General features: G+C 66.0%; 53 protein-coding genes. 26 read left to right on the forward strand and 27 right to left on the reverse strand.

What is annotated here, in order from left to right:
* Positions 1-35: 35 nt before the first annotated feature.
* On the reverse strand, positions 36-413 hold the full coding sequence (locus C722_RS0111635) for a hypothetical protein (RefSeq protein WP_017640656.1): 378 nt from the start codon (positions 411-413) through the stop codon (positions 36-38).
* A 270-nt stretch (positions 414-683) separates the two neighbouring features.
* Between C722_RS0111635 and C722_RS0111640 the strand changes: the two genes are divergently transcribed.
* The 8 genes from C722_RS0111640 to copD all read left to right on the forward strand — a co-directional run bounded on the left by C722_RS0111640 (position 684) and on the right by copD (position 8,947).
* On the forward strand, positions 684-1,481 hold the full coding sequence (locus C722_RS0111640; RefSeq protein WP_017640657.1) for an outer membrane protein OmpK: 798 nt from the start codon (positions 684-686) through the stop codon (positions 1,479-1,481).
* Between the two features lie 69 nt (positions 1,482-1,550).
* Positions 1,551-2,927 (forward strand): nucleobase:cation symporter-2 family protein, encoded by a 1,377-nt coding sequence (locus C722_RS0111645; protein ID WP_017640658.1) that lies wholly within the window; start codon positions 1,551-1,553, stop codon positions 2,925-2,927.
* Between the two features lie 69 nt (positions 2,928-2,996).
* On the forward strand, positions 2,997-3,653 hold the full coding sequence (locus C722_RS0111650) for a TetR/AcrR family transcriptional regulator (RefSeq protein WP_017640659.1): 657 nt from the start codon (positions 2,997-2,999) through the stop codon (positions 3,651-3,653).
* Positions 3,650-4,234 carry a YigZ family protein gene (locus C722_RS0111655; RefSeq protein ID WP_017640660.1) on the forward strand — a complete coding sequence of 195 codons (585 nt, stop codon included), beginning with the start codon at positions 3,650-3,652 and terminating at the stop codon, positions 4,232-4,234. Before C722_RS0111650 ends, C722_RS0111655 begins: the two co-directional genes overlap by 4 nt.
* Positions 4,235-4,429: 195 nt before the next feature.
* Entirely contained in the window at positions 4,430-5,641 is a 1,212-nt protein-coding gene (locus C722_RS0111660) for an ammonium transporter (RefSeq protein ID WP_017640661.1), read from the forward strand.
* 211 nt (positions 5,642-5,852) lie between these two features.
* Complete coding sequence (locus tag C722_RS0111665; protein WP_017640662.1) at positions 5,853-7,643, forward strand: SulP family inorganic anion transporter; 1,791 nt, start codon at positions 5,853-5,855, stop codon at positions 7,641-7,643.
* Positions 7,644-7,676: 33 nt separating this feature from the next.
* On the forward strand, positions 7,677-8,048 hold the full coding sequence (gene copC / locus C722_RS0111670; protein ID WP_017640663.1) for a copper homeostasis periplasmic binding protein CopC: 372 nt from the start codon (positions 7,677-7,679) through the stop codon (positions 8,046-8,048).
* A gap of 2 nt (positions 8,049-8,050) precedes the next feature.
* Positions 8,051-8,947, forward strand: coding sequence for a copper homeostasis membrane protein CopD (gene copD / locus C722_RS0111675; protein ID WP_017640664.1), 897 nt, complete (start codon positions 8,051-8,053; stop codon positions 8,945-8,947).
* A gap of 33 nt (positions 8,948-8,980) precedes the next feature.
* On the opposite strand, the gene C722_RS0111680 is transcribed toward copD, so the two are convergent.
* The 4 genes from C722_RS0111680 to C722_RS0111695 form a co-directional block, all read right to left on the reverse strand.
* Entirely contained in the window at positions 8,981-9,586 is a 606-nt protein-coding gene (locus tag C722_RS0111680) for an outer membrane protein (protein ID WP_017640665.1), read from the reverse strand.
* Between the two features lie 166 nt (positions 9,587-9,752).
* Positions 9,753-10,763 (reverse strand): class 1 fructose-bisphosphatase, encoded by a 1,011-nt coding sequence (locus tag C722_RS0111685; RefSeq protein ID WP_007162011.1) that lies wholly within the window; start codon positions 10,761-10,763, stop codon positions 9,753-9,755.
* A 163-nt stretch (positions 10,764-10,926) separates the two neighbouring features.
* Complete coding sequence (gene glgX / locus C722_RS0111690; RefSeq protein WP_017640666.1) at positions 10,927-13,023, reverse strand: glycogen debranching protein GlgX; 2,097 nt, start codon at positions 13,021-13,023, stop codon at positions 10,927-10,929.
* Positions 13,024-13,181: 158 nt separating this feature from the next.
* Positions 13,182-15,623 (reverse strand): glycogen/starch/alpha-glucan phosphorylase, encoded by a 2,442-nt coding sequence (locus tag C722_RS0111695; protein WP_017640667.1) that lies wholly within the window; start codon positions 15,621-15,623, stop codon positions 13,182-13,184.
* Positions 15,624-15,797: 174 nt separating this feature from the next.
* On the opposite strand from C722_RS0111695, the gene C722_RS0111700 reads away from it, so the two are divergent.
* Positions 15,798-16,544, forward strand: a complete 747-nt coding sequence (locus tag C722_RS0111700; RefSeq protein WP_017640668.1) for an SDR family oxidoreductase — start codon at positions 15,798-15,800, stop codon at positions 16,542-16,544.
* 3 nt (positions 16,545-16,547) lie between these two features.
* Here C722_RS0111700 and C722_RS0111705 read toward each other — a convergent pair whose 3' ends face one another.
* The 4 genes from C722_RS0111705 to ptsP all read right to left on the reverse strand — a co-directional run bounded on the left by C722_RS0111705 (position 16,548) and on the right by ptsP (position 23,578).
* Positions 16,548-17,903, reverse strand: coding sequence for a chloride channel protein (locus C722_RS0111705; protein ID WP_017640669.1), 1,356 nt, complete (start codon positions 17,901-17,903; stop codon positions 16,548-16,550).
* Between the two features lie 73 nt (positions 17,904-17,976).
* Positions 17,977-19,734 (reverse strand): PTS fructose-like transporter subunit IIB, encoded by a 1,758-nt coding sequence (locus tag C722_RS0111710; RefSeq protein WP_017640670.1) that lies wholly within the window; start codon positions 19,732-19,734, stop codon positions 17,977-17,979.
* Positions 19,731-20,699 (reverse strand): 1-phosphofructokinase, encoded by a 969-nt coding sequence (pfkB, locus tag C722_RS0111715; RefSeq protein ID WP_017640671.1) that lies wholly within the window; start codon positions 20,697-20,699, stop codon positions 19,731-19,733. The genes C722_RS0111710 and pfkB overlap by 4 nt, the downstream gene beginning before the upstream one ends.
* On the reverse strand, positions 20,696-23,578 hold the full coding sequence (gene ptsP / locus C722_RS0111720; protein WP_017640672.1) for a phosphoenolpyruvate--protein phosphotransferase: 2,883 nt from the start codon (positions 23,576-23,578) through the stop codon (positions 20,696-20,698). The genes pfkB and ptsP overlap by 4 nt, the downstream gene beginning before the upstream one ends.
* Positions 23,579-23,858: 280 nt before the next feature.
* On the opposite strand from ptsP, the gene cra reads away from it, so the two are divergent.
* Both cra and C722_RS0111730 read left to right on the forward strand, forming a co-directional pair.
* Complete coding sequence (cra, locus tag C722_RS0111725; protein ID WP_017640673.1) at positions 23,859-24,851, forward strand: catabolite repressor/activator; 993 nt, start codon at positions 23,859-23,861, stop codon at positions 24,849-24,851.
* Positions 24,848-25,645: a TatD family hydrolase gene (locus tag C722_RS0111730; RefSeq protein ID WP_017640674.1), complete on the forward strand. Its 798-nt coding sequence runs from the start codon at positions 24,848-24,850 to the stop codon at positions 25,643-25,645. The genes cra and C722_RS0111730 overlap by 4 nt, the downstream gene beginning before the upstream one ends.
* On the opposite strand, the gene ampD is transcribed toward C722_RS0111730, so the two are convergent.
* Both ampD and C722_RS0111740 read right to left on the reverse strand, forming a co-directional pair.
* The gene (ampD, locus tag C722_RS0111735) at positions 25,642-26,202 is read right to left on the reverse strand and encodes a 1,6-anhydro-N-acetylmuramyl-L-alanine amidase AmpD (protein WP_017640675.1); all 561 of its coding nucleotides are present in this window, start codon (positions 26,200-26,202) and stop codon (positions 25,642-25,644) included. The two genes, C722_RS0111730 and ampD, sit on opposite strands and share 4 nt — an antisense overlap.
* Positions 26,202-26,678 (reverse strand): hypothetical protein, encoded by a 477-nt coding sequence (locus C722_RS0111740; protein WP_026083798.1) that lies wholly within the window; start codon positions 26,676-26,678, stop codon positions 26,202-26,204. Before C722_RS0111740 ends, ampD begins: the two co-directional genes overlap by 1 nt.
* An 83-nt stretch (positions 26,679-26,761) precedes the next feature.
* Between C722_RS0111740 and C722_RS0111745 the strand changes: the two genes are divergently transcribed.
* Complete coding sequence (locus tag C722_RS0111745; protein WP_017640677.1) at positions 26,762-27,241, forward strand: MOSC domain-containing protein; 480 nt, start codon at positions 26,762-26,764, stop codon at positions 27,239-27,241.
* A gap of 255 nt (positions 27,242-27,496) precedes the next feature.
* Complete coding sequence (locus C722_RS0111750) at positions 27,497-28,789, forward strand: NAD(P)/FAD-dependent oxidoreductase (RefSeq protein WP_017640678.1); 1,293 nt, start codon at positions 27,497-27,499, stop codon at positions 28,787-28,789.
* A gap of 61 nt (positions 28,790-28,850) precedes the next feature.
* Here the strand turns inward: C722_RS0111750 and C722_RS0111755 are convergent, their stop codons facing one another.
* A complete protein-coding gene (locus C722_RS0111755) occupies positions 28,851-31,040 on the reverse strand; it encodes a DUF1631 domain-containing protein (RefSeq protein WP_026083799.1) in 2,190 nt (729 codons plus the stop codon).
* A 286-nt stretch (positions 31,041-31,326) separates the two neighbouring features.
* Here C722_RS0111755 and nadC point away from each other — a divergent pair, with 286 nt between their 5' ends.
* Entirely contained in the window at positions 31,327-32,175 is an 849-nt protein-coding gene (gene nadC, locus C722_RS0111760; protein WP_017640680.1) for a carboxylating nicotinate-nucleotide diphosphorylase, read from the forward strand.
* A gap of 118 nt (positions 32,176-32,293) precedes the next feature.
* The gene (locus C722_RS24865) at positions 32,294-32,515 is read left to right on the forward strand and encodes a hypothetical protein (protein WP_017640681.1); all 222 of its coding nucleotides are present in this window, start codon (positions 32,294-32,296) and stop codon (positions 32,513-32,515) included.
* Here C722_RS24865 and C722_RS25785 read toward each other — a convergent pair.
* Together C722_RS25785 and purU are read right to left on the reverse strand one after the other, a co-directional pair.
* Complete coding sequence (locus C722_RS25785; protein ID WP_081594582.1) at positions 32,503-32,751, reverse strand: hypothetical protein; 249 nt, start codon at positions 32,749-32,751, stop codon at positions 32,503-32,505. The two genes, C722_RS24865 and C722_RS25785, sit on opposite strands and share 13 nt — an antisense overlap.
* Complete coding sequence (purU, locus tag C722_RS0111770; RefSeq protein ID WP_017640683.1) at positions 32,723-33,574, reverse strand: formyltetrahydrofolate deformylase; 852 nt, start codon at positions 33,572-33,574, stop codon at positions 32,723-32,725. Before purU ends, C722_RS25785 begins: the two co-directional genes overlap by 29 nt.
* Positions 33,575-33,874: 300 nt before the next feature.
* Here purU and mvaT point away from each other — a divergent pair, with 300 nt between their 5' ends.
* A complete protein-coding gene (mvaT, locus tag C722_RS0111775) occupies positions 33,875-34,258 on the forward strand; it encodes a histone-like nucleoid-structuring protein MvaT (protein WP_017640684.1) in 384 nt (127 codons plus the stop codon).
* A 271-nt stretch (positions 34,259-34,529) separates the two neighbouring features.
* Here the strand turns inward: mvaT and sbcB are convergent, their stop codons facing one another.
* Positions 34,530-35,984 (reverse strand): exodeoxyribonuclease I, encoded by a 1,455-nt coding sequence (sbcB, locus tag C722_RS0111780; RefSeq protein ID WP_017640685.1) that lies wholly within the window; start codon positions 35,982-35,984, stop codon positions 34,530-34,532.
* Positions 35,985-36,093: 109 nt separating this feature from the next.
* On the opposite strand from sbcB, the gene C722_RS0111785 reads away from it, so the two are divergent.
* Genes C722_RS0111785 through C722_RS0111795 form a run of 3 tightly spaced genes read left to right on the forward strand, consistent with a single transcriptional unit; the run spans position 36,094 to position 39,093 of the window.
* Positions 36,094-37,311 carry a DUF4350 domain-containing protein gene (locus tag C722_RS0111785; RefSeq protein WP_017640686.1) on the forward strand — a complete coding sequence of 406 codons (1,218 nt, stop codon included), beginning with the start codon at positions 36,094-36,096 and terminating at the stop codon, positions 37,309-37,311.
* Positions 37,289-38,284, forward strand: a complete 996-nt coding sequence (locus C722_RS0111790; protein ID WP_017640687.1) for a MoxR family ATPase — start codon at positions 37,289-37,291, stop codon at positions 38,282-38,284. The genes C722_RS0111785 and C722_RS0111790 overlap by 23 nt, the downstream gene beginning before the upstream one ends.
* Positions 38,281-39,093 (forward strand): hypothetical protein, encoded by an 813-nt coding sequence (locus tag C722_RS0111795; RefSeq protein WP_037063841.1) that lies wholly within the window; start codon positions 38,281-38,283, stop codon positions 39,091-39,093. Before C722_RS0111790 ends, C722_RS0111795 begins: the two co-directional genes overlap by 4 nt.
* Here C722_RS0111795 and C722_RS0111800 read toward each other — a convergent pair.
* Both C722_RS0111800 and C722_RS0111805 read right to left on the reverse strand, forming a co-directional pair.
* On the reverse strand, positions 39,078-39,440 hold the full coding sequence (locus C722_RS0111800; protein ID WP_026083800.1) for a PilZ domain-containing protein: 363 nt from the start codon (positions 39,438-39,440) through the stop codon (positions 39,078-39,080). The genes C722_RS0111795 and C722_RS0111800 overlap by 16 nt on opposite strands.
* Positions 39,441-39,496: 56 nt before the next feature.
* Positions 39,497-39,883, reverse strand: coding sequence for a tol-pal system YbgF family protein (locus tag C722_RS0111805; RefSeq protein WP_017640690.1), 387 nt, complete (start codon positions 39,881-39,883; stop codon positions 39,497-39,499).
* A gap of 286 nt (positions 39,884-40,169) precedes the next feature.
* Between C722_RS0111805 and pyk the strand changes: the two genes are divergently transcribed.
* The gene (gene pyk, locus C722_RS0111810) at positions 40,170-41,621 is read left to right on the forward strand and encodes a pyruvate kinase (protein WP_007162037.1); all 1,452 of its coding nucleotides are present in this window, start codon (positions 40,170-40,172) and stop codon (positions 41,619-41,621) included.
* Positions 41,622-41,715: 94 nt separating this feature from the next.
* Here pyk and C722_RS26435 read toward each other — a convergent pair whose 3' ends face one another.
* A complete protein-coding gene (locus tag C722_RS26435) occupies positions 41,716-41,886 on the reverse strand; it encodes a hypothetical protein (protein WP_017640691.1) in 171 nt (56 codons plus the stop codon).
* A 124-nt stretch (positions 41,887-42,010) separates the two neighbouring features.
* Between C722_RS26435 and C722_RS0111820 the strand changes: the two genes are divergently transcribed.
* Positions 42,011-44,626 (forward strand): DEAD/DEAH box helicase, encoded by a 2,616-nt coding sequence (locus C722_RS0111820; protein WP_017640692.1) that lies wholly within the window; start codon positions 42,011-42,013, stop codon positions 44,624-44,626.
* 87 nt (positions 44,627-44,713) lie between these two features.
* Here C722_RS0111820 and C722_RS0111825 read toward each other — a convergent pair whose 3' ends face one another.
* Positions 44,714-45,187 (reverse strand): phosphate-starvation-inducible protein PsiE, encoded by a 474-nt coding sequence (locus tag C722_RS0111825; protein WP_026083802.1) that lies wholly within the window; start codon positions 45,185-45,187, stop codon positions 44,714-44,716.
* 201 nt (positions 45,188-45,388) lie between these two features.
* Here C722_RS0111825 and C722_RS0111830 point away from each other — a divergent pair, with 201 nt between their 5' ends.
* On the forward strand, positions 45,389-46,195 hold the full coding sequence (locus C722_RS0111830) for a SirB1 family protein (RefSeq protein ID WP_017640694.1): 807 nt from the start codon (positions 45,389-45,391) through the stop codon (positions 46,193-46,195).
* On the opposite strand, the gene C722_RS0111835 is transcribed toward C722_RS0111830, so the two are convergent.
* The 3 genes from C722_RS0111835 to C722_RS0111845 form a co-directional block, all read right to left on the reverse strand.
* Complete coding sequence (locus tag C722_RS0111835; RefSeq protein ID WP_017640695.1) at positions 46,192-46,881, reverse strand: LrgB family protein; 690 nt, start codon at positions 46,879-46,881, stop codon at positions 46,192-46,194. The two genes, C722_RS0111830 and C722_RS0111835, sit on opposite strands and share 4 nt — an antisense overlap.
* Positions 46,874-47,257 carry a CidA/LrgA family protein gene (locus C722_RS0111840; protein ID WP_026083803.1) on the reverse strand — a complete coding sequence of 128 codons (384 nt, stop codon included), beginning with the start codon at positions 47,255-47,257 and terminating at the stop codon, positions 46,874-46,876. The genes C722_RS0111835 and C722_RS0111840 overlap by 8 nt, the downstream gene beginning before the upstream one ends.
* Positions 47,258-47,369: 112 nt before the next feature.
* A complete protein-coding gene (locus C722_RS0111845) occupies positions 47,370-47,819 on the reverse strand; it encodes a flavodoxin (RefSeq protein WP_017640697.1) in 450 nt (149 codons plus the stop codon).
* A 220-nt stretch (positions 47,820-48,039) separates the two neighbouring features.
* Between C722_RS0111845 and C722_RS0111850 the strand changes: the two genes are divergently transcribed.
* The 4 genes from C722_RS0111850 to C722_RS0111865 all read left to right on the forward strand — a co-directional run bounded on the left by C722_RS0111850 (position 48,040) and on the right by C722_RS0111865 (position 50,038).
* The gene (locus C722_RS0111850; protein ID WP_026083804.1) at positions 48,040-48,600 is read left to right on the forward strand and encodes an antibiotic biosynthesis monooxygenase; all 561 of its coding nucleotides are present in this window, start codon (positions 48,040-48,042) and stop codon (positions 48,598-48,600) included.
* 95 nt (positions 48,601-48,695) lie between these two features.
* Positions 48,696-49,394 carry a dihydromonapterin reductase gene (folM, locus tag C722_RS0111855; protein ID WP_017640699.1) on the forward strand — a complete coding sequence of 233 codons (699 nt, stop codon included), beginning with the start codon at positions 48,696-48,698 and terminating at the stop codon, positions 49,392-49,394.
* Positions 49,395-49,409: 15 nt separating this feature from the next.
* Entirely contained in the window at positions 49,410-49,703 is a 294-nt protein-coding gene (locus tag C722_RS0111860; protein ID WP_017640700.1) for a DUF1244 domain-containing protein, read from the forward strand.
* Positions 49,700-50,038 carry a HopJ type III effector protein gene (locus C722_RS0111865; protein ID WP_017640701.1) on the forward strand — a complete coding sequence of 113 codons (339 nt, stop codon included), beginning with the start codon at positions 49,700-49,702 and terminating at the stop codon, positions 50,036-50,038. Before C722_RS0111860 ends, C722_RS0111865 begins: the two co-directional genes overlap by 4 nt.
* 59 nt (positions 50,039-50,097) lie before the next feature.
* Here the strand turns inward: C722_RS0111865 and lpxC are convergent, their stop codons facing one another.
* From lpxC to murC, 5 genes are all read right to left on the reverse strand, one after another.
* Positions 50,098-51,012, reverse strand: a complete 915-nt coding sequence (lpxC, locus tag C722_RS0111870; protein WP_017640702.1) for a UDP-3-O-acyl-N-acetylglucosamine deacetylase — start codon at positions 51,010-51,012, stop codon at positions 50,098-50,100.
* Positions 51,013-51,121: 109 nt separating this feature from the next.
* On the reverse strand, positions 51,122-52,303 hold the full coding sequence (ftsZ, locus tag C722_RS0111875) for a cell division protein FtsZ (protein WP_017640703.1): 1,182 nt from the start codon (positions 52,301-52,303) through the stop codon (positions 51,122-51,124).
* Between the two features lie 53 nt (positions 52,304-52,356).
* Positions 52,357-53,601, reverse strand: a complete 1,245-nt coding sequence (gene ftsA, locus C722_RS0111880; protein WP_017640704.1) for a cell division protein FtsA — start codon at positions 53,599-53,601, stop codon at positions 52,357-52,359.
* 16 nt (positions 53,602-53,617) lie between these two features.
* Entirely contained in the window at positions 53,618-54,472 is an 855-nt protein-coding gene (locus C722_RS0111885; RefSeq protein WP_017640705.1) for a cell division protein FtsQ/DivIB, read from the reverse strand.
* A 65-nt stretch (positions 54,473-54,537) separates the two neighbouring features.
* Positions 54,538-55,953 (reverse strand): UDP-N-acetylmuramate--L-alanine ligase, encoded by a 1,416-nt coding sequence (murC, locus tag C722_RS0111890; protein WP_017640706.1) that lies wholly within the window; start codon positions 55,951-55,953, stop codon positions 54,538-54,540.
* Position 55,954: the final 1 nt, after the last annotated feature.

Genomic DNA, 55,954 nt, shown 5'->3' on the forward strand with positions numbered 1-55,954 from the left:
TTTTGGAGCAGGTCAACAGGTTATTTCAAGAAACTTCAATAAAGCGGGATGGGCGCTAGGCGATAACCCGCTTCGGTCGCGATGATCCGGTACTGCTTGATCTCGCCAGGCGTCAGCAGAATGGACTGGGAGATGCTGCTCGCCATGGGTGCTGCACAACCGCCCGGACCAGAAGAGGTAAGACTCACGGCGATTTCGCCAGGCGGCAGATTGAAGGAAGCACTCTGGCCAGCCATGAGGGTGCCGGCCAGTCGCCCCTGGATCACCAGACCTATATCGCATCCGGACCCTGAGTAGGCGTCGCCGCGGGTGATCATGAGGATGCCCGGCTGCCCTGTTCCGCCCTGGGGTACCTGAGCCGAGGCGAAAGAGCTGCAGAGTAAGGCCGTCAGCACACCGATAAGCAACTTCATGACTATCTCCTGCGGGGTCGCCAAGCACCTTAGCACTGCGCAGCCTGCCGTGCGCTGTTTCGCAGCAGGACCGCTTCAGGCGCCGCTTCAGGGCACGAAAACTGAGCAAGCAGTCAGGTTTGGTGCCAGGCCAGGCATCTGAAATTTTCCAGAATCCTTATACAACGCGTTGAAAAATAACTATTTTCGCCCGCCCACCGGAGCTTGGCGTCGATCTTGCTGAGCACGGCGAACGCTGTACATAACGAGAAAGCACTTCCAGGAGCCTACATGCGCAAGATCCTAACCACCGCGCTGCTGACCACGAGCCTGATTACAGCCGGTGTAGCCAACGCCGCAGACAGTCCACTGCTGTGGCACGGTGAAAGCCTCACCTATCTATATGGCAAAGATTTCCGGGTCGATCCCCGTATCCAGCAGACCGTCACCTTCGAGCATGCCAGCAGTTGGATCTGGGGCGATCTCTTCCTCTTCGTCGACAGCATCTGGTTCAACGGCGCGACCAATGCCAGCGACGGCCATCAGGGCTTCTATGGCGAACTCAGTCCACGACTGTCCTTTGGCAAGCTGTCCGGCCGGGATCTTTCCTTTGGCCCGGTCACCGATGTGCTACTCGCCACGACCCTGGAATACGACCAGAACGATGGCGAGGGCGCCGGCCGTGATCAGCGCAACTACCTGGTCGGTCCGGGTTTCGACCTCAAGGTGCCGGGCTTCGACTACTTCCAGCTGAATCTCTATTACCGCAAGCCGGATGGCGGCAGTGCGCCCTCGGGTGCCTGGCAACTCACGCCGGTATGGGCCTACACCCTGCCCCTGGGCAATTCGGATCTACTCATCGATGGCTACATGGACTGGGTGATGAACAACAAGGGTAGCTACCACGCCAACCTGCACTTCAATCCACAGGTCAAGTACGACCTGGGCAAGGCCATGGGTTACGAGGCCAAGCACCTTTATGTGGGTACCGAGTATGACTACTGGTCGGACAAGTACGGCATCAAGGACAGCGAGGGATTCCGTACCGACCAGAGCGTTTTCAGCTTCCTGGTGAAGTATCAGTTCTAGTCCGGCCAGACCCACTTGCGGCGCTGCGGTCGCTTTCCAGGCCAGCAGCGCCGCCGCGAGGTAATCACCATGACCAGTCCCGTCCGCGATGATCTGCTCTATGGCCTGGACGAACGTCCGGCCCCGTTCGCTGCCTTTTGTGCTGCCCTGCAGCACGTCCTGGCGAGCTTCGTGGGGATCGTTACTCCACCGCTGATCATTGCCGGGGCTCTGGGTCTGCACGAGCACCTGCCCTACCTGATCAGCATGGGGCTGATGGTGTCGGGCGTCGGCACCTTTCTGCAGGCCCGCGGTGCCGGTGGGCTGGGGGCGGGCATGATCTGCCTGCAGGGCACCAGTTTCTCCTTTCTGTCCGCGGTGCTGGCAGCCGGGATGCTGGTCAAGCAGCGCGGCGGGACACCGGAGGACATCCTGGCGATGATCTTTGGCGTCTGCTTCTTTGGCGCCTTCGTGCAGATCGGCCTGAGTCGCTGCCTGGGCCTGTTGCGCCGGGTGATCACGCCACTGGTGACGGGCATCGTCATCACCCTCATCGGCATCAGCCTGATCAGGGTGGGCGTCACCGATCTCGGCGGGGGCGCCAAGGCCACCAACTTCGGCGCGCCGATCAACCTGGCCCTCGGCGGCCTGGTCCTGGTGGTCATCATCGGCCTGAACCTGTCGCGGCGACCCTGGTTGCGGCTGTCGGCGGTGATGATCGGCCTGCTGGTGGGCTCCCTCGCCGCCTGGACCTGCGGCCTGTTGAAACCTCAGCCGCTGCCGGACCTGCCTCTGGTCAGCGTCCCCCTCCCCTTCCATTTCGGCTTCGCCTTCGACTGGTCGGCCTTCCTACCGGTCGCGCTCATCTATCTGATCAGCACCCTGGAAACCACCGGCGACCTGACCGCCAACTGCCTGATCTCGCGGCAGCCCATCGAAGGCCCCGGCTATCTGCGACGGTTGCGGGGCGGGGTCCTGGGTGATGGCGTCGCCTGCCTGCTCGCCGCCACCTTCAATACCTTTCCCAGCACCACCTTCGCGCAGAACAACGGGGTGATCCAGCTGACCGGCGTGGCCAGCCGCCATGTCGGCTACTGGATAGGCGCCATCCTGCTGGCGCTGGGCCTGTTCCCCGTGCTGGGCGCCGTCCTGCAGCAGATTCCCAAGCCGGTGCTGGGCGGTGCGACCCTGGTGCTGTTCGGCAGTGTCGCCGCGGCGGGGATACGGCTGCTGGCGCACTGCACCCTAGATCGCCGCAGCCTGCTGATCATCGCCACCTCCCTTGGCGTGGGTCTCGGTATCGCCAGCCAGCCGACGCTGCTGGATCAACTGCCGCCACTGGTGAAGAATCTCTTCGACACCGCGATCACCAGCGGCGGCATCACCGCCATCCTGCTCAACCTGTTGCTGCCCGAGGAGCGCCGCGCCGCGGTGACGGAATGCAGCTCGCCAGCGCCACACCGGTAAAGAGCCCTTGTGCCCAGGGCGGCGGGTACGCTATTGATGCCTGCCGCGCCTTTGGATCCTGCAGTTGTCATGACCCCTCTCGTACCCGCCCATCACGCCGGCCAGGACAAGCCGGCCGGACGCATCCGGCAGAAGAATGAGGAGTCGATCCTGAGCGCGGCGGAGGAGGAGTTCGCCCGTCATGGCTTCAAGGGCACCAGCATGAACACCATCGCGCAACGCGTCGGGCTGCCCAAGGCCAATCTCCATTACTACTTCAACAACAAGCTCGGCCTCTATATGGCGGTGCTGGGCAACATCCTCGAACTCTGGGACAGCACCTTCAACCACCTGACCGTGGAAGACGATCCGGCCGAGGCCCTGAGCCGCTATATCCGCGCCAAGCTGGAGTTTTCGCGCCGTCAACCACTGGCCTCGCGGATCTTCGCCATGGAGATCATCGGCGGCGGTCACTGCCTGTACGAGTATTTCGATCAGGACTACCAGACCTGGTTTCGCAGCCGGGCGGCGGTATTCGAGGCCTGGATCGCGGCCGGCAAGCTGGATCCGGTGGATCCGGTCCATCTGATCTTCCTGCTGTGGAGCAGCACCCAGCACTATGCCGATTTCGCCAGCCAGATCTGCCAGGTGACCGGTCGCACCCGTCTGACCCGGCAGGATTTCGACGAGGCGGCGCGGACCCTGACCCATGTCATCCTCAAGGGACTGGGTCTCCAGGCACCATGACCTCTACCCTGATCCAGGATGCCGCCTTCGAAGAAGAGGTGCGCAAGAGTCGTTTCCTCGCCCTCGCCGCACCCGTCACCACGGTGGAGGCGGCCATGGCTTTCATCGAGCGCGTGAGCGTGCCGACCGCGACCCACAACTGCTGGGCCTGGAGGCTCGGCAATCAGTACCGCTTCAATGACGACGGCGAGCCCGGCGGCACGGCGGGCCGGCCCATCCTGGCCGCCATCGAGGGGCAGGATTGCGACCAGGTGGTGGTGGTGGTCATCCGCTGGTACGGCGGCATCAAGCTGGGTACCGGTGGCCTGGTACGCGCTTATGGCGGTTGCGCCGCCCGTTGCCTGCAGCAGGCGGCCAAGCAGCCGCTGGTGGTGCGGCAGGATTATGGCTTCGCCTGTACCTATGCGGAATGGCCGCTGATCAAGGCCCGCTTGGCGGGCCTGGCGGTGCTGGTGCTCGAAGAGGATTACCAGGCGCTGGAAATCGCCCTGCGTATTGCCGTGGAGCCGCAACGGCGCGACGAGGTGGCGACCCTGCTGAGCAACCTGAGCAGCGGCCGCATCGTCCTGCGCGCGCTTTAGCGGCACGACCTTTGCTGTCTGGTGGTGCACGCCCTTCCGATTCGCACCGCCCTGGCGCATCCCTGCGCCAATCCGCCGTTGCGCTCTGTCTGGCGGCAAGACTGAACCTGCCGAGAGCTGCCAGGCGCCCCAAAAACGCGCATCAGGCAGCCGCCAGGCATGTTTTTGGTGCAACCCTTTGCGACGACTGCCCTGATGAACGAATTGCCTTCTGCCGTGGCGACCCTGGTCCACAGTGCCAATACCCTGTTCCTGCTGCTGGGCGCCGTGATGGTGCTGGCCATGCACGCCGGTTTCGCCTTTCTCGAAGCCGGCACCGTGCGGCACAAGAACCAGGTGAACGCCCTGTCCAAGATCCTCGCCGACTTCGCCATTTCCACCCTGGTGTACTTCTTCGTTGGCTACTGGATAGCCTATGGCGTGACTTTTTTCGCCCCCGCCCAGGTGCTGACCGCCGACAGCGGCTACGGACTGGTAAAGTTCTTTTTCCTGGCGACCTTCGCCGCGGCCATTCCGGCGATCATCTCGGGCGGCATCGCCGAACGGGCGCGCTTCGTGCCACAGCTCTGCGCCACCGCGCTGATCGTGGCCTTCGTCTATCCGTTTTTCGAAGGCCTGATGTGGAACAACAATCTCGGCCTGCAGGATAGGTTCGAAGCGCTGTTCGGTGCGCGCTTCCATGATTTCGCCGGCTCCGTGGTGGTGCACGCCATGGGCGGCTGGCTGGCGCTGGCAGCGGTGATGCTGCTGGGCCCCCGTCAGGGTCGCTATCGCGAAGGTCGGCTGGTGGCCTTTCCGCCGTCGAACATTCCCTTCCTGGCGCTGGGCTCCTGGATCCTGATCGTCGGCTGGTTCGGCTTCAACGTGATGAGCGCCCAGAGCCTGGCCGGCGTCAGTGGCCTGGTGGCCCTGAATTCGCTGATGGCCATGGTCGGCGGGACGGCTGCCGCCCTGCTCCTGGGACGCAACGATCCCGGCTTCCTGCACAACGGCCCCCTGGCGGGCCTGGTCGCCATCTGCGCGGGCTCCGATCTGATGCATCCCATCGCGGCGCTGGGGACCGGCCTGGTGGCGGGAGCCCTGTTCGTCTGGGCCTTCACCGCGGTGCAGACACGCTGGAAGCTGGACGATGTCCTGGGGGTCTGGCCGCTGCACGGCCTCTGCGGCGCCTGGGGCGGCATCGCCTGCGGCCTGTTCGGCCAGACCGCGCTCGGCGGTCTGGGTGGGGTGAGTCTGCTGGCGCAGCTGGCCGGCACCGGGTTGGGCATTGTCGTCGCCCTGCTCGGTGGCCTGGCGGTGTACGGGCTGCTCAAGGCGGTGCTGGGTCTGCGTCTGAGTCAGGAAGAGGAATACCAGGGCGCCGACCTGTCGATCCATCGCATCGCCGCCAACAGTCACGACGGCTAGCCGCCCAGGTTACCCACAGGGACCGTGCACAGTGATGTGGATAACCCGTGCATGAAGTCACGAGAACGCCACAGGGACCGGTCTGGCGGCGACTGGTGAAGAAATGAACACACAGCCAGTGTCGTGGCAGAGACCGGAGACGGCGGGACTCAGGTAGCCCACTGGCGAGCGGAGTCGGTAGAGTAGGCGACCCTTTCCCCAGGAGCGCTCCATGCCCGCCCTTTCGACCCTGCTGCCCTGGCTGCGCGAGGTGGACCGCACCACCCTGAAGGCGGATCTGGGTGCGGGTCTCCTGGGCGCGGTGCTGGCGTTGCCCCAGGGCGTGGCCTTCGCCACCCTGGCCGGACTGCCACCGCAGTATGGCGTCTATGGCGCGGTGGTGCCCTGCATCGTTGCTGCCCTGGCGGGCTCTAGTCGCCATGTGGTGACCGGTCCGACCAACGCCAACTCCCTGGCCCTGCTGGCAGCGCTGTCACCGCTGGCGCTCGCCGGCTCTGGTCCCTATATCGATCTGGCCCTGGCGGTGACCCTGCTGGTCGGCCTGCTGCAATTGACGGTCGGTGCCCTGCGCCTCGGCGCGGTGGCCAACTTCATCTCGCCTTCGGTGCTGCTCGGCTTCATGAGTGGCGCCGCCGTACTGATCGGGCTCTATTCGCTCAAGGACCTGCTCGGGCTGTCGCCGCCGCTGGGTACCTCGGCCTTCGGCGTCCTCGGCTATGTGCTCGCCCATCCCCTGGCGATCCACTGGCCCTCGCTGGTCATCGGTATGGTGACCCTGGTCGCCACCCTGCTGCTGCGCCGGCTGCGCCCGCGCTGGCCGACCATGCTGCTGGGCCTGCTGGCTGGTTGTCTGAGCGCCTGGATTCTGGAGCGCAGCGTGGCGGGCGCGGCTCAGGGGATCGCCACGGTCGGACGGATCCCCTCGGCGCTGCCGCCCTTCCATCTGCCCGACGTCACCCTGCAGGATCTGGGCAATCTCTCCGGGATCGCTGTGGCCCTGACCCTGGTGGCCCTCGGGCAGTCGCTGTCGATCGCCAAGGCGGTGGCCCAGCGCTCCGGGCAGCGGCTGGACGTCAATCGCGAATTCCGTGGCCAGGGCCTGGCCAACCTGGTGGGCGGCTGCTTTTCGGCCTATGTGTCCTGCGGCTCGCTGAATCGCTCCATGCCCAATTTCGAAGCTGGGGCCCGTACGCCGATGGCGGCGGTGTTCGCCGCCCTGCTGGTGGTAGCCCTGGTGGCCTTCGGAGGTGCCCTGATCGCTGCCATTCCGCTGGCGGCCATCGCCGCCACCCTGCTGCTGGTGGCGCGCGGCCTGCTGGACCTGGGTCGCTGGCGCGAGGTGCTGAAGGTCAGCCGTACCGAGGCGCTGGTGGCCGGGGTGACCTTTCTGGCGACCCTGACCATTCCGCTGGACCGCGCCGTGCTGCTGGGCACCCTGGTGTCCCTGGTGGCCTACCTCTATCGCACCTCGCACCCGGCGATCCGCCCGCTGGTACCGGACCCCCGCACCCCCGAGCGTCGTTTCACCCCGTTGGACGAACTGGGCCAGCCGGCGCAGGAGTGTCCGCAACTCAAGCTGGTGCGGGTGGAAGGCTCGGTGTTCTTTGGCGCCGTGCCCCATGTGGGCGATCAGTTGGACGGCTTTCGCAGCGCACAACCCGGCCAGAAGCATGCGCTGTTCATGACCAAGAGCATGAATTTCATCGATTTGGCCGGTAACGACCTGTGGCGGCGCGAATGGCGCGAGCGCCGGGCCCAGGGCGGCGATCTCTATTTCCATCGCCCGCGCACGCCGGTGCTGCAGCTGTTCGCCAAGACCGGGTTTCTCAAGGAGCTGGGCGAAGGCCATATCTTCTCGTCCAAGGATCAGGCCTTGCGCAGCATCTATCCGCGGCTGGATCCGGAAGTCTGCCGCAGCTGCACCGCGCGGACCTTCGTCGAGTGCGCGGCGCGCGCGGCGGAGCAGGCGCCAGGCGCGGACGCTGCCCGAACGGACTGCTAAGCTGGCGGTTTCCTTCTGCTGCTGGAGATCTCCATGACCGCTGTCCTGCGTCTCGCTCGCCGCCTCGCCCTGACCACTCTGCTGTTGCCGGGGCTGGCCCTGGCCCACGGCCATCTCAAGAGCGCCGAGCCCGCGCCCGACAGCACCAGCCCGGCACCGAAGCAACTGAGTCTGAGCTTTTCCGAGGGGATCGAAGCCGCCCTGAGTCAGGTGCAGCTGCAACGGCTGGATGGCCAGGCCAGCACGGCCATCACCACCGGCAAGGTCATTTCCGGCCGCGACGAACGTACCCTGGACGTCCCTCTGGAGGCGCCGCTGGAACCGGGTCGCTACCAGGTGAAATGGCGGGTGCTGGCCAAGGACGGGCACAAGACACAGGGCGATTACCGCTTCACCGTCCAGTAAGGATGGACGGCACACTGGCGACGCCCGATGCCTGGCGTCCCCTCGCCCGTACCCTCTTCCTGCTGCCGCTGCTGCTGACCTGGGGCTATCTGGCGCTGGCACTCTGGCTGGGTCGACCTGCATTGCGTCTCTGGCTGCTGGAACGGGCACGGTCCACCGCCCGCCTGCTGGGCGCACTGCTGCTGCTCGGGGTGCTGAGCCTGTTGCCGCTACAGGCAGCGCTGATGGGGGATGGCTGGGCGGATGCCTTCAACCTGCCCCTATGGCAACTCTATCTGGGCACGGCGGCCGGCCACGGCTGGCGCTGGCAACTGCCGCTGGGCCTGTTGCTGGCCCTGTGGCTGCTGGTGGGGCCCGGGGTCCGCAGCAACCACTGGCTGTGGGGATTCAGTGGCCTGCTGCTGGCCAGTCTGGCCCTGGGTGGCCATGCCGCCGCGACAGCCGGCTGGCTTGGCGGGGTGCATCAGCTGAATCAGGCGCTGCATCTACTGACCACGGGGCTCTGGCTGGGCAGCCTGCCCGGGGTGCTGCTGTGCCTGGGACGGCCACCGGCCAATCTGAGGGATGACGCCCAGCAGCTGCTGCGCAGCTACTCCCTGCCCGGGCAGATCAGCGTGGCGCTGGCGCTGCTCAGCGGTGCCTTCAACAGCCTGCTGATCCTCGGACCGGACGGCCTGCTGCGTTTGACGCCCTACTCCGGCCTGCTGCTGGCCAAGGTGCTGGCCGTGGCGATCATGGTCGCCCTGGCCCTGGCCAATCGTTACCTGCTGGTGCCTCGATTGGGACGAGGGCCCCGAACATGGCAGCTGCTGCGCCAGGCCACCGCCGTGGAGATCGCCCTGGGGGTGGTTGCCGTGGCACTGGTGGCAGCCTTCTCCGGCCTGGATCCCTATAGCTGAAACCGGGGCGACCGCTGTCGCCCCGGCCCTGCCTTAGAAGTAGACGTTCATGCCCAGGTAGATTTCCTTGCTGCTGTCGAGCTGGCTCGAACCGAGCTTGGCGCCGTCCTGGTCGATGTCCGGCTTGGCGTTGCTGCGCAGGTAGCGATAGCCGGCTTCCAGGGAGGTGCGGTCGTTGACCTGTTGCAGGATGCCCGCCTGGACGCCGGCCACATAGCCGAGGTCGCTGTCGTGGCCGAAGCTGGAACCGTCCTGGGTGACCCGGGCGACGCCCAGGGTGCCACCGCCGAACAGCTTGGTATTGCGGCCCAGGGGATAGAAGGCATCGTAGCTGCCGGTCAGGTCCTGCTGCTTGAGCCTCAGGCCAGCGCTGCTGCCACTGGCCTGGTCGAGGGTGGCGTAGTAGCGACCGGTAGTGTTCTGCTGGCCAAGACGCAGCCCCCAGGTATTGCTGCCGTCGAGGGCACCGTCGGTATCGGGGCTGTTCAGATTGCGGTCGAGGGCGTGGCTGTTGCTGAAGTTGTCATAGCTCTTGCCATAGGTGAGGCCGGCGAAGTTCTGGGCATCGGCGGCAAATACCTGATGACTGGCCAGGGCCAGCAGGCCGAAGAGGACGACACGGGATTTCAGGGCGTTCATGGTGAAAAGCTCCTCACGCGATGCGAATACAGCCCGACCGGCTGCGCAGCCATCTTTGGCGGAGGCGGATTAGCGCAGGATTAAGGAGGCTGAATCGAAGCTGAACGCTGAGGCAGGACGCAAGCGTGAACCGGACCGCCCGTTGCAGGCGGCCCGGTTTCTGGAATCAACGCTGACGGTGGTACTCGGTCACGCGCTGCACTTCTTCCTTGGAGCCCAGGAACACCGCCACCCGCTGGTGCAGGCCGTCGGGCTGGACGTCGAGGATACGCTGGTGACCGTTGGTGGCGGCGCCACCGGCCTGCTCGACCAGCATGGACATGGGGTTGGCCTCGTACATCAGGCGCAGCTTGCCGGGCTTTTCCGGCTCGCGGGCGTCGCGGGGATACATGAAGATGCCACCGCGGGTAAGGATGCGATGGACGTCGGCCACCATGGAGGCGATCCAGCGCATGTTGTAGTTCTTGCCCAGGGGACCTTCCTTGCCAGCCAGCAGCTCGTCCACATAACGCTTGACCGGGGCTTCCCAGTGGCGCTGGTTGGACATGTTGATGGCGAATTCGGCGGTGGTCTCGGGGATGGTGATGTCTTCGTGGGTCAGCACGAAGCTGCCCAGTTCGCGATCCAGGGTGAAGCCCTTGACGCCGTCACCCAGGGTCAGCACCAGCATGGTCTGGGGACCGTAGATGGCATAGCCGGCGGCGACCTGCTCGGTGCCCTTCTGCATGAAGGCTTCTTCGGTCACGTCACCGGTGGTGCTGCTGACGAAGTCCTTGCGCAGGATCGAGAAGATGGTGCCGACGGAGACGTTGACGTCGATGTTGGACGAGCCGTCCAGCGGGTCGAACATCAGCAGGTAGGCGCCCTTGGGATAGTGACCGGGGATCTGGTGAACCTGGTCCATCTCCTCGGAGGCCATGCCGGCCAGGGTGCCACCCCACTCGTTGGCTTCCAGCAGGATCTCGTTGGACAGCACGTCCAGCTTCTTCTGCACCTCGCCCTGGACGTTCTCGGTGCCCATGCTGCCGAGCACGCCACCCAGCGCCCCCTTGGACACCTCGTAGCTGATGCGCTTGCACGCCCGGGCCACGACTTCGATGAGGAAGCGCAGGTCGGCCGGGGTCTTGTGGCTGCGGGTCTGCTCGATGAGGTAACGACTGAGGGATATCCGGGACATCGCGGTGCTCCTTGTAATGATGGGCGCGAGTGTAGCGCCAAAGCTCAAGCTCCGTCTCAAGCAGAGCGGACCGTCAGGCCAGGTCTGCCAGCCAGTGCCGATTCCGGTTTCATCAACGGGGTGATGAGACGCTGGACACCGGCGGCCGACAGGGAACGCACACCTAGGCCGCGTCCGGGGTCTCCACGGCCAGCAGTACGCCTCGACCAGCACGGAGATTTTCGGCGCTGGGGTAGACTGCCGAGTCGGGTTCCAGTTCAGGCTGACGGCTGTCCAGCTGTATCAGCCAGTGATGTCCGTCACGTGACGGGGGCAGGCGCAGGTCGATTTCCTCCCGACGTGGCTGGAAGGCCAGCCAGATCCGCGCGGCCTGGGGTTGGTCCTCGCCATCGAGGGCTTCCAGAGTGAGGCTCAGCGGCAAGCTGCCGGCCGCCTGCCAGCGCCCGTCGTCCATCGCTGCGCCGTCGGCATCGAGCCATTCGATCCGGACCCAGCCACGGGGATCGGGTCGTCCGAGCAGCCGCTGCGCCTGCAGGGCCGGTAATGCCTGGCGCAGCGCCATGAGGCGGCCGACAAAGGCACTCTGCAGCCTTCCGGCGGGGCTGGCGGCCTGCTGCCAGTCCAGCCAGGACAGTTCGTTGTCCTGTACATAGGCATTGTTGTTGCCCTGCTGGGTGCGGCCGAATTCGTCGCCGGCGGTCAGCATGGGCTCGCCACCGGCGAGGATCAGGGTCGCCAACAGGGCACGCTGGTCGGCGGCGCGGGCCTCCTGGATGGCCGGATCGTCGCTCGGTCCCTCGACGCCGTTGTTCCAGCTCTTGTTGTCGGTGGTGCCGTCGCGATTCCCTTCGCCGTTGGCTTCGTTGTGCTTCTCGGCGTAGCTGACCAGGTCGGCGAGGGTGAAGCCGTCGTGGGCGGTGATGAAGTTGACGCTGGTGCGCAGCAGGCGATCGCCGGCGCCGAAGAGATCGGCGCTACCGGCCAGGCGGGTGGCCAGGGCGCCACGCAGCCCCTCGTCACCGCGCCAGAAGCGGCGGACGTCGTCGCGGAAGGCGTCGTTCCATTCCTGCCAGGGCGCGCGGAAGGCGCCGACCTGATGCCCACCGGGACCGATGTCCCAGGGTTCGGCCACCAGCCGCACCTGGCGCAACACCGGATCCTGGGCCAGGGCCTGGAGCAGTGGTGCATCGCGATCGAAGCCGCTTTCCAGACGACCGAGCGCGGGCGCCAGGTCGAAGCGGAAGCCATCGACGCCGGCAGCCGTGACCCAATAGCGCAGGCTGTCCAGGGTCAGGCGCAGCGCTGGCGGGCTGTAGAGCGCCAGGCAGTTGCCGCAGCCCATGTCGTTGATATAGCGCGCCGGATCGTCCGGCTGCAGGCGGTAGTAGCCGGCGTTATCCAGGCCGCGCAGATTGAAGGTGGGGCCCAGTTCGTCACCTTCGCCGGTATGGTTGAAGACTACGTCGAGCAACACCTCGAAGCCGGCCGCCTGCAGGGTAGCCACCGTCTCGCGTAATTCGCCCAGGGCATCGCGGCCGGCCAGGCGCGGATCGACGGCGGCCATGACCACCGGGTTGTAGCCCCAGTAGTTGGCCAGCCCCAGGGCGGGCAGATGCCGATCGTCGGCCCAGGCAGCGATGGGCAGCAGCTCCAAGGTGGTGACGCCGAGGCGCTGCCAGTGCTCGATCAGCGCGGGATGCCGCAACGCCGCCAGGGTGCCGCGCTGGCGGGCCGGGACCTTCGGATGCAATTTGGTCTGGCCGCGGACGTGCAATTCGTAGATCAGCCCGGCATCGCCTCGCTTGGGCGCAGGCGTCAGGGCGTCAACGGGCGGCAGGACGATGGCCTTGGGAACATGGGCGCCGCTGTCGCGCTCGTCCGGGCGGTTAGGGTCTTCGGGGTGGAAGCCATAGGTGCTGGGGTGCAGCTGGAAGGGCCGGTCCACCGCCAGCGCCCAGGGGTCCACCAGCAGCTTGTGCGCATTGAATCTGAGCCCGTCCTGGGGACGATAGGCGCCGTGGGCGCGCAGGCCGTACCTCAGCCCGGGCTTGGCGCCGGGTAGGAAACCGTGCCAGACGCCGCCCTCGTGTTCGCGAAAGGCCAGGCGCTGGGTCTCGGCCTCTCCCTTGGCATCGTAGAGGCAGAGGTCGACGGCTTCGGCGGCCGGGGACCAGACGGCGAAGTTGATCCCGCCGTCGACGATGGTGGCGCCGTAATGGGCGGGACTGCCCGCTTCGAGGCGGGTGGAGGTGCGGGGCATGGGGACTCCGGTGACAGGCGTGTGGGGCGGATGTCGCTGGGATGTAGACGTCGTGGAGGGCAGGGGTTCTCAGTCGGGAGATAAGTGATCGCGGCCATGGGCCGCTCCTACGGATGCCCTGTAGGAGCGGCCCATGGCCGCGATAGACCCTATAGCGGCTACAGCGCCCTCCAGATCTCCGTGGCGTATTCGCGGATGGTGCGGTCGGAGGAGAACCAGCCCATGCTGGAAGTGTTGATCACCGCCGATTGCCACCATTTGTCCGGCTGCTGCCAGCGGGTCTCGACCTGGCGCTGGGCGTCCCAGTAGGCGTCGAAGTCGGCGCACACCAGGAAGCGATCGTGCCAGGTCAGGACGTCGAGCAGGCTGTTGTAGCGCGCCGGCTCGTCGGGCGAGAACTGGCCGGCGCGCAAACCAGACAGCACCTGCGCCAGGCGCGGCGAATTCTCGATGATGTCAGAGGAGATGCCACCGCTGCGCTGACGCTCCTCCACCTCGGCCGCCTTGAGACCGAAGATGAACATGTGTTCTTCCCCGATCAGCTCGCACATCTCCACGTTGGCGCCGTCCAGGGTGCCGATGGTGAGAGCGCCATTGAGGCCGAACTTCATGTTGCTGGTGCCCGAGGCTTCCATCCCGGCGGTGGAGATCTGCTCGGACAGGTCCGCCGCCGGGATGATGACCTCGGCGAGGCTGACATTGTAGTTGGGCAGGAAGACCACCTTGAGCAGGTCGCGGGTCAGGGGATCGTTGTTGACCACCTTGGCCACGTCGTTGGCCAGCTTGATGATCAGCTTGGCCTGGTGATAGCTGGCCGCGGCCTTGCCGGCGAAGATCTTGACCCGGGGCGTCCAGTCGCCGTTGGGGTTGTCGCGGATGGCCTGGTAGAGGGCGATGGTCTGCAGCAGATTCATCAGCTGCCGCTTGTACTCGTGGATGCGCTTGATCTGGACATCGAACAGCGCGCCGGGATCGAGATCGATCTCCAGCCGCTGCTTCACCAGACTGGTGAAGGTGTCCTTGTTGCGCTGGCGCTGCAGGGCGAAGCGCTCGCGGAAGTTGGCGTCATTGGCATAGGGCTTGAGCTGCGGCAGGGTCTTTTCCGGGTCGTGCAGCACACCCTGGCCGAGGGTATCCACCAGCAGGTCGGTCAGCGCCGGATTGGCCTGGTGCAACCAGCGGCGGAAGGTGATGCCATTGGTCTTGTTGTTGATGCGATCCGGATAGAGGCGGTGCAGCGAGCGGAAGACCGTCTTGCGCATCAGGTCGGTGTGCAGCCCCGAGACGCCATTGATGCTGTGGGAACCGAGGAAGGCGAGGTTGCCCATGCGCACCCGGCGACCCTGGCTTTCGTCGATCAGGGAGACATAGGAGATCATGGCGCCATCGGTTTCGCCGCGGGCACGCAGGGAGTCGAGGAACTGCGCATTGATCAGGTAGATGATCTGCATGTGCCGCGGCAGCAGACGTTCCATCAGCTGCACCGGCCAGGTCTCCAGGGCCTCGGGCAGGAGGGTGTGATTGGTGTAGCTGAGGGTGCCGACGGTGGTGCTCCAGGCGGCGTCCCAGGGAATGCCGTGGATGTCCACCAGGAGTCGCATCAGCTCGGCCACGGCGATGGCCGGGTGGGTGTCGTTGAGCTGGATGGACACGTGCTCGGGCAGGCTGAGCAGGTCGTTGTGCTGCTTGAGGTGGCGGCGGGTCAGGTCGGCCAGGGAGGCGGCGACGAAGAAATACTCCTGGCGCAGGCGCAGTTCCTGGCCGGCTTCGCTGCTGTCGGCCGGATAGAGCACCCGCGAGATGCTCTCGGCGCGGGCCTCGTTGGCCACGGCGCCGACATGGTCGCCGGCGTTGAAGGTTTCCAGGTGGAGGATCTCCAGCGGTCGGGCGCGCCAGAGTCTCAGGGTATTGGCGCCCTCCCCGCCCCAACCGATCACCGGGGTGTCGTAGGCCACCGCGCGGATGCGCTCGCCGGGCGTCCACACCTGGCGCCGCGGATCACCTTCGCCATAGGGGGCGACATGGCCGCCAAAGCCGATCTCGTACACCACTTCGGCGCGTTCGAATTCCCAGGGGTTGCCGAAATCCAGCCAGTTTTCCGGCTGCTCCAGCTGGAAGCCATCGGCGATCACCTGGCGGAACAGCCCGTGTTCATAGCGGATGCCGTAGCCATGGCTGGCGATGCCCAGGGTAGCCATGCTCTCCATGAAGCAGGCGGCCAGGCGACCCAGGCCGCCGTTGCCCAGGGCGGCGTCCGGCTCCAGCCCGCGAATGCGTTCCAGATCGACGCCCAGGTCGGCCAGGGCGCGGCGAGTCTCTTCGAGGATGCCGAGGTTGGACAGGCTGTCGATCAGCAGCCGACCGATGAGGAATTCCAGGGACAGGTAGTAAACCCGCTTTTGGCCGGTGCGATAGGCATCGCGGGTGCGACTCATCCAGCGGTCGACGATGTAGTCCCGGGCGGCCAGGGCAGTGGCCTGGAACCAGTCGTGATCGAGGGCGTTGTCGGGATCCTTGCCGACGGCGTAGGTGAGCTTGGAGAGGATGTTGGTACGGAGCGCGGAAACTTCGTTGGGCGAGATGAAGCGGGGTCTCGTCATCAGGATTGACCTCTGCAAGCGCTTAGGAATCAGATCGCGAAGTGGCCGCGGATAATGCGGCGCGTGCCGTTCGCCTTACTTTTAGGCGAAACGAAGGGGACGTCCAAGCATTTTTTCGACCCATCAGACGGTTAGACGTTACCCCTTCCTTCTCTCTGGACCGAGGTTTCCATCATGCGCAAGACCCTGCTCATCACCGGCGCGAGTCGCGGTATCGGCCGTGCCACGGCCCTCAGCGCCGCCGCCCGCGGCTGGAATGTCGCCTTCAACTATCGCCAGGACGAAGCCGCGGCTCAGGCCACCCTGGCCGAGATCGAAGCCCTGGGCGCGGAAGGGTTGGCCGTGCGCGCCGACGTCGCCGATGAAGCCGAGGTGGTGGCGCTGTTCGAGCGCACGGTGGCGCGCTTCGGCGGGCTGGACGGCTTCGTCAACAACGCCGGCATCGTCGACCGCTCGCAGCCGCTGGTGGAGATGAGCGCCGAGCGCTTGCGACGGATGTTCGAGGTCAACGTCTACGGCGCCTTTCTCTGCGCCCGCGAAGCGGCCCGTCACCTGTCCCGCGAACGGGGCGGCCGCGGCGGTGCCATCGTCAACGTCTCGTCCATCGCCGCACGGCTGGGCTCGCCCAACGAATATGTCGACTACGCCGCCAGCAAGGCGGCCTTGGACACCCTGACCCTGGGCCTGGCCAAGGAACTCGGCCCGCACGGGGTGCGGGTCAATGCGGTGCGGCCAGGTGTGACCCTCACCGACATCCACGCCAGCGGTGGCCAACCGGGGCGCGCCGAGCGCCTGGGCGTGACCACTCCGCTGGGACGTGCGGGCGAGGCCGAGGAGATCGCTGCCGGTATCCTCTGGCTGCTGTCGGACGAGGCCTCCTACACCACCGGCGCGCTGCTGGACATCGGTGGTGGGCGCTAGGGCCTAGTTCCGCCGGGGCGTAAGGGCATTGAGCACCTGCTGCGACAGCGCATGGTAGAGCGGCACCGGCATCAGCCAGCCGGAGACGGCAGCGGCCAGCAGGCAGGCCGCCAGCACCGGCAACGCCATGTCCGGGCTGTGGGCCAGCTCCAGGGTGATGACCGTGGCGGTCAGCGGGGTGCGGGTGACCCCGGCCAGGTAGGCGGCCAGCCCCAGCAGGGCGCACTGGGGCAGACTCATGCCCGGCAGCCAATCGACCAGCCAGGGCCCCAGGGCCGCACCGACCGCCAGGGAGGGCGAGAACAGACCGCCCGGCACCCCGGCGAGGTAGGAAACGACGTTGGCGAGGAATTTCCACAGCAGGAAGTCGCCCCCGGTCACGGGTTCGCCGGCCAGGATGGCGTGGGTTTCGGCGTAGCCGGTGCCGAACACATGCTGACCGGAGATCAACCCCAGGGCCGCCAGCACCAGTCCACAAGCGGCGGCGAAAGCCACCGGACGCCGCCCGCGCAGGGCGTTCAGGTGCCCCAGCCAGCCCCGATCGGTGGGCAGCACCAGCCGGCCGTAACAGCCCCCCAGCAAGCCGCCGACGACGCCGATCACCGCCACGCCGATCCAGCCCAGCCCCCAGGTCAGGTGCAGGTCCAGGGCACCAAGATAGCTGTAGGGTCCGACGATGCCCAGGGTGACGATGCCGCCGAGCAGTACGGCGGTGAGCACCAGGCCGCTGAAGCGCTGCTCGAAGGTGTGAGTCAACTCCTCGATGGCGAAGACCACCCCGCCTAGGGGCGTGTTGAAGGCCGCGGCAATTCCGGCGGCACCACCAGCGAGGATGAGTCCGGACAGGGTTCGGCGCCCGTGCAACCCGAGGCGCTTGCCGAAGCCATAGAGCAGGGCCGCGCCGACATGCACGGTGGGCCCTTCACGCCCCACCGAGCCACCTACCAGCAGGGCACCGGCAGTGAGCAGCAGCTTGGCGAGGGCGATGGGCGGCGCGAGCAGGCGCGCGCGTAGGTCCGCTTCGGGTCGTTCGAGGGTAGCGATGACCTGGGGAATGCCGCTGCCGCGGGCATCGCGCAGCGCACCTTGCGTCAGCCAGACCAGCAACGCAAAACCCAGGGGCGTCACCAGCCAAGGCCAGATCGCACTGTGCTGCAGCATCTTCTGAAAGAGGCCGAAGGAGGCATCGGCCAGCCAGGCGAAGGCCAGACCGGCCAGACCCACCAGCACCGCGCCGACCCAGAAGGCGATGCGCTGGCGCCACTCGCGCAGCCGACGGCGCCGGCGATGGCGCAGCAGATGCAGCCGACGGCGGGCGGCGACTTCGGGATCGGTATCGGGAAAGACGGGATCGGACATGGACAAGGGGCCACCAAGAGGCAGGAGCCTCCCAGTGTAACCTCTTGTTACAGCGCTGTTGCTAGGCTCTGGATCAGGCCGCGGGCACCAGCTCGGTGGCGGCTTCGTTGCGCTTGAGCACCGCGTAGATCACGCCGGTCACCAGACTGCCGGCCGCGATGGCCGCCAGGTACAGCCAGGCATGGCTGATGGCGTTGGGGATCAACAGCACGAAGAGGCCACCGTGGGGCGCCATCAGCTTGCAGTTGAACAGCATCACCAGGGCGCCGGTGAGGGCGCCGCCAATGACGCTGGCCGGGATCACCCGCAGCGGGTCCTTGGCGGCGAAGGGAATCGCGCCCTCGGAGATGAAGCACAGCCCCAGCACCGACGCCGCCTTGCCCGCCTCGCGCTCGCTCTGGGCGAACTTGTGCCGCGCCAGCAGGGTGGCGATGCCCATGCCGATGGGCGGCACCATGCCGGCCGCCATGGTGGCGGCCATAGGCCCGTAGGTCTTGGACGCCAGCAGGCCGACGGTGAAGGCGTAGGCGGCCTTGTTGATCGGGCCGCCAAAGTCGATGCACATCATGGCGCCGAGGATCAGGCCGAGCAGCACGGCATTGCTGGTGCCGAGATTGTTGAGGAAGTCAGTGAGTCGACTGAGGGCCCCGGCCACCGGGGTGCCGACCAGATAGATCATCACCAGGCCGACGATGAGGCTGGCGAACAGCGGGATGATCAGGATCGGCTTGAGCGCCTCGACGCTGGCCGGCAGCTTGACGTGCTGGGCGATGGCCTTGGCCACGTAGCCCGCCAGGAAGCCGGCGATGATGCCGCCGATGAAGCCGCTGCCCAGGCTGGCGGCCAGCCAGCCGCCGATCATGCCGGGAGCGAGGCCTGGCCGGTCGGCGATGGAATAGGCGATATAGCCGGCGAGTACCGGGACCATCAGCTTGAAGGCCGATTCGCCACCGATCTGCATCAGCGCCGCGGCCAGGGTGCCCTGTTCCTTGAAGGCCTCGATGCCGAAGACGAAGGACAGGGCGATCAGCAGACCGCCCGCCACCACCATCGGCAACATGTAGGACACCCCGGTGAGTAGGTGCTTGTAGACGCCCGCGCTTTCCTTCTTTGCGGGTTTGGCGCCCTCGCCCGCCGCTGGCGCAGCACTGCCGGCCAAGGTCTCGCCCTCGGCCAGCGCCTTCTTGATGGTCGCCTCGGGCTGCTTGAGGGCGACCCCGGTACCGCAGCGATAGACGCGCTTGCCGGCGAAACGCTCGACGTTGACCTCGATGTCGGTGGCCAGCAGCACCACGTCGGCCTCGCGAATGGCCTCGGCCGGCAGCGGATTGCGCGCCCCTACCGAGCCCTGGGTTTCCAGGTGCAGGCGATAACCGAGCTTCTTGGCCGCGTTCTGCAGCGCCTCGGCCGCCATGAAGGTGTGAGCGACACCGGTCGGGCAGGCGGTGATGGCCACCAGCCGTGGCGTCTCGCTGGCACTGGCCGGTACGCTCGGCGCAGCGTCGCTGGCCGCCGGGGACTGTTCCAGCACCTTGGCCTCGCTGGCGGCGCGCTGCAGGAAGGCATCGACGTCGCGCAGGGCTTCGGCCGGCGCGGCGCGGTAGACACGCTTGCCGACGAAGCGGGACAGGTCGACCGCTCCGGTATGGACCACCACCACCAGTTCGGCGCGCGCCACCTGGTCGTCGGTCAGCAGGGTGGCCTCGGGGCCGTCGTGGATCTCGACGCTGGTGGTCCAGCCGCGGCGCTGGGCGGCGGCGTCCAGCAGGCGCGCGCTGAGCACGCTGGTGACCATGCCGGTCGGGCAGGTCGTGACGATGGCGATGTTCATGGGGTTACCCCTGATTCTTGTTCTAGCGGAAAGTCGGGAAGGACGCGTACCCGCACCTGGTCTTCGAAGGTGGCGAGTTGCGCGGGATCATTGATGCCGAAGCCGATCTGGGTGACCGCCAGGGCCGCGATGGCAGTGGCCGTGGTCAGGGTGCGCGCCGGCGACTGGCCGGTGAGCAGGCCGTGCAGCATGCCAGCCAGCAGGGAATCCCCTGCGCCAACGGTGCTGGCCACCGTGACCTTGGGCGGCTGCGCCTCCAGGGTCTGGGCGCCATACCAGCGCACGCCATCGGCGCCCTGGGAGATCACCAGATGCTCGATGCCCAGGGCACGCAGCTGTTCGACCAGCAGTGCCTGCTCGGTGGCGGTCTCGGCGGGTGCACCGCAGGCCTCGGCCAGTTCCTCGGTATTGGGCTTGATCATCCAGGGACCGGCGGCCAGGGCGGCGCGCAGGGCGGCGCCACTGGTGTCCAGGGCCACCGGCAGGCCCAGCGACTTGAGCCGACCGACCAGCGCGGCCAGCCACTCGGGGGTCACCCCGCGCGGCAGGCTGCCGGCCACCACCACGGCGTCGTGGCCAGGGGCCAGGCGATCGAGGGTTTCGAGCAACTCCTGCTGGGCGGCGGCGGACACCTCCGGGCCAGGCCCGTTGATGTCGGTGATGCGGCCCGTAGCCTCGGCGAGCTTGAGGTTGCTGCGGGTCTCGCCGGGCACCCGGACGAAGGCGTCGGTGAAACCGCGACGGGCGAACAGGGCCTCGAAGGCGCCGGCGTTGTCGGCACCGAGAAAGCCGCTCACCGTCAGGTCGTGGCCGAGATCGGCCAGCACCTGGGCGACGTTGATGCCCTTGCCGGCGGCATGGACGATCACCGCCTCGCTGCGATTCACCGCGCCGGGTTTGAGCTCCGGCAACTGCACGGTGAGGTCCAGCGCCGGATTGAGGGTCAGGGTGAGGATACGGCTCATCGCAGGGCCTCCACGCTCTGCCGCACTTCGGCAGCGGTACCTAGCTCCAGGGCGCGCGCGGCGCAGGACTGCACCCGACGCAGCTCCAGTTCGCGGACCCGGGCCTTGACCAGGGGCACGCTGCGGGCCGAGACCGACAGCTCGTCCACACCCAGGCCGACCAGCACCGGCACCGCCAGGGGATCGGCGGCCAGCTCGCCGCAGACGCCGACCCACTTGCCGTGGGCATGGGCGGCGCGCACCGTCATGTCGATCAGGCGCAGCACGCTGGGGTGCAGGCCGTCGGCCTCGCCGGACAGCAGCGGATGGCCGCGGTCGATGGCCAGGGTGTATTGCGTCAGGTCGTTGGTGCCGACGCTGAAGAAGTCCACTTCCGGGGCCAGCACCGGCGCCAGCAGCGCGGCCGAGGGCACCTCGATCATGATGCCGACCTGCAGGTCGGTGGTGGGGATCTCCTGACGCAGGCGGTCGAGGATGTCACGCGCCTGGCGCCACTCCTCGACCCGGCCGATCATGGGGAACATGATCCGCAGCGGGCGGCCATCGGCGGCCTTGAGCAGGGCACGCAGCTGGGTTTCCAGCAGTTCCGGGCGGCGCAGGGTCAGGCGGATGCCACGGATGCCGAGGAAGGGATTCTCTTCCGGCGGCAGCGGCAGATAGGGCAGCGGCTTGTCGCCACCGACGTCCAGGGTACGCACCACCAGCGGCTTGCCGGCCAGACCATCAAGGGCGCGGCGGTATTCCGCTTCCTGGGCGGCTTCGTCGGGTGCACTGTCATGGCTCATGAATACCAGTTCGGTCCGCAGCAGGCCGACGGCTTCGGCGCCCTGCTCCACCGCGGCGGCGGCCTGGGCGGTGTCGCCCAGGTTCACGGCGATCTCGACGTGGTGGCCGTCACGGGTGGTGGCGCTTTCGAAACGGCGGGCCTCGGCGGCGCGACGGCGCTCGGCCTGGACCTCGCGCTCGCGCTGCACGGCGTCGATACGACTGGCATCCGGGGCGATTTCCAGGGTGCCCTTGTCGCCATCCAGCAGCAGCACGCTGCGTGGCGCCAGATCCAGCACGCGGCGACCGGCGCCGACGATGGCCGGAATGCCCAGGGCGCGGGCGACGATGGCGCTGTGGGAGCTGGCACCGCCACGGGCGGTGAGGATGCCACAGACGCGCTCGCGATCCAGTCGGGCCACATCGCCCGGGCCGACCTCGTCCATCACCAGCACATAGGGTTCTTCGGGTTCACGGGCGGATTCGACGCCGCACAGCTGGGCCAGTACCCGGCGACCGACGTCGCGCAAATCGGCGGCGCGTTCGGCGAGCAGCTTGTCGTGCAGGGCTTCCTGCTGGCTGGCCGCCTCCTCGATCTGGGCGTCCCAGGCCGCGGCGGCGCTGGCGTTGGCCTTGAGCCGAGTGGCGATGCCCTGCTGCAGATCCGGATCTTCCAGCATCTCCAGGTGGGTCAGGAAGATCTCGCGCAGGGCACTGGCTTCGCTGCGCGCGATGAGCGCCTCGATGTCGGCGCGTACCGCAGCCAGGGCCGCATCCAGCCGCTGGCGTTCGGCGGCAGCGCCTGCGCCGGTGGCCGGATAGTCGAAGTGCTGAGGCGCCACCACATGGGCCGGGCCCACGGCCAGGCCGGGAGCGGCGGCCACGGCCTGAGCGCGATCGCCCGGGGCCAACGGCAGTTGTTCGGACGGGTCCACCAGGCTGATGGCGGTGACCCGGGCGGCACCGGCGGGGGCCGGGGCACTGGCGGTGACCGGTTCCACCTCTTCACCGAGACCGGCCTGCACTGCGCCGATCAGATCGTTGAGCGCGGCCGCGGCCGGGGTACCGGGTTCGACGAGGAATTCCAGGGTCTGGCCACGCCGGGCACCCAGCGCCAGCAGCCGCGACAGGCTCTTGGCCGAGACCGGGGCGCCGTTGTCGACGCGCACGCGGATCTCGCCGTCATAGGCCTTGGCCAGCCGCGCCAGCTCCTTGGCCGGACGGGCATGCAGGCCATGGGCATTGGCCAGCACCACCTGGGCGCTGGGCCAGTCGGGGGCGACTTCGCCGCCCAGGGCTTCGAGCACGGCGCGGCGGGAGGTGGCCTGGGCCAACTCCTGGCCACGACCGGCGACGAGCAGATCGCAGAGGCGTTCGAGCAGGGCGCGATGGCCCTCGCCCAGGCTGGCCAGGCAGAACAGGCCACGCACCGGCTGCTCCTGCAGCTGCAAGGTCTGCAACGGGGTGACGAAGGCCAGGCCGGGGCGCTTCACCGCGGTCTCGCTGTTCAGCCACCAGAGGCCGTCGCCCAGGGGCAGCGGCTGGCTGGCCTGCAGGGCACCGGCGAAGCCGGCACCCACGCACTCCATGTGCTTGAGCATCCGGGCGCCCTGCCAGGCCAGGTCTTCCAGGTCCTCGGCATCGATGGCCAGTTGCACCAGTTCTTCGTCCAGTGCCAGCGCCTGGGGCGCGCCCTGCAGCAGGTCGAGGATCTGCTGGGGTTCACGGGCCTCGCGCAGGGCCTGCTGCAGATCGCTCTCGCCCAGGGCGCGGGTCAGCAGCTGCAGGATGCGCAGGTGTTCGTCGGATTTGGCGGCGATGGCGATGGCCAGGTAGGTCAGTTGACCATCACCCCAGTCTACTCCGTGCGGGAATTGCATCATCCGCACGCCGGTGACATGCACCTGGTCGCGGGTCTGCGGCGTACCATGGGGAATGGCGATACCCTGGCCGAGGTAGGTGGAGCCCTGGGCCTCGCGGGCCTTGAGCCCTTCGAGATAACCCGGGGCGACCAGGCCATCGGTCACCAGGGACTCGGCGAGCATGGCCAGGGCGGTCGCCTTGTCCGGCGCCTGCTGGGCCATGCGGATATGCTGGGCATTGAGTTCGAACATGGAAGGATACCTCCGGCGCCGCGCGCCTGATCCTGGCGCCGTGCCTTTCTTGTAATAGATGCTTGCCGGCTCGCTCAGCCCTGCAATCGCGCCCGGAGAGGCGTGGCAGGGCCCTTGGCAGATTCGTGCCAGCCCTCGGACAACAGAAAGCTGAAACGTTTCACCCAATGGGACTGGAACGTTACTCGATAATCGCCGATCCTTGAAGCACAACACACAATAAAGACCGTCTCGTTCATGGCGTACAGCACAGGCGATTCAGGTCCGATGAGGAACAGGCGTGAAACTCAGCGACATCGCCCAATTGGCCGGCGTATCCCTTACCACCGCCAGCTATGTCATCAATGGCAAGGCGGCGCAAAGGCGCATCAGCGCCGCGACCGTGGCGCGGGTCATGGCCGTGGTGGAGGCCCACGGCTATCAGCCTGATCAGCGCGCCGCCGGCCTGCGCCGCGGGGCGACCCACACCCTGGGCTTTCTGCTGCCCGACCTGGAAAACCCCAGCTATGCACGCCTCGCCAAGCAGCTGGAACGACGGGCACGGGCCCGCGGCTACCAGTTGCTGATCGCCTGCACCGACGACAATCCCGACAGCGAGCGCCAGCTCATCGCGCTGTTTCGTGCCCGCCGCTGCGACGGCCTGTTCACCGCCAGTAGCCTGGCCGAGGACGACGCGCCCTACCGGCAACTGCAGGAACACAACATCCCGATCATCGCCATCGACCGCCAACTCGATCCCGCGCAGTTCTGCTCGGTGGTCAGTGACGACCACACCGCCGGGCGGCAGCTGGCCGCCACCCTGCTGACCCCGGATACCCATAGCATCGCCCTGATCGGGGCGCGTCCGGACCTGGTCATCAGCCGCGAGCGCGCCGCCGGCTTCGCTGCCGCCCTCGCCGATCATCCGGCACGCCGCTGGGAGCGTCATGCTCCTCACTACAGCCGCGACGGCGGCCGCACCCAGGCGCTGGCCATGATCGAAGAACTCGGCCACTGGCCCGAGGCCCTGCTGACCACCTCCTACGTCCTGCTGCAGGGTGTGCTGGACGTGCTGCGCGATCATCCGCTGGCCGCGGGTGACACCTTGCGCCTGGCCACCTTTGGCGACACCCAGTTGCTCGACTACCTGCCGTTCAAGGTCAACGCCATTTCCCAGCAACACGAGGTCATCACCGAGCGCGCCCTGGAACTGATGCTGGACGCCCTGGAAAACGACCACTACCTGCCCGGTGTCCAAGCCATCCCGAGGGTCCTCAAACGCCGCCTGTCATGAGTCTGCTGATCGACACCCACAATCACCTGGACTATCCGGGCTTCGACGCCGAACGGGCGGCGCTGCTGGCCGACTGCGCGCGACTCGGCGTGGTGCGCCAGGTACTGATCGGTGTCGAGCGCAGCCAGTGGCCGCAACTCTGGAGGGTTGCAACAGCCCATGACGGCCTCTATGCGGCTCCGGGCCTGCATCCGCTATACCTGCAGCGCCACCAGGAGGCCGATATCGAGGCGCTCAGGGCCTTCTGCCTGGAACGTCGAACCGATCCCCGGCTCTGCGCCCTGGGCGAGATCGGGCTGGACTATTTCATCGAGGCGCCCGACAAGGTGCGCCAGGCCTGGTTCTTCGAACAGCAGGTGCGCTTGGCCATGGAGCTGGAGTTGCCGGTACTGCTGCACGTGCGCCGCGCCCATGCCGATGTGGTCAGGATCCTGAAACGCCTCAAGCCACCCCGGGCCGGCATCGCCCACGCCTTTTCCGGCAGCTTCGAGGAAGCCCGCGAGTATCTGCGTCTGGGCTTCAAGATAGGTCTGGGCGGCGCGCCCACCTGGCCCCAGGCCAGGCGCCTGCAGCGCGTGCTGCCGCAACTGCCACTGGATGGCATCGTGCTGGAGACCGACGCCCCGGACATGCCACCCGCTATGCACCCGGACGTGCGTAACAGCCCCACCCATCTGCCGGCCATCTGCGCGGCTCTGGCGCCGCTGTGGCAGGTCTCGCCTGAGACGCTGGCAGCGACCACCACGCGCAATGCCTGCGCGGTGTTCGGCTGGGAAGCGGATCGCCTGCGCTAGGCCTCGTGGCCCTGCAGCTCGGCATGCAGACGCGGCCAGTCGAACGCCGGGCCCGGATCGGTCTTGCGTCCGGGGGCGATGTCACTGTGACCCTGGATACGTTCCGCGGTGATCGCCGGATAGGCGCGTTGCAACGCCCGCGTCAGCCGTCCCAGGGCGCGGTACTGGGCGTCGGTGTAGGCCAGGTCGTCCGTACCTTCCAGCTCGATGCCCAGGGAGAAGTCGTTGCAGTTCTCGCGCCCCTCGAAGGAGGAGACGCCGGCATGCCAGGCGCGCTGCTCGCAGGACACGAACTGGGTCACCACCCCGTCGCGTTCGATGAGAAAGTGCGCCGCCACCTTCAGCTCGACGATTTCCGCAAAGAAGGGATGGGCCGAGTGATCCAGGCAATTCTGGAAGAAAGCTTGGACGCAACCGGTGCCGAACTGCCCAGGCGGCAGACTGATGTTGTGGATCACCAGCAGGGACACCTCCGTCCCGGGCGGTCGTTCGTTATGGTTGGGCGAAGGACAGAGCCGCGCCTCGCGATACCAGCCCTCGACGAACACCCCGTCCATCAACGGGCCTTGGCCTTGAGCGCGTCGCGCAGGGCATTGGCGTCGCTGAATTCGCGCTGGCTGACAAAGCGGCCATGGTCGAGGGTCACCCAGAGCACTTTGCTGGCATCGCCAGGAAAGCGCGGCACGATGCGCGATTCGCGATCGAGCAGTACCCGATAGCCGTACTTGCGCATGGCCGGCACGGCGAACATTCGGGTAATGGCCGCCGGCATGCTGCTGATGTCGGCGACATAGGCCACCCGGGTGCCGTCAATATAGTTCGCCGGCTGCTCGCGCATGGCTTCCTTGACCAGCCCCGAGCCACTCATGCTGCGCGCCACCAGCAGGACCTGCAGCTGGTCGTCGAAGGTATAGGGCCGATCACGCTGATCGAGCAGGGTGAAGGGCGCCACCCGCTCACCCGGTTCGAGCGCCAGGGCGGTCAGGGGCAACAGCAGGCACGACAGTAACAACGCCAAAACTCTTGCGCGCATGGCATCTTCTCTTGAACGGTCCATAAAGGCCGCTATCCTGCCCTACCGCTCGGATTGGCACCACCATCGCGTCGAGGAGCCCCATGATTCCGCTCAAAGAACTGCTCGCCCAAGTTCCCCAGTCCGGCGAGGTGCGCTGGATCGGCGTGCGACCCGCCTCGCGCGCGCCCATGGTCGAGGTCGAGGCGGTGGAAGCGCGCCGGGATGCGGGTCTTACCGGCGATCATGCCCGCCCTACCCCACGCAACCAGCGCCAGGTCACCCTCATTCAATGGGAGCATCTGCCGGTGGTGGCCGCATTGATCGACAAGGCCGTGGCACCCACCGACCTCCGCCGCAATCTGGCCATCGCCGGAATCAATCTCTTCAGCCTGAAGAACCGGCGCTTTCGCATCGGCCAGGCGGTGCTGGAGACTACCGGCTGGTGCCAACCCTGCGCACGCCTGGAAGAACGTCTGGGCGTGGGCACCTTCCAGGCCATGCGTGGCCATGGCGGTCTCACGGCCCGGGTCTTGGAAAGCGGCATCATCCGCCTGGGCGATCGGGTGGAGGTCCTGGATTGACCCCAGTTTCCCTAGGGTCGAATGGCCAGGCCAGCCCGGTTAAACTAGCGCGACCTCTCGTCGCCGCGTACGTCCTTGCCAGAGCAGATGCAGGCCGCCTCCCTTGAAAGTGACGACTTTTCGCCCATCTTCTCTGCTAGATGACTCGATTCTCGCGCGCTCCGACGACCCCAGATTCCACCGGCCTGGGACTGCGCCCGCTTGCGGCGACGCGCCCGGTCCGGCCAAGGCTTTCCTTCTCTAAGAGTGCTCTCCATGACCCATCGCATCGTTATCGTCGGCGGCGGCGCCGGCGGCCTGGAACTGGCTACCCGCCTGGGCCGTAGCCTGGGCAAGCGCGACCAGGCGCAGATCGTGCTGATCGACGCCAATGCCACCCACCTGTGGAAACCCCTGCTGCACGAGGTGGCCGCCGGCTCCCTCAACTCCACCGAGGACGAGCTGAGCTATGTCGCCCAGGCCAAGTGGAACCATTTCGACTTCCAGCTCGGACGCATGACCGGCCTGGATCGCGAGCGCCGCAAGGTGCAGCTGGCCGCGATCGAGGACGATGGCGCCATCCTGGTTCCGGAGCGGGAGATCGGCTATGACTCCCTGGTGCTGGCCATCGGCAGCACCACCAACGATTTCGGCACCCCGGGCGCCGCGGAAAATTGCATCTTCCTCGATACCCGTGCCCAGGCCGAACGCTTCCACCGCAAGCTGCTGACCCACTATCTGCGTGCCCACGTCAGCGAGCAGCCGGGTGAGTACATCGAGGTAGCCATCGTCGGTGCCGGCGCTACCGGCGTGGAACTGGCGGCCGAGCTGCGCAACGCCGCCGAAGAGCTGCAGGCCTATGGCATGGATCGCATCCGCCCCGAAGACCTGCGTATCACCCTGGTCGAGGCTGGTCCGCGCATCCTGCCGGCGCTGCCCGAACGCATCGCCGGCCAGGCGCATCGCACCTTGGAAAAACTCGGCGTGCGGGTGCTGACCGGCTCGGCGGTGAAGGAAGTCCGCGCCGACGGCCTGCAGACCGCGGGCGAATTCGTCCCGGCCAGTCTCAAGGTCTGGGCTGCCGGTATCCGCGCTCCGGCCTTTCTCAAGGACTTGGCGGGGCTGGAAACCAACCGCATCAACCAACTGGTGGTCAACTCGACGCTGCAGACTACCCGCGACCCGAATGTTTTCGCGCTCGGCGACTGCGCGGCCTGCCCGCTGACCCCCGGCGACACCCGTACCGTACCGCCCCGGGCGCAGTCCGCTCACCAGCAGGCCTCGTTGCTGGTCAAGACCTTCAAGGCACGCCTGGAAGGCAAGCCGCTGCCCGACTACGTCTACAAGGACTACGGCTCGTTGATCTCGCTGTCGCGCTTCAGCGCGGTCGGCAATCTCATGGGCGGCGCCCTGGGTAGCCTGACCCTGGAAGGCTGGCTGGCGCGGACCTTCTACGTCTCGCTCTACCGGATGCACCAGGTCGCCCTCTATGGCCCGCTGCGTGCCCTGGCGCTGTTTGCCGGCGACCACTTGAGACGCAAGACCGAGCCGCGCCTGAAGCTGCACTAGACGCTTGGCTCACGCACAAAAAAGCCGTCCCTTGGGACGGCTTTTTACTGTCGCAGCGACCTCAGGAAGGCGACTGACCCCGCAGGCTGCCGATCACCGAGGTCATGGCCCGGTCGAACAGCAGGGCATCGTCCAGCAGCCGTACCCGGCCTTCCTGGTAATCCAGCGCCAGCTCTTCACGGGTGCGGTCGAGCACCTTCATGCCGGTACGATTGACGAACACCAGGCGGCCCATGGGGCGGATGACCGCGGCCAGCTTGCAGCGCAGCTTCTGCTCGACGTCGAGGATCTCGAACCAGGCACCCACCGAGAGGGCATCCACCCACTCCAGGGAGTCGTTGGTCAGCCCGGTGATCCGCTCAGCCGCGCGCGGCAGCTCGAAGGGTTCGTCGACCGGCGTCGGCGCAGGCGCCGCAACCGCCGAATCCGCCGTCGTCGCATCCGCCAGCTCGGGACGGGTCTGCTGGAAGGTCTGGACGTGCAGGGATTCGAGTTCGGTGAAGAATTCGGAGGTGGAGAACGGATCGAAGGCCGCGCTGGCCAGGCCTTCCCGCAACGCCTTGAGCAGCCCGGGCACCATCTCCAGCAAACGCTGGCGCGACGCTACGTCGTGGTGGGGCTGGATGCTCCAGATCAGATCGTCCATGGTCTTGAGCGCCGCCCGCCATTCGCTGGAGTCGTAGCCCTGCTTCAGGCAGGTCAGCAGCAGCACCTGACTCCAGGCTTCGCGCAGGACGCGTTGCACGGCGGCCGGCAGCTGATGTTCCTGCAGGCGCTGGCTCAGGACGTGCTCGACCTGCAGGCGCGCGATCTCGGCCCGTGCCCGCCCCTCCTCGGCATCGCGGGTACGCTGTTCGAGCAGCTCGCTGCGACGCTGCTCGTCACTGACATAGGCCATGAAGTCGGCCAGCAGCTCGGCGAAGATCTCCGGATCGTCGACGAAGTCGGACAGCAGGCGCTGCACGATCTGCTCGATCTTCTGATAGAGACCGTCGCGCTGCAGATCGCTCTGCTCGCCCCAGCCCAGGGAAGCGGCGGCGATCTCGTTGAGCAGTCGCCGCGCCGGATGGCTGCCGCGACTGAAAAAGGTCTTGTCGAGGACCGCCACCTTGAGCATGGGAATCTGCAACCGGGCGATCAGCGCCTTGAGCGAATCCGGCAGGGTGAGGTCGTCGAGAATGAATTCGAACAGCATCGCCACCAGATTGATGACGTCTTCGTCGACCTGCCCCACCACGCGCTTTCGACCCGAGCGCTCGCTGATGCGGCCCAGGGCCACGCCCAGTTGCGCCTTGAGGTCATAGCCTTCCAGGGACTGGCTGGAAATCTGCTGCTGCAGGTGAGAGAGCAGGCGCATGAGGTCGTAGCTGGTGATGACCTGGCCATCGCCGGTCGCAGCCCCCTCATCGGCCGCCATGCCGCCACCCAGGGTGGCGCTGCCCGGGGTACGCAGCTGGGCCAGCAGGCCCTGCAGGGTGCCGAAGAGCTCCTGGCCATCGTCTTCGCCGTTGACGTGGGCCGGGGTGCGCCCGCTATAGCCCTTGGCCGAGCGATTCGGTACCTGCTGGGGAATGGCCTTGAGCTGGGGCAATACCCCGGCATCGACCAATTGCCGATTGGATTCCGCGTACAGCTGACCGAGGCCGTTGAGCACGAAGCGCTCGAACAGCTTGTAGATGATCAGCTTGACCTTGATGTCGGTGTCGAGATCGCGGCAGGCCTCGACGAAGGCCTCGCACAGCCGGCGTGGCCCCAGGGGATGGGTCGAATCATCGAGCTTGCTGGCCAGCTGGGTGTTGAATCTGATGGTCAGGTGGCTGATGGCCATGGCGTTGTTGCTGAGCGCCTTGGCCACCATGGTGTCCACGGCGACGCTCTCTTCCAGGGCATCGTTCTGCACCAGACTCAGGTCTTCGTAGGAGACGCTGTCCAGACGCATTTCCGGCTTGCTGCCGACCAGATTGTTCAGGGCGGCGAAGCGCTCGAAATACTGCTGGAGAAAGCTGCGCTCGATGCTCTTGCGTCTGAGGCGCAGGTCGCGCATCGCTTCGAAGTAGAGACTTTGTTCCTGGTTGCTGCCGGCCCGATCGGCCATTTCAAACAGCGCATCGTCGGCGTTGTCGAACAGCTGCTGCAAGGAGGCATTGAGTCGCTGAGCGGCGCGATCCCTGACCGGCAAAAGCACAGCAGGCAATCGGGAAGAAGATTCCCCGAGCGCCTTGAAATGAACCACATTTACGTCGTTCTGCACCACCGCCTCCCACAACCGTTCTTGCGTTCGGCTGAATCGCGTTCCACTACAGGAGCATTGAACAACGTTGGCCGCCCTGGCCGCGAGGTGAAACGTTGTCGATGTGCCATTATTTGCTCTGCTAAGGCATCGACCAATCGGCATCTGCACAGTACATGACAGGGTTCACAAGGCACCTGTCGGTCAGCGCCTGCCCATCAAATAATTCAACGTTGTCTATCTCAGATCGTCAACCTCACCTAAAGTTGCCCGCTCGCCTCCTGCAGCCCCTTTTCGGAGTCTTTTCATGTCCAGCGCTACCCTTGCCGATCTCGCCCAGGTCATCACCGATAACGTCGCCGCCGCGCTGCGCGAAGACGTCGGCGGTGGCGACCTTACGGCGGGCTTGATTCCCGCTCACCAACAGGCACGCGCGCGGATCATCACCCGTGAAGCCGCAGTGGTGGCGGGTACGGCCTGGGTCGACGAGGTGTTCCGGGTGCTGGATCCCGCGGTCGAGGTCCGCTGGCAGGTGGCGGACGGCGACCGGGTCGCGCCCGACCAGGTGCTGTTCGAACTCCAGGGCCCAGCCCGTGCCCTGCTCACCGGCGAGCGCAGCGCGCTCAATTTCCTGCAGCTGCTGTCCGGCACCGCCACCCGCTGCCGCCACTATGCCGACCTGGTGCAGGACACCGCCGTACGGCTGCTGGACACTCGCAAGACCCTGCCCGGCCTGCGCCGCGCCCAGAAATACGCGGTCACCTGCGGCGGTTGCTACAACCACCGCATCGGCCTGTTCGACGCCTTCCTGATCAAGGAAAACCACATCGCCGCCTGTGGCGGCATCGCCCAGGCCGTGGCCACCGCCCGGCACTTGGCGCCAGGGCGCCCGGTGGAGGTCGAGGTGGAAAGTCTGCAGGAGTTGGAACAGGCCCTGACCGCAGGCGCGGACATCGTCATGCTGGACGAGCTGAGCCTGGCCGACATGCGCACGGCGGTCGCCCTGACCGCTGGCCAAGCCAAGCTGGAAGCCTCGGGCGGCGTCAACCAGGACACCCTGCTCGGCATCGCCCAGACCGGCGTCGACTACATCTCCATCGGCACCCTGACCAAGGACGTCAAGGCCATCGATCTGTCCATGCGCATCCTGGATTGAGTGGGATAGGCAAAGGGCGTCGCGACGGCTAGACTCCGCAGCCGCGCTTCCTGCGCACCGGCTTCGAGCGGTCCTGACGACCGCTCGCCTCTCGCGACACTCGAACAAGATCGAACCCGTGACCAAAGATCAACTTCGCGCTGAACTGGAACGCCAGGCCCAGCGCTATCAGGATGTCTACGGTGGCGAAATCGTCACCTACGCCGCGCAACCCAAGCCCGACCGCAAACCCTGGAAGAAACGGCCGACCGTGCAGGACGAGGTGTTCGCCTCGGAAGTGCGCAAGATCGCCGATCTCAAGGCCAAGACCAGCGCCGAAGCCGCCGCTCAGGACAGCTGAGTCGCGTCCGTATCCCCACTGTCCGGGGCGTTTATCGCGCTGTCCTCGGTGTCTTGTGGTGCCTGCAGTTGCCGCCACAGCGCCGCGGCGGCACTGAAATCGGCGCCGCCCTCCTCCGCCATGGCCTGCAGGTCATAGCGGGCGAGGCAGCCCTCGCCCAGCCGTGGCGGCGCCGCTGCGGTACCCGGCTCCGCAGGACGCTCGCTGTCAGTCGAAGATGACGGTCTTGTTGCCATGGACCATGACCCGCTCTTGTAGGTGGTACCTCAGGCCGCGGGACAGCACCATCTTCTCGACGTCCTTGCCCAGGCGCACCATGTCTTCGACGTTGTCCCGGTGGCTGACGCGTTCCACGTCCTGCTCGATGATCGGCCCGGCATCCAACTCTTCGGTCACGTAGTGACAGGTGGCGCCGATCAGCTTGACGCCGCGCTGCGCCGCCTGGTGATAGGGCTTGGCACCAACGAAGGACGGCAGGAAGCTGTGATGGATGTTGATTACCTGGTGGGCATAGCGTGCGCAGAGATCCGGCGGCAGGATCTGCATGTAGCGCGCCAGCACCACGGTATCCGCCTGATGCAGCTCGATCAGCCGCGACACCTCGTCGAAGGCCGGCTGCTTGTCGGCGGGATCGACCGGCACGTGGAAGAAGGGAATGCCGTGCCATTCGACCATGCTGCGCAGGGTGTCGTGGTTGGAGATGACGCAGGGAATCTCGCAATCCAGCTCACCACTGTGCCAGCGGTGCAGCAGGTCGGCCAGGCAGTGGGATTCGCGACTGGCCATGAGCACCACGCGCTTGCGCTGGGCCGAATCGGTGATTCGCCATTGCATGGAGAATTCCCGCGCAATGGGCGCGAAGGCCTGACTGAAGCCGGCCAGATCGAAGGGCAGTGAATCGGCGCGGATCTCATGGCGCATGAAGAACCAGCCACTCTCCGTATCCGAATGGTGACTCGCTTCGGTAATCCAGCCGTTATAGGTCGCCAGGAAGTTGCTGACCTTGGCCACGATACCTACCCCGTCCGGACAGGCGATCACCAGACGAAACGTTTGCATAGCACAACCTCGAACGAAAAGGGGCTGCATTCTAGGCGTACTCGCGGGCAGCGTCGAGCGGCGCAAGGGACTGCCGCACATGGCTGTACGGCGACGGTAAAGACTTTGCAAAGGACAAGTAATGGCGGACAAGTTCCACTGTCATCTGGTCGAAAGTTGCCCGTCTCCTGGTAATTCCCTTGTTGTGACGACCGCCGCCTTAATTATCGACTTGCCACTCGGACCGTTTACTTATTCCGATAGTCAATCTATGATCGATCCAGACTTTCATCTCTGCATCACTCAGAACAAAGGCCGTTTATGTCGCTCATCAACGAATATCGTCAGACCGAAGAAGCTATCAAGGAACTGCAGGAGCGCCTGAAGTCGCTGCAAGAGGACGACAAACTGCAGCGCGAACTGGAATTCGAAAAGAAACTGCGCGCGCTGATGGGTGAATATCAGAAATCCCTGCGTGACATCATCGGCATTCTCGATACCGAAGCCAAGCCCGCACGCCAGGCGCGTACTGCTAAGTCCAGCAGTGGCAATACCCCCAAGCGTGCTCGTAAAGTGAAGCAATACAAGAATCCGCATAATGGCGAAGTGATCGAAACCAAGGGTGGCAATCACAAGACCCTGAAAGAGTGGAAAGCCAAGTGGGGTTCGGACGACGTCGAATCCTGGGCAACCCTGCTGGATTGATCAGAAGAAACGCCGGCTAGCCGGCGTTTTTTTTCGCCTGTGTAATGCGCGGCTAGCTTGGGCTCCGCCGCTTTGGACCCTGGCGCCGTCTCTGCAGTCTTCACCGCTCCTTCGCGTTGGCAGCCCCTCCAATCGCCTTGATCCTGATCACGGCCCTCTCCTGGCCTGCGCTGCCGCAATAAAGAGCCGGCTGGATTCTGTCCTCGACGTGGTGGTCCAGACTCTTTTTCTGTTAACAAAGGTCTCTGATCGACGCCTGTTTATCGCGACTTTATGTCACATCGATAACGGGGTTATCCAACTGTTGCATCACGCCCCTGACATGGGCTGACCAGGCCTCGATAATCGGCACCAGATCAGCAGCGACCTCAAACCGCAGTTGTTCGGTCAAGGTGAGGAACTGCTTGCAGGTCATATGGCCTTGGCCGTCTTCACCCAGCAGTCGCTGCCGACAGAATTGCCGCCAACGGGCACCCTCTTCCGCCGTCAGCAACTCGGAAAAGTTGCGCGCTCGATAACGAAAGAACAGCTCGGGATGCCGCTCGTCCTGGAACGCCCACGTTCGACTGCCAAGTTGCTCCGCCGGACACTGCTGAACTTGCTCGCAGAGTTGCCGTTCCTGGGCAGAGATGAAGCCGTCGTACAGTCTCAATTCGGCATCCTGTTCTTGCGCTGGAAAGCCGGACGCCTCGGCATAGAGTGCCTGCACCTTGGGTTGCCAGTGCGCACGCTGGTCGAGCAGTTGCCGGACGCGCCGCCAGACGGCTGCCAGATCGAACTGCAGGCGCTCCGTATCCACCGGGCGCAGCACGCTGAAGGGCGCTAGAATCGGACACTTGTTGATCTGTACCAGCTTGAGCGGTACCGGTAGTTCACCCTCGGCCAGCGCCTCCCGCCGGGTATAAAGGCGTTCGCGCAGGGCCTCGACGTCCAGTTCCAGCAACGGCTCCGGCGCCAGACCAAGATCACAGACGATCAGCGCATTGCGATTGACCGGATGCCAGGCCAACGGCAGGACGGGGGCCAGAAAGTGCCGCTCGGCGCTGAAGCGCCCAGAGACATGCAACAGAGGTTCGAGCAGACGAATACGCGTCAGCGCTGCCTTTTTCTGACGCTGCGTCCAGAGATAGTCGTAGAGCCTGGGCTGCCGCTGCTTGACCAGGCGCGCCAGGGCCAGGGTCGCGCGGACGTCCGCCAGGGCGTCATGGGCCTGGGCATGGTCGATGCCATTGGCGACGGTCAGGCGATCCAGGCGCAGGGAAACGCGCTGCTCCTCCTGCGGCCAGCTCAGGCTCTCCGGGCGAAAGGCATAGAGCGCCCGGATCAGACCGAGTACATCCCAGCGACTGTTGCCCTGCTGCCATTCGCGGGCATAGGGATCATGAAAGTTGCGGTACAGGCTGTGCCGCACCATTTCGTCGTCGAATCTCAGGTTGTTGTAGCCGACCGTGCAGGTGTTGGGACGCCGCAGCTCCTCGTGCAGGCGCTGGACGAAGTCGCGCTCGCGCAGCCCCAGGCGCTGCAGGGTAGCCGGCAGGATCCCGGTGACCAGGCAGGCCGCCGGATGGGGCAGGACATCCTCGCTCAACCGGCAATGCAGATTGAGCGGCGCCTCGATTTCGTTGAGGTCCAGATCGGTACGCACCCCGGCCACCTGCAGCGGTCGATCCCGCCGTGGATCGATCCCCGTGGTCTCGAAGTCGTACCAGAAGATACTTTGCGTCACACCGCCCTCCCCTAGAATCGGCGCAGTCTAGCATCGTCGTGCGCCTTGCTCCCGAGCGCCCCCACCCGCTAGGCTCTGGCGTCTGTCTACCCGCGTATCCTCTCTTCCCATGCGTTCAGTCGATCGGCTCTCCGCTCGCTCCAGGTGCCGAGGTATCGCCGCACGCCTGGGTGCCGCCGTCTGGGCGCTGACCCTGTCGCTGGCCTGCCTGGCCCAACAGGAGCCGCTGTCCTGCCCCCTGCCGCCGCAGGCCGACAGCGGCCCGGCCAGCCTGCGCCTGACCCATCAGGGACTCGACAGCCACACCGCCCGCCAGCTCGCCACCCAGCTCGCCAGCAGCAGCAACGCCGATCCCCAGGCCCTGGCGGTCGCCTACCTGCAGCACTTCGGCAGCCGGGTGCAACGCGGCCAATCCGAGCAACTCGACGAACTACCCGCCGCAGGCGTCAGATTCTGGCTGGCCGGCAACCCACCGCTGGTGGATTCCCAGGCCCAGGCGTTGCTGGACTGGGTCGAAGCGGGCGGCCATCTGGTGGCCGTCGCCGATGACAGCACCCTGGCGCTCAGCGCGACCCTGGGCGTGCGTCCCATGCCGACCCGCGAGCTGGGCGGCGCCGCCCCGCCGATCATGGCGCTGCCACTCTGGCCCAATCTGACCCAGCTCTATCTCGCCGAGGACGATGCCCCCGCCTATCTCGGCTTCGACGACAGTCGCCACCTGTTCGATGTCGGCGATCAGGCGCTGGCCTGGGCCAGCAGCACCAGCGCCACCCATATGCTGATGCTGCCCTGGGGCGATGGCAGCGTGACCCTCCTGTCGGACACCGACCTCTGGAGCAACGCCCGCCTCGGCCAGTACGACAATGCCTGGCTGCTGTGGTATCTGACCCAAGGCGCGCCGGTGACCCTGATCGCGCCCGCGCCGCCGATCCCGCTGTGGCTAGCGGCCTTGCAACGCTATGGCCTGGCGCTTCTGCTGGTGACGCTGGCGACGGGACTCTGGCTGAGACGCCGGCAACGGGATCCGGCACCTCGTCGCGACCCCGAGCGCTGGCCCGAATTGATCGCCATTCTGCAGCGCGACATCCAGCGCGAGCTGCAGCGCCGCCGTCCCGAACTCGCCGACCAGGGCGTGGCCGAGCGCTGGCAGCATCTTGCGCGGCTGAGCGGCCTGAGTACCCGCGCAGTGGGCGAGGCGATGCGCCCCAGCCCGACGCGCCTTTCCGCTCGTGACTTCACCCGTCGCATCGCCCAGCTGCGCCTATTGCGCCTGGCCCTGCGCCCCCCGTTCCCGAGGACTTCCGATGACCGACAGCTCCCCTCCTGACGCCGCTCAAGCGGACCCTGGCGAAACCGGCGTCAAGGCCCGCGCCCTGACCCGGCTGCAGGCCCTGCGGCAGGCGCTGCTCAAGGTGCTGCCGCAGCAGGACGCCGCCGTGGAAGGCCTGCTCGCCACCCTGCTGGCCGGCGGTCATCTGCTGCTGGAAGGGCCGACCGGCGCGGGCAAGACGCTATTGGCCCGCGCTCTGGCCGCCAGCCTGGATGCCGGGTTCGCCCGACTGCGCTGCCATCCGGCGCTGACGCCTGGCGAGGTGGCGGGCGAAATCGTCATGGACGCCGGCAGCGACAGCGCCCGCCTGCGCCGGGGCCCGCTGTTCAATTCCCTGGTGCTGCTCGAAGACCTGCACCGGGCTCCGCCACCGGTCCTCAATCTGCTGGACGACGCCCTGCAAGGTCGCCAGCTGAGCCTGGAAGGCCGCCAGGTACCGCTGCCCGCGCCCTTCATGGTGATCGCCACCCGCAGCCCCGGCAGCGACCTGCCCCTGGCGCTGCGGGATCGCTTCCTGGTGCAGCTGCGGCTCGAGTGGCCGGCGGAAGGCCAGGAACTCGCCGCCCTGCGCCAGGCCGTGCAACAGGGTCACACCGATCCCCTGGAAGCGGCAGCCCTGCGCCCGCTGCTGCAGGCGCGCGATCTGCCAGCCCTGCAGCGGCTGGTGGCAGGGATCCCGGCGGCGGAGCCGATCCTCGATCATGCCGTGCGCTTGATCCGTCTCACCCGGGAGTGGCCGGCCTTCGAGCAGGGCGCCGGACCGCGCGCCGCCCAGGCCTTGCTACGGCTCGCCCAGGCCCAGGCCTTCCTCCGCGGTGGCGACAGTGTGACGCCCGAGGATGTGCGCTCCCTGCTGCCCGCCGTGTTGCGTCTGCGCCTGCGGCTGACGCCGGAGCGCGAATTCGAAGGCGACAGCCTGGACGGCCAGATCCTCAAGCTGCTGGGACAGTGTCCGGCACCGCGCCCATGATCCGGCGCCGCCTGCCGCTGGCGCTGGTCGCCCTGGCGCTGCTGAGCCTGATCCTGGGGGGATTGGCGCCCCTGCGCTGGCAAGGGCTGCCCGCGACCGGCGCCCTGCTGCTGCTGGGGCTGGCCGTCCTCGAATGGCTGAACGCCCGCCGGCTGGGGACCAGGGGGCATCCGTCGCCTCTCGCGCCGGCATCTCGGGCACGCCTGCGGGCGGACACCACCCTGCACCTGCTGATCGCCGACATGGCTACGCCAGGACAAGGAAAAGCCGGCCGGCCCGAAGACCACCACCAGGCGCTGAGCTTCTGGCGGGCCCTGGCAGCCAGTGGCAATGAGGTGCGGCTCTATGGCCTCGATCCCGAACTGCGCCTGCTGGCGGCCGCCACGCCTGATCGCCCCTTTACGCCAGCTGCCCTACCGGAGCTGACTGCAGATGCGACGGCCGACCTCAAGGCGGCGCTGACACGGCTCTGCCGCCAGGCGCAGCCCGGCAGTGTCCTGGTGATCATGGCACCGCTCGATGACAGCCTGGTGGCTTGGCTCGCGCGGCTGGAGCTGGCCCGGCGCGGCCTGCAGCTCTGGCTGGTCGACACCGCGCTACGGCAGATGGCAGAGCCTGGCGACATCCGCACCTGGCGCGATGCCCGTCGCTATGCCGCAGCCTGGCAGACCAGCATTGAAAGCGAGCGAATGGCCGCGCGTCTGGAGCGACGAGGAATTCGCCGGCTGCCCCTCAGCGAAACAGCGGATCTACCCGTTCGCCTGCTGCAGCTGTGGAACGCCGGCGAGCGGAATCAGATCGCCGACTGAGAAAGGCGGCCGAAGGTGAAATAGTGCTGCAGTACGCCGATCAACTCGGCGAATTCGGCTGGCGGTTCGGCGACGCTGAAACCCGAGTCATAGTTGCCCGGCGTCACGTCTTCATGACTCCATTGGCAACGGGCGTCGAAGTCGACGAAGTGCAGCTGGCCGTCCTGGCCCGGAATCTTCAGGCGGAGCTCGAAGCGCGCATTCACCAGCATGGGCAACTGGCTGATCATCAGCAGTCCCTCGCGGGAAATGTTGCCGATGTAGCCCATGGGCTTGTCGGTGAAGCGGTTGAACACCTTCAGATAGTAGGGCAGCTGGTGGCGCTCGATACGACGATTCTGAGTCATGGTGCGATTCATCCTGCACACGGTAAAGCCACGTTACCGACAACGTCCTGGAAAGCTCAGCGCTGCGGTAGTTTTCGCACCGGCTGGGGCGTCGCAACGGCCGTTCCGCCATCTAGCCCCAATTGGCGCAGGGTGTCCAGTCGGGCCTGGGCCCGATAGGCGTATTCGCTGGCCGGAAAACGGACCTGGATGAAACGATAGGTCTGGGCCGCGTCGGCGTACAGTTGCTGCTGCTCCAGGCACTGGCCGCGCAGCATGGAAAATTCCGGTTGCAGCCAGGGCCGTGCCCGGCCTTTGCGCTCAGCCTGGGAGATCTGCAGCAGAGCATTGGTGCAGTCGCCTTCGCTGTAGGATTTATAGGCGGCATCCAGATAGGAATTCATCGAAACGCTGGTGCAGCCGCTGAGGCCGAACAGCAGGAACAGGCAGAGATAAGGGCGCATGAAAAGTCCTCCTGTTCGCTAGATCGGCGCCGGGGCCCGCTTCTTGAGGGCAAACGACCATTGGTGTGACAGAGCTGCGAAAAGCCGTCATGTGCTGGCCACGCGACAGCGCTACAATGAGGTGCGCTCCGTGTTCTACGTCGACTCGGCGCCGAGCACCTGTTCACGCTCTCGCGAGCTAGAGACAAACAAGGCATTTCCAACGCCGTTTGGCCGACGCGCAGCAGATCGTGAACAGGTTCCGAGGCGTCGACTCATGATTGCAATCCGCTAAAGGAAAGACTGCATGATTTATCGCCGTACCAAGATCGTCGCCACCCTGGGCCCGGCCAGCAATTCTCCGGAAGTCCTCGAGCAGCTCATCATCGCCGGCATCGACGTCGCCCGCCTGAACTTCTCGCATGGCACGCCCGACGAGCACCGGGCTCGTGGTCAGCTGGTACGGGATCTCGCCGCCAAGCACGGTCGCCATGTCGCCCTGCTCGGCGACCTCCAGGGTCCGAAGATCCGCATCGCCAAGTTCGTCAACAAGCGCATCGAACTCAAGGTCGGCGATCCCTTCCGCCTGTCCATCGCCCATCCCCGCACCGAAGGCACCGAAGAAGTGGTCGGCATCGACTACCCGGGCCTGGTCACCGACTGTCGCGTGGGTGACGAACTGCTGCTGGACGATGGCCGCGTGGTCCTGCGCGTGGAAGGCATGACCGCCACCGAACTGCATTGCACCACCCTGATCGGCGGCCCGCTGTCCGATCACAAGGGCATCAACCGTCGTGGCGGCGGCCTCACCGCCCCGGCGCTGACCGACAAGGACCGCGAAGACATCAAGCTGGCCGCCTCCATGGAGGTCGACTACCTGGCCGTGTCCTTCCCGCGTGATGCCGAAGACATGCACGAAGCCCGACGCCTGATGGAAGCCGCCGGCGGCAAGTCCTGGCTGGTGGCCAAGATCGAACGCGCCGAAGCCGTGGCCGACGACGAAGCCCTGGACGGCCTGATCCACGCCAGCGATGCCGTGATGGTGGCCCGGGGCGACCTGGGCGTGGAAATCGGTGATGCCGAGCTGGTGGGCATCCAGAAGCGCATCATTTCCCACGCCCGTCGTCTCAACAAGGCGGTGATCACCGCGACCCAGATGATGGAGTCGATGATCAGCAGCCCCATGCCGACCCGCGCGGAAGTCTCCGACGTGGCCAACGCCGTGCTGGACAACACCGATGCCGTGATGCTCTCCGCCGAGAGCGCCGCCGGCCAATACCCGGTGGAAGCGGTCAAGGCCATGGCGCGCGTCTGCGTCGGTGCCGAGAAGCAGCCCACCAGCAAGCTGTCCAGCCACCGCCTGGGCCATACCTTCACCCGGTGGGACGAGAGTATCGCCCTGGCCTCCATCTACGTGGCCAACCACTTCCCGGGCGTGAAGGCCATCATCAGCCTGACCGACACCGGCTACACCCCGCTGATCATGTCGCGCCTGCGCTCCTCGGTGCCGATCTTCTCCTTCGCCTCGAGCCGCGCCACCCAGGCCCGCACCGCGCTGTTCCGCAACGTGCACACCATCCCCTTCGACCCGACCACCATGCCGGCGAACAAGGTGAGCCAGGCGGCGGTGGACGAGCTGCTCAAGCGCGGCATCGTCGAGCACGGTGACTGGGTCATCCTGACCAAGGGCGACAGCTACACCAAGCGTGACGGCACCAACACCATGAAGATGTACCGCGTGGGCGACCTGCTGGTGTGATCCCTGCCGCCGGTCCTTGACCGGCGCTGACGAAAAAGCCCCGAACAGGCGACTGCTCGGGGCTTTTTCTTGGACCAGACAAGACCTGGCTGGCCTAGAAACCGCCCAGGGCGAGGTACGCCAGGTGCAAGGCGGCCGCGCCGAGCACGCCAAGGCTGCAAGCGATCAGGATGCCACGCTGCAACGAGCGCAGGCGCCCTTCCCGTCGGGCCTCCAGGCGGCTGGCCTTGATCAGGGCTACGCTGGCTAACGGTTGTTCACGCATCGTCTCGTTCCTCACCCTGTTAAATGCACTATATTCTCATTCTCACATAGATCAAGGTAGTCCGACGAGCGTCCGGCCGACTGTGGCAGAATAGCCGGTTTGGTGCGAACAGCCTGGGTGAACGATGGCGTTACGTTTCGAACGGCTCAAGTGGCAGGACTGGAAAGGCGCCTTCACGGAGCGCAACTACGAGCGTGGTCGGCGACTGGCGCTCGACGGCCTGGTGCAGCTGCGCTCGGCCGCCAAGGGCCAGCTCTATGCCGAGTGCCACAGCCCGGCCGGGCCGGCCTATCGGCAGGCGATCAGCCTGCGCGCGGGCGAGACCGCCTGGCGGGTCGACGCCCGCTGCACCTGTCCGGTCGGCCGCAACTGCAAGCATGCCGCCGCCGCCCTCATCGAGCTCGAACGGCTGCAACGCAGTGAGGCCGAATTGCCGGCCACGCCGGTCGCCAATCCGGAGCTGCCGCAACCGGTGCTGACCCTCGGCAGCCATACCCAGATCGATTACGACCGCCATATCGGCAAGATGAGGCCCACGGTGCGCCATCGCGCCGCCCTGGCCTTCGCCTATGGCCCACGGCGGCTGTTCGGCGCCCTGCCCCGCACCCCCGATGCCAGCTATCCCACTCGCCAGCTGCAGGCCGAACAACGCTGGCGGCAGACGCTGCTCGATCACGGGCTGCGCCTGGCGACCCGGCGCAGCGCTGCGCTGCCCGAGGACAGGGGCGAGATGTTCGAACTGCCGGACGACCCCGCCTGGCTCAGATTCGTGCAGCAGGTCATCCCCGGCCTGCGCGAAGCCGGCTGGCAGATCGAAGCCCAGCCCGAATTCACCTTCGACCTGACGCCGGTGGCAGGCTGGTACGGCCACCTCGAAGAGGTGCAGGGCCACACCGCCGCCGATGCTCAGTTCGATGTCGAGCTGGGCATCCGCCTGGGCCAGCGCCGCGTCAGTCTGATTCCGCTGCTGATCGACGCCATCCGCCGCGAACCCTCGCAGTACGAACCGGCGATGCTGGCCAAACGCGCCGACGACGAACCCGTGCTGCTGCGCATCGATCCTCCGCGGGTCACCGGCCAGCAGGGCCGGGTGCAACGGGTCGCCGTGCCCCTGGGGCGACTCAAGCCGATCCTGCAGATCCTCGGTGAACTCTATGCCACCGACCGTCTCAGCCAGGACCGTGCCCTGCGCCTGCCGCGCCTGGACGCCGCGCGCCTGGCCGAACTGGACGAGCGCCTGCCGCTGGAATGGGAAGGCGGCGAACGCCTGAGAAGCTTCGCCGAGCGCCTGCGCAGCTATGCCGCCGAGCCAGTGGTCCTGCCGGACACCCTGCATGCCGAATTGCGTCCCTATCAACGCGAAGGCGTGGCTTGGCTGCAGGCCCTGCGCGAACTGGACGTCGGCGGCATCCTCGCCGACGACATGGGCCTGGGCAAGACGCTGCAGACCCTGGCGCACATTCTCGTCGAACAGGCCGCCGGCCGCCTGACCGCGCCGGCGCTGATCGTCATGCCGACCAGTCTGATCCCCAACTGGCAGGACGAGATCGCCCGTTTCGCCCCTGGTCTGCGCGTGCTGACCCTGCAGGGCAGCGCCCGCAGCAGTCGCTTCGAGCGCATTCCCGAGCACGACGTGGTGCTCACCACCTATGCGCTGCTGCCCCGTGATGCCGAGCGCCTGGCCAGCTACGATTTCCACCTGCAGGTACTAGACGAAGCCCAGTCGATCAAGAACGCCGCCACCAAGGCCGCCCAGGCCGCACGCCATCTGCGCGCCCGCCATCGCCTCTGCCTGACCGGCACACCGCTGGAAAACCACCTGGGCGAACTCTGGTCGCAATTCCACTTCCTGATGCCTGGCTGGCTGGGGGACGAAAAGGGCTTCAAGCAGGCCTATCGCATTCCGGTTGAGCGCGAGGGCGATGTGCAGCGCCTGGCGGCGCTCAAGGCCCGGGTGCGGCCCTTCATGCTGCGCCGTACCAAGCAGCGGGTCGCCAGCGAGTTGCCGCCCAAGACCGAGATCATCCAGTTGGTGGAACTCAGCACGGCGCAACGCGAGCGCTACGAGGACCTGCGGCTGCTGCTGGACGAACGCGTCCGCGCCGAGATCGCCCGCCAGGGTATCGGCCGCAGCCAACTGCTGATCCTCGATGCCCTGCTACGGCTGCGCCAGGTCTGCTGCGATCTGCGCCTGGTGCCAAACGAAGACGACAGCGTGGCCAAGCCCTCGGCGAAACTGGCGGCGCTGAACGAACGACTCGACGCCCTGCTGCCCGGCGGCAGCCGGGTCCTGGTGTTCTCCCAGTTCACCAGCATGCTCGATCTCATCGCCGCCGACCTCGATCAGCGCGGCATCGAGTACGTCACCCTGACCGGTGAGACGCGGGATCGGCGCACCCCGGTGCAACGCTTCCAGAATGGCGAGGTACCGGTGTTCCTGCTCAGCCTCAAGGCCGGCGGCAGCGGTCTCAACCTGACCGCGGCGGATACCGTGATCCACTTCGATCCCTGGTGGAATCCGGCCGCCGAACAGCAGGCCAGCGACCGCGCCTACCGTATCGGCCAGGACCGGCCGGTGTTCGTCTACAAGCTGATCGCCCGCGGCACCCTGGAAGAACGCATCCAGCAGCTGCAACAGGAAAAGGCGCGCCTGAGCGCGGGCATCCTCAGCGAGAACAGCGGCGACTGGCGTCTGACCGAAAGTGACCTGGCCCAGTTGCTGGCGCCACTGGATCGCTAGGCCCCGACCGGCTGGTCATCCTGACGGTGCGGCACCTGGCTCGGCCAGCCGCGTCGCCAGGAGCGAAGCGGATAGGGACTGCGCAAGCTACTTGTCGCCCTCGCCCACCACATCCCCCGTCGCATCGAGCACCTTGCTGGAAGGAAACTTGTTCGAGGCGACGCGGACAGCCAGTACCGAGAGCGACAGCAGAAAGATCCCGCCGCAGAGATACAGCAGCCCGGCATCCGGTGGCCGATGGTGCGAGACATCGCCGATCAGATAGCGGGTCAGGGCAGTGATGGCGATGTAGAGCAGAAAGCGGATGGGCAGGTGGTTGGTCTTGAAGTAGATGCCGACCATGGCACCCAATTCCAGGTAGATGAAGAGCAGGAGAATGTCATCGATGCTCGCCTGGCCTTTGTCGACCATGCCCATGAAGGCCATCACCGAGGCCCAGGCCGTGGCCGCGCCGATGGCGAACAGGCCGAAGTAGTGGAATCCTTCCACCATCAGGTTGCCAAGGGAGTTCGCCCCGTCGTGCATGCGTTTGCGACCGCTGTCTGCCCACTTCATGGCCAGCTGCTCCCTGCACAAGGGTGAAGACGTCCATTCGAAGATTCGTCCATGCTGGAATTCCCACTCTCAAGATTGCTCTGGCACCAGCCGTTCTTATAGCGGGAAGCCGGACCGCCGACCAGTGCACAACTGTCGCAGACTGGACGACCACGCGCTGGCAGGCTAAAACCTGAGGAAAAGGCCCCAAGGGCCCTGGAGTCTGCTGTGGACGCGCGTCTATTCTGCCTCGCCTGCCTGGACCGGCCCGATCCCCGGCTGCTGGAAGCCGCCCTGTGGATCGCGGCCGAGCACCATGAACAGATCGATCCCTCCGCCCTGCTGCACTCGCTGGATGAGCTGGCCCTGCGTCTGGTCGCCACCCTGGATGGCGATGCCAGTCACGCCGAGCGTGCCCAGGCCTTGTTACGGCAACTGTGCGATGCCGGCTTTCGCGCTGCCGAGTGGCCCCTGAATCCCACCGCCGCCCTACTCGATGAGGTTCTGGCGCGACGGCGCGGCCAACCCCTGTCGATCGCCCTGGTGGCCCTGGAACTGGCCCGACGCCTGGAGATCGACCTGCAGGGCATCGGTTTTCCCGGCCATTTCCTGCTGCGCGTGCCGGGCGCGGATCACCTGCTCGAACCCTTCGGCGGGCGACGCCTGTACATGAACGACTGCCGCCAACTCCTGGTGGATCAATTCGGCCCCACCGCGCAGTTGCAGGCCAGCTACCTGGCGCCCCTGGGGCCGCGGCAGATGATGCAGCGTCTCTCGCGCAATCTGCGTGAATTGCATCGCCAGAGCGACCAGCCGCTGGCCGCGCTCAAGGATGCCCAGCGCGTCATCGAACTGGGAACGGTCGGGGTCATCGATCATCTGGCGCGCGCCGATCTGTACCGCCAACTCGACTGCCCCCAGGCCGAGCGCTACGACCTGCAGCACGCCCTGCTGATCAGCGAAGACGATGCCGAACGCGAGCAGGTACGGCGGCGACTGGAGCAATTGAGCGCCCCTTCCGCCACCCTGCACTAGCCGCGCAGCAGCCAGAGCACCAGCTGCGCACCGAGCAGATTGCTCAGGCCGGCCAGTACCATGACCAGGCCGGCCACAGTGCCCTCTTCCAGGCCGACCTCGTAGGCCTTGCTGGTGCCCACGCCATGGGCGCCCATGCCGAACAGGGCGCCACGGGCCAGCGCCGACTTGAGCGGCAGCAGCTTGATCAGCAGGCTGCCGAGGATGGCCCCACCCAGTCCGGTGATCATCACGAAGGCCGCGGTCAATTCGGGGACGCCGCCGACGGTCGCGGACATCGGCATGGCGAAGGGGGTGCTGATGGAGCGCGGCAACATGGACAGCAGCACCCGGTCGTCGAGCAGCAGCAGCCGGGCCAGCAGCCAGGAACTGCCGATGGCCACACCGCTGCCGACGCAGAGTCCGGCCAGCAGCGCCTGCCAGTAGCGCGCCAGCAAGCGGCGTTGCTGCCAGATCGGCACGGCAAAGGCCACCGTCGCCGGTCCCAGCAGGGTGATCAGCCAGTGGCTGTAGTGGGCGTATTCGGCATAGCTCACCTGCTGCCAGAGGGTGGCGGCATAGAGCAGCACCGTGACGAAGATGATCGGACTGACCACATACCAGCGCAACCGGGCATAGAGCAGTCGACTCACCACATAACCCGCCACCGTCAGCAGCAGCCAGAAGAGTCCAGGCAGATCAAGCATCGCGACGCCCCCGGCGGCGGAACATCCAGTCCACGGTATAGGCGGTGGCGACCATTGTCAGCACGGTGCTGAGCAGGATCGCCAGCAGGATGCGCACGCCCTCCTGCCGCAGCAGCGGGCCATAGTCGAGCAGACTCAACAGCGCGGGAATGAAGAACAGCAGCATTTCGCCCAACAGCAGGCGCACGCCGCCCTGTAACCACTCGGGCTCGACGATGCGCGCGGCCAGCAGCAACAGCAGCATGGCCAGCCCTACCACACCGCCCGGTACCGGCAAGACGAAGGAGGTCGCCAGCCAGGTACCCACGCCCCACAGCGCGCCCAATCCGCACAGCTCCAGAGCCAGGCGTAGATATCTATTCACCCAGGGCTCCATCTCAAACAGTCATCAGGCGCTCAAGGATACCGAGGCTGAGGGGACGAGGACAGCCAACCGGGCCAGGCGGCGGGATCAGGACGGGTAAAGCAGCTTTGCCGCCTGGGCAAGATCAGCCCAGGGCGGCGATGACCTCGGCGACCCAGCGCTCGGCATCTTCGTCCGGCGTCACCGTTTCGCTGGCGTCGATGCGCAGCATGGGCAGCAGTTCGCGCAGCCCCAGCTCGGCGAACAACTCCTGCATCAGCTCGCCGCCGCCGCAATAGGTGTCGCCATAGCTGGAATCACCCAAGGCCAGCACGGCGCCGGGCCGTCCGGACCAGGGCGGCAGCCGATCGCGCAGCTGGAAATACAGCGACTCGAGATTGGCGGGCAGTTCGCCCATGCCGGTGGTGGAGGTGATGGCCAGCAGCGCCTCGGGTGCGAAGGCTTCCAGGCTGGCGAGATCGGCATTGGGCTGGTGCCAGACCTCATGGCCTGCCGCGCTCAGCCGCGCCTTCACCTGACGGGCGATATCTTCCGCGGTGCCATAGACCGAGCCATTCAACAGTGCGACTTTCATACAGACCTCTTGCGTGGAATCCCGCCCAGTATGCCTGGCCCGGCAGGGCTTGGCGCTCCGTCAGCAAGACGCCTCCGCTGGCAACCCCCGCTGCAGCCAAGGGTCTCAAGGCTTGTTATGCTAGCGCCGCCTGCTACCCCAGGCGTTTTCGCCACCTGTCCGCCTACCCGGCGGCGTGACGGCATCCGGCCTATCCGGCCCGATCGCCTGGAGTTGGAGCATGAATCAGCCTGTTACACTCATGGTCGCGCGACGCGTCGCGGCCGGCCAATACGACGCCTTTCTGGTCTGGCTGCGCGAAGGCGAAGCCCTGGCCACCGGGTATCCCGGCTATCTCGGCTCGGGTGTCCTGACCCCGCCACCGGGCGACAACCTGGTGCAGATCATCTTTCGCTTCGCCTGCCCCCAGACCCTCGACGAGTGGGAACACTCGGACACCCGGCGCCTCTGGCTGGAGCGTGGCCAGGGCCTGTTCGAAGCGCCCCAGGCACGACGGGCTCAGGGCATGGACGACTGGTTCGGTGCCGGCCTCCAGCCGCCGCCGCGCTGGAAGCAGAGCATCGCCGTCTGGCTGGCGTTCTTTCCCATCTCCCTGCTGTTCAATGCCGCCTTTGGCGATTACCTGGCGCATCTGCCGTTGCTGCCACGCATCCTGCTGAGCACCCTGATCCTTACCCCGGTGATGGTCTGCGTCTTCATTCCCCTCATCACCCGGGCGTTGAAGGGCTGGCTGCACAACGCCTCGTCGCGGGCCAATGGCTGGCGGGGCAGCGCTCGCTAGGTCGATAGCGGATCAGCCTGCATCCTGACGAGTCGAATGCGTACAATAGCGGCCAGCCTCATGACCGCTTCGCTCATCAGGATCGGGTACCCTTCATGTCCGCAACCCTTCCCCTTCTGGTCACCGGTGCCAATCGCCGCGTCGGTCTCGCCTTGACCCGCCGACTGCTGGCCGAGGGCCAACCCGTCATTGCCGTCTATCGCGACGATCCCGGCCCCTTGCGTGACCTCGAGCTCGAAGCCTATCAGGTCGATCTGACCGAAGAGGCGCAGCGTGACACCCTGCTGCAGCAGCTCCATGAACGTCACCTCGCACTGCGCGGTATCGTGCACAACGCCTCGGTCTGGGCTGAAGATGGCCTGGACAATCTGCGGCTGCTCTATCGCCTGCATCTGGAAGCGCCCTACCATCTCAACCTGGGCCTGCAAGATCTGCTCTTGGCCGCACCCCGGGCCGACATCATCCATATCGGCGACGACAGCGCGACCCGTGGCAGCCGCAATCACATCGGCTACGCCGCCACCAAGGCCGCCCTGCACAATCTGACCCTGTCCTTTGCCGAGGCCCTTGCCCCCACGGTGCGGGTCAATACCATCGCGCCAGGGCTGCTGATCTTCAAGGAAGGCGCCGACGAGGCCTATCGCCAGGCGACCCTGGACAAGGCGCTGCTGGATTTCGAACCCGGCGCCGATCCCATCGTGGATACCGTGCTCTATCTGCTGTCGACCCAATACGCGACCGGCAGCACCTTCACCGTCAACGGCGGGCGCCACCTGCGCCATGGCCGTCGCTAGCAAGAGGAATCAGTCATGACCGAACAAGACCGCCTGGAACTGGAGGCCGCCGCCTTCCGCACCCTGGTCCAGCACCTGCGCAAGCGTACCGATGTGCAGAACATCGACCTGATGAATCTGTCCGGCTTCTGCCGTAACTGCCTGTCCAAGTGGTACAAGGCCGCAGCCGACGACAAGGGTCTGGAGCTGAGTATCGATGACGCCCGCGAAGTCGTCTACGGCATGCCCTACGCGGACTGGAAAGCCCAGCATCAGACCGAGGCCTCCCCAACCCAGGCCGCGGCCTTCCAGGAGCAGCAGCGCAAATGAGCGACCTCTCCCGCTTTCGCGCCAGCCTGGTCCAGGGCGATCACGCCTTCGCCGACACCCTGGCCTTCGTCGCCGAGCACTACCACTACCAGCCCACCGCCTTTCGCAACGGCGGGGTGGACAATGCCGCGGGCCAGAACGAAGGCTCTTGCAAGACCCTGGGTCTGGCCAGGCTCGAAGGCCTGAGCGATGAGGAAGCCCTGCTGGCCTTTGGCGAGCACTACCGCAGCGTGCTGCAGACGCCGGAGGGCAGCGATCACGCCAACATCCGCGCCCTCGTCGCGCACGGCCTGGCCGGCGTGAGCTTTCAGGGCGAGCCCCTGACGCGTCGCTAGACCTTTCGGCGATCATAAAAAAAGCCCTGCAGATGCAGGGCTTTTGCTTGGGACCGGGCTCAGACGGCAGCCGCGGGTCTCATATAGGAAATGGGTGCCAGACCGGAGTCTTCGAAGGTCACCACTTCCCAGGCATCACGATCAGCCAGCAGCGCACGCAGCAGGCGATTGTTCATGGCATGACCGGACTTGTAGCCGCGGAATTCGCCAATGAGGCTCTTGCCGAGCAGGTAGAGGTCGCCAATGGCGTCGAGGATCTTGTGCTTGACGAATTCGTCTTCGTAACGAAGGCCGTCTTCGTTGATCACACCCTTCTCGTCCACCACGATGGCGTTGTCGACGCTGCCACCCAGGGCCAGGTTGTGCGAACGCAGGAATTCCAGGTCACGCATGAAGCCGAAGGTACGGGCACGGCTGACTTCCTTGAGGAAGGAGGTGCTCGAGAAATCCACCGAGGCTTTCTGGGTACGGTTGTTGACCACCGGGTGATCGAAGTCGATCTCGAAGGTCACCTTGAAGCCGTCGAAGGGCACGAAGGTGGCGCGCTTGTCACCGTCGACGACGCTCACTTCACGCTTGATGCGGATGAACTGCTTGGCCGCTTCCTGTTCCTGCAGACCCGCGGACTGGATCAGGAACACGAAGGGACCGGCGCTGCCGTCCATGATCGGCACTTCGACCGCGGACAGCTCGACGTAGGCGTTGTCGATACCCAGACCGGCCATGGCCGACAGCAGGTGTTCAACGGTACCGACCTTGACGCCACTGTCACTGAACAGGTTGGTCGACATGGTGGTTTCACCCACGTTCTCGGCCCAGGCCGGAATTTCCACGACCGGATCGAGATCGGTGCGACGGAACACGATCCCCGTATCGACGGGAGCCGGCTTCAGGGTCAGGTACACCTTCTCCCCGGAATGCAGGCCGACGCCGGTGGCGCGAATGGTGTTCTTGAGGGTGCGTTGTCTAATCATGCCAGGGCCGCTCGGTCGCAGGGTGCGAATGGTGTTCAACGAAGTCGCGATGATAGCAGAAGCGAAAATCGATGCCCACTAATCACACCCTGGCTTGTGATATACCCGATCAATCAGCCTGACGACGCAGGAAGGCCGGGATGTCCAGGTAATCCAGGTCGTCGTTGGGATTGACCTTGGTCGCCGCTGCCGAGCCGCCATGCTGCTGGCTGCCACGACCGGAGCGCATCGAGGTCGGGTACTTGAGGTCGTCGTAGTTGACGGGAGCGGTTTCCTGACGGGCAGCGGCCAGGGTCTGAGCGGTGTTGTCCACCACCTTGACCGGCTTCTCGATGCGCGCGCCCAGGCCGGTAGCGACCACGGTGACGTGCAGCTCGTCGCGCATTTCCGGATCGATCACCGCGCCAACCTTGACGGTGGCGTGTTCGGAGGCGAAGTCCTCGATGATCTCGCCGACGGCGGCGTATTCACCCAGGGACAGATCCAGGCCAGCGGTGATGTTGACCAGGATGCCGCGAGCGCCGTGTAGGTTGACGTCTTCCAGCAACGGATTGCGGATGGCGGCTTCGGTCGCCTCGCGCGCACGGTTCGGACCGCTGGCATGACCGGTACCCATCATGGCCATGCCCATCTCGCCCATCACGGTCTTGACGTCGGCGAAGTCGACGTTCATCAGGCCGGGACGCTGCATGATGTCGGAGATACCGCGAACGGCGCCGGCGAGAACGTCGTCAGCCTTGGCGAAGGCGGCCAGCAGGCTGGCGTCCTTACCCAGAATGGTCAGCAGCTTCTCGTTGGGGATGGTGATCAGCGAGTCGACGCATTCGGACAGGGAGCGAATGCCTTCGTCGGCGACCTGCATGCGCTTGCGGCCTTCGAAGGGGAACGGACGGGTGACCACGGCAACGGTCAGGATACCCATTTCCTTGGCCACTTCAGCGATGATCGGCGCGGCACCGGTACCGGTGCCACCGCCCATGCCGGTGGTGATGAAGACCATGTCGGCACCTTCGAGGACTTCGGCGATGCGCTCACGATCTTCCATGGCCGCCTGGCGGCCGATTTCCGGGTTGGTGCCGGCACCCAGGCCCTTGGTGACGCCTGGGCCGAGTTGCAACACGGTACGGGATGTGACGTTCTTCAGGGCCTGGGCGTCGGTATTTGCACAGATGAATTCGACGCCTTCAACACCGCTTTTGACCATGTGGTTGACGGCGTTGCCACCGCCACCGCCCACGCCGATGACTTTGATCACGGCGCTTTGTGGAATGTTGTCTACGAGTTCGAACATGGTCCCCTCTCTTCCTTTCGGATCTTCGCCTACTGCCGCGGTTTAATTGTGAATTACAAGTTGCCCTGGACCCAACGCTTCATGCGTTCCAGGACTGTGGATTTGGTTTCGCTGCTATATCCGCCAGAAACAACCGGCAAAGGATCGGTCTGCTTTTGCAGACCATAGAGCAACAGGCCGACGCCTGTGGAATAGATCGGGTTGCTGATTACGTCAGTCAGACCCTTGACCGTCTGGGGCACCCCCAGGCGTACCGGCATATGGAAAATCTCTTCCGCCAGTTCGACCGCGCCTTCCATCTTCGCAGTACCACCGGTGAGTACGATCCCAGCGGGGATCAGATCCTCGTAACCACTGCGGCGCAGTTCCGCTTGCACCAGTGTGAATAGCTCATCGTAACGGGGCTCGACCACTTCCGCGAGGGCCTGACGCGACAATTCTCGCGGCGGACGATCACCTACACTGGGCACCTTGATGGTTTCGCCCGGTCCAGCCAGTTTCGCCAAGGCACAAGCATACCGAATCTTGATTTCTTCGGCATATTGCGTCGGGGTTCTCAAGGCCATGGCAATGTCATTTGTGACTTGGTCGCCAGCAATGGGTATTACCGCCGTATGGCGGATGGCGCCTTCGGTAAAGATGGCTATGTCGGTAGTGCCGCCACCAACATCCACCAGGCAGACGCCCAGTTCCTTTTCGTCGTCGGTCAGTACCGAATAGGCCGAGGCCAACTGTTCCAGAATGATGTCGTCGACTTCCAGGCCGCAACGGCGAACACATTTCTCGATGTTCTGCGCGGCGTTGACGGCGCAGGTCACCACATGGACCTTGGCTTCCAGGCGCACGCCGGACATGCCCAGGGGCTCGCGTACCCCTTCCTGGTTGTCGATCACATAGTCTTGGGCCAGGGTGTGCAGTACGCGCTGGTCGGCGGGAATGGCCACCGCCTGGGCGGCATCGAGCACCCGCTCGATGTCCGCAGGACTCACTTCACGGTCGCGGATCGCCACGATGCCGTGGGAATTCAGGCTGCGGATGTGATTGCCGGCAATACCGACGAAGGCCGAGTGGATCCGGCAACCGGCCATCAGCTGGGCTTCTTCGATGGCCCGCTGGATGGAGGCGACGGTGGACTCGATGTTGACCACCACGCCCTTCTTGAGCCCGCGCGACGGATGGGTGCCGATCCCGACGATCTCGATCTGACCATCGGAAGACACCTCGCCGACCAGAGCCACGACCTTGGAAGTGCCGATGTCGAGGCCGACGATCATCTTGCCGCTTTGCACGCTTGCCATAGTAAAAAACTTCTCCTCAATGCTTGGCCGGTTCGGTCACGGGGGTGGCGGCGACAGCGGGATCACGCCAGGCCACGGCCAGACCGTTCGGATAACGCAGATCGATCCGCGCGATATTGTCCATCTGTGCCTTGAGCACCTGATCGTACAGGCGCATGAAGCGCCGCATCTTTTCCACCAGCTGGTCGCGGCCGAACACCAGTTCCAGGCCCTGACCGGTGGTGAGGTACCAGCTGCCACGCTCGTGCATTTCCAGACGCGCCACGGTGTAACCGAGCGGCCGGAGCATCTGGCTGAACATCTGGTACTGCTGCATCACTTGCTGCTGGGCCCGCTTGGGGCCGTACAGCCGCGGTAGATTGTCATAGTTGGCCAGATCCTGCGGGGCAAAAGCCTCACCCTGGTTGTTCAGCAGCGCCTCGTCGCCCCACCGGGCGATGGGCATCTGCTCTTCCAGGCGGATGCTGATCTCGTCCGGCCAGACGCGGCGCACCTCGGCATGGGCGATCCACGGCATGGTTTCCAGTTCATGGCGCATGTCGGCCAGGTCGACCTGGAAGAAGGTGGTGCCGACGAAGGGCGCGATCCGTTGCTGCACCGCCGCCTGGCTGATGTAGGAGAGATCGCCCTTGACGCTGACCTTGGCGATCGGCCGGTCGGCATAGGGCAGCAGCCGCTGGGCGCCTTCATAGGTGCCGAAGCCCAGCCCCAGCAGCAGGAACGGCCAGAGGATGCGCTTGAGCAGACCCAGGCTGGGACGCGGCAGGCGCGTCGACAGCGGCTCTTCGGCGACCAGACGACTGGCTCCGCGTTGCTCGACGTTGCGCGACCGACCGAAGCCGGGCTGGTTGTGACGTAGGGTGGCGACCAAGGTTCAGCCCTCCACGTGCGCGCCGGCAACAGCGGCTGCCGGCAAGGGGTTGTACGGATGACGGCTCATGCCGAACTCCCGGCGGTCGCGGCGGTGGCGAACAGCGGGTGGTTGAGCAGTTGCGGTGCCAGTGCGCCGATGTCGCCCGCGCCCTGGCAGAGCAGGATGTCGCCCGGGCGCAGCAGCGGCTTGACCAGCGGGGCGATGTTGCTGCCGCGCTCCACATAGATGGGATCGAGCTGACCGCGCTGGCGGATGCTGTGGCAGAGCTGGCGGCTGTCGGCTCCAGGAATGGGTTCTTCGCCGGCCGGATAGACTTCCATCAGCAAAAGGACGTTGGCATCTGCTAGCACCTGGACGAAGTCTTCGTAGAGATCGCGAGTGCGACTGAAGCGGTGCGGCTGATAGACCATCACCAGCCGGCGCTCGGGCCAGCCACCGCGCACGGCCTTGATCACCGCGGCGACTTCGCGCGGGTGGTGACCGTAGTCGTCCACCAGCATGACGCTGCCACCGGCGACCGGCAGTTCGCCGTAGACCTGGAAGCGCCGCCCTACCCCCTGGAAGCCGGACAGGCCATTGAGGATGGCCTCGTCACTGACGCCTTCGTCGGTGGCGATGGCGATGGTGGCCAGGGCGTTGAGCACGTTGTGCACGCCCGGCATGTTGACCGAGACCGCCAGGGGCGCACGGCCCTCGCGCAGCACGGTGAAATAGGTGCGCATGCCGTCCTGGCGGATGTCCACGGCGCGCACGTCGGCGTCCTCGGCGGTGCCGTAGGTGACGGTGGGCCGGGCGACCTGGGGAATGATCTCGCGCACCACCGGATCATCGACGCAGAGCACCGCCAGGCCATAGAACGGCAGGTTGTGCAGGAAATCGACGAAGGTGCGCTTGAGCCGATTGAAGTCACCCTCGTAGGTGCTCATGTGGTCGGCGTCGATATTGGTGACCACGGCAACCATGGGCTGCAGGTGCAGGAAGCTGGCGTCGCTCTCGTCGGCCTCGGCGATCAGGTAGCGGCTGGTGCCGAGCTGGGCATTGGTACCGGCGGCATTGAGGCGGCCGCCGATGACGAAGGTCGGGTCCAGGCCCTCGGCTGCGAACACCGAGGCGATCAGACTGGTGGTGGTGGTCTTGCCATGGGTACCGGCGACGGCGATGCCGTGGCGATAGCGCATCAGCTCGGAGAGCATCTCGGCGCGGGGCACAACGGGAATGCGCTGCTCGAGGGCGGCGGAGACCTCGGGATTGGATCTGTTGATGGCGCTGGACACCACCAGCACGTCGACCTGATCCAGGTTCTCGGCGCGGTGGCCAATGTAGATACGCGCGCCGAATTGCTGCAGGCGCGCGGTCACCGCGGATTCCTTGAGGTCCGAACCCGAGACTTCATAGCCCAGGTTCAGCAGCACCTCGGCGATGCCGCACATGCCGACGCCGCCGATACCGACGAAGTGGATGCGCCGGATGCTGCGCATG

It is taken from the genome of Pseudomonas sp. 313, from assembly GCF_000316965.1.
Classification (GTDB): Bacteria; Pseudomonadota; Gammaproteobacteria; order Pseudomonadales; family Pseudomonadaceae; genus Chryseomonas; species Chryseomonas benzopyrenica.

Excerpts from the sequence above, each read along its gene's own strand:
- C722_RS0111835 (WP_017640695.1), bottom strand. The coding sequence starts at position 46,881 with ATGCTTGATCTGCCTGGACTCTTCTGGCTGCTGCTGACGGTGGCGGGT.
- folM (WP_017640699.1), top strand. The coding sequence starts at position 48,696 with ATGTCCGCAACCCTTCCCCTTCTGGTCACCGGTGCCAATCGCCGCGTC.
- pyk (WP_007162037.1), top strand. The coding sequence starts at position 40,170 with ATGATTTATCGCCGTACCAAGATCGTCGCCACCCTGGGCCCGGCCAGC.
- C722_RS0111680 (WP_017640665.1), bottom strand. The coding sequence starts at position 9,586 with ATGAACGCCCTGAAATCCCGTGTCGTCCTCTTCGGCCTGCTGGCCCTG.
- C722_RS0111640 (WP_017640657.1), top strand. The coding sequence starts at position 684 with ATGCGCAAGATCCTAACCACCGCGCTGCTGACCACGAGCCTGATTACA.
- C722_RS0111845 (WP_017640697.1), bottom strand. The coding sequence starts at position 47,819 with ATGAAAGTCGCACTGTTGAATGGCTCGGTCTATGGCACCGCGGAAGAT.
- C722_RS0111705 (WP_017640669.1), bottom strand. The coding sequence starts at position 17,903 with ATGTCCGATCCCGTCTTTCCCGATACCGATCCCGAAGTCGCCGCCCGC.
- C722_RS0111710 (WP_017640670.1), bottom strand. The coding sequence starts at position 19,734 with ATGAACATCGCCATCGTCACGACCTGCCCGACCGGCATGGTCACCAGC.
- C722_RS0111635 (WP_017640656.1), bottom strand. The coding sequence starts at position 413 with ATGAAGTTGCTTATCGGTGTGCTGACGGCCTTACTCTGCAGCTCTTTC.
- C722_RS0111700 (WP_017640668.1), top strand. The coding sequence starts at position 15,798 with ATGCGCAAGACCCTGCTCATCACCGGCGCGAGTCGCGGTATCGGCCGT.
- C722_RS0111650 (WP_017640659.1), top strand. The coding sequence starts at position 2,997 with ATGACCCCTCTCGTACCCGCCCATCACGCCGGCCAGGACAAGCCGGCC.
- ptsP (WP_017640672.1), bottom strand. The coding sequence starts at position 23,578 with ATGTTCGAACTCAATGCCCAGCATATCCGCATGGCCCAGCAGGCGCCG.
- glgX (WP_017640666.1), bottom strand. The coding sequence starts at position 13,023 with ATGCCCCGCACCTCCACCCGCCTCGAAGCGGGCAGTCCCGCCCATTAC.
- ftsA (WP_017640704.1), bottom strand. The coding sequence starts at position 53,601 with ATGGCAAGCGTGCAAAGCGGCAAGATGATCGTCGGCCTCGACATCGGC.
- C722_RS0111795 (WP_037063841.1), top strand. The coding sequence starts at position 38,281 with ATGATCCGGCGCCGCCTGCCGCTGGCGCTGGTCGCCCTGGCGCTGCTG.
- C722_RS0111865 (WP_017640701.1), top strand. The coding sequence starts at position 49,700 with ATGAGCGACCTCTCCCGCTTTCGCGCCAGCCTGGTCCAGGGCGATCAC.
- nadC (WP_017640680.1), top strand. The coding sequence starts at position 31,327 with ATGTCCAGCGCTACCCTTGCCGATCTCGCCCAGGTCATCACCGATAAC.
- C722_RS0111805 (WP_017640690.1), bottom strand. The coding sequence starts at position 39,883 with ATGCGCCCTTATCTCTGCCTGTTCCTGCTGTTCGGCCTCAGCGGCTGC.
- C722_RS0111660 (WP_017640661.1), top strand. The coding sequence starts at position 4,430 with ATGAACGAATTGCCTTCTGCCGTGGCGACCCTGGTCCACAGTGCCAAT.
- copC (WP_017640663.1), top strand. The coding sequence starts at position 7,677 with ATGACCGCTGTCCTGCGTCTCGCTCGCCGCCTCGCCCTGACCACTCTG.
- murC (WP_017640706.1), bottom strand. The coding sequence starts at position 55,953 with ATGCGCAGCATCCGGCGCATCCACTTCGTCGGTATCGGCGGCGTCGGC.
- C722_RS0111740 (WP_026083798.1), bottom strand. The coding sequence starts at position 26,678 with ATGCGCGCAAGAGTTTTGGCGTTGTTACTGTCGTGCCTGCTGTTGCCC.
- C722_RS25785 (WP_081594582.1), bottom strand. The coding sequence starts at position 32,751 with ATGGCAACAAGACCGTCATCTTCGACTGACAGCGAGCGTCCTGCGGAG.
- C722_RS0111645 (WP_017640658.1), top strand. The coding sequence starts at position 1,551 with ATGACCAGTCCCGTCCGCGATGATCTGCTCTATGGCCTGGACGAACGT.
- C722_RS0111730 (WP_017640674.1), top strand. The coding sequence starts at position 24,848 with ATGAGTCTGCTGATCGACACCCACAATCACCTGGACTATCCGGGCTTC.
- lpxC (WP_017640702.1), bottom strand. The coding sequence starts at position 51,012 with ATGATTAGACAACGCACCCTCAAGAACACCATTCGCGCCACCGGCGTC.
- C722_RS0111685 (WP_007162011.1), bottom strand. The coding sequence starts at position 10,763 with ATGTCCCGGATATCCCTCAGTCGTTACCTCATCGAGCAGACCCGCAGC.
- C722_RS0111750 (WP_017640678.1), top strand. The coding sequence starts at position 27,497 with ATGACCCATCGCATCGTTATCGTCGGCGGCGGCGCCGGCGGCCTGGAA.
- C722_RS0111800 (WP_026083800.1), bottom strand. The coding sequence starts at position 39,440 with ATGACTCAGAATCGTCGTATCGAGCGCCACCAGCTGCCCTACTATCTG.
- C722_RS0111785 (WP_017640686.1), top strand. The coding sequence starts at position 36,094 with ATGCGTTCAGTCGATCGGCTCTCCGCTCGCTCCAGGTGCCGAGGTATC.
- mvaT (WP_017640684.1), top strand. The coding sequence starts at position 33,875 with ATGTCGCTCATCAACGAATATCGTCAGACCGAAGAAGCTATCAAGGAA.
- C722_RS0111860 (WP_017640700.1), top strand. The coding sequence starts at position 49,410 with ATGACCGAACAAGACCGCCTGGAACTGGAGGCCGCCGCCTTCCGCACC.
- C722_RS0111695 (WP_017640667.1), bottom strand. The coding sequence starts at position 15,623 with ATGACGAGACCCCGCTTCATCTCGCCCAACGAAGTTTCCGCGCTCCGT.
- C722_RS0111665 (WP_017640662.1), top strand. The coding sequence starts at position 5,853 with ATGCCCGCCCTTTCGACCCTGCTGCCCTGGCTGCGCGAGGTGGACCGC.
- ampD (WP_017640675.1), bottom strand. The coding sequence starts at position 26,202 with ATGGACGGGGTGTTCGTCGAGGGCTGGTATCGCGAGGCGCGGCTCTGT.
- C722_RS0111850 (WP_026083804.1), top strand. The coding sequence starts at position 48,040 with ATGAATCAGCCTGTTACACTCATGGTCGCGCGACGCGTCGCGGCCGGC.
- C722_RS0111840 (WP_026083803.1), bottom strand. The coding sequence starts at position 47,257 with ATGGAGCCCTGGGTGAATAGATATCTACGCCTGGCTCTGGAGCTGTGC.
- ftsZ (WP_017640703.1), bottom strand. The coding sequence starts at position 52,303 with ATGTTCGAACTCGTAGACAACATTCCACAAAGCGCCGTGATCAAAGTC.
- C722_RS0111655 (WP_017640660.1), top strand. The coding sequence starts at position 3,650 with ATGACCTCTACCCTGATCCAGGATGCCGCCTTCGAAGAAGAGGTGCGC.
- C722_RS0111745 (WP_017640677.1), top strand. The coding sequence starts at position 26,762 with ATGATTCCGCTCAAAGAACTGCTCGCCCAAGTTCCCCAGTCCGGCGAG.
- copD (WP_017640664.1), top strand. The coding sequence starts at position 8,051 with ATGGACGGCACACTGGCGACGCCCGATGCCTGGCGTCCCCTCGCCCGT.
- C722_RS0111820 (WP_017640692.1), top strand. The coding sequence starts at position 42,011 with ATGGCGTTACGTTTCGAACGGCTCAAGTGGCAGGACTGGAAAGGCGCC.
- C722_RS26435 (WP_017640691.1), bottom strand. The coding sequence starts at position 41,886 with ATGCGTGAACAACCGTTAGCCAGCGTAGCCCTGATCAAGGCCAGCCGC.
- pfkB (WP_017640671.1), bottom strand. The coding sequence starts at position 20,699 with ATGAGCCGTATCCTCACCCTGACCCTCAATCCGGCGCTGGACCTCACC.
- C722_RS0111790 (WP_017640687.1), top strand. The coding sequence starts at position 37,289 with ATGACCGACAGCTCCCCTCCTGACGCCGCTCAAGCGGACCCTGGCGAA.
- purU (WP_017640683.1), bottom strand. The coding sequence starts at position 33,574 with ATGCAAACGTTTCGTCTGGTGATCGCCTGTCCGGACGGGGTAGGTATC.